The 57,671-nt window shown below is 53.9% G+C and carries 44 protein-coding genes (2 of these 44 running past the window's edge); 27 read left to right on the top strand and 17 right to left on the bottom strand.

What is annotated here, in order from left to right:
• The 3 genes from H144_RS0115265 to H144_RS0115275 all read right to left on the bottom strand — a co-directional run.
• Positions 1–2,613, bottom strand: partial view of a hypothetical protein gene (locus tag H144_RS0115265; RefSeq protein ID WP_229207914.1) — the 5' portion only. It extends 177 nt beyond the left edge of the window; the window shows 2,613 of its 2,790 coding nt (coding positions 1–2,613); it begins with the start codon at positions 2,611–2,613; its stop codon lies off the left edge, out of view.
• Positions 2,606–3,388: a hypothetical protein gene (locus H144_RS0115270; RefSeq protein WP_063826404.1), complete on the bottom strand. Its 783-nt coding sequence runs from the start codon at positions 3,386–3,388 to the stop codon at positions 2,606–2,608. Before H144_RS0115270 ends, H144_RS0115265 begins: the two co-directional genes overlap by 8 nt.
• A 97-nt stretch (positions 3,389–3,485) precedes the next feature.
• Positions 3,486–4,052 (bottom strand): hypothetical protein, encoded by a 567-nt coding sequence (locus H144_RS0115275; protein WP_033402720.1) that lies wholly within the window; start codon positions 4,050–4,052, stop codon positions 3,486–3,488.
• Between the two features lie 261 nt (positions 4,053–4,313).
• On the opposite strand from H144_RS0115275, the gene H144_RS0115280 reads away from it, so the two are divergent.
• Entirely contained in the window at positions 4,314–4,994 is a 681-nt protein-coding gene (locus tag H144_RS0115280) for a metal-dependent hydrolase (RefSeq protein ID WP_019942955.1), read from the top strand.
• A gap of 162 nt (positions 4,995–5,156) precedes the next feature.
• Here the strand turns inward: H144_RS0115280 and H144_RS0115285 are convergent, their stop codons facing one another.
• From H144_RS0115285 to H144_RS0115305, 5 genes are all read right to left on the bottom strand, one after another.
• Positions 5,157–5,924: a LytR/AlgR family response regulator transcription factor gene (locus tag H144_RS0115285; protein WP_019942956.1), complete on the bottom strand. Its 768-nt coding sequence runs from the start codon at positions 5,922–5,924 to the stop codon at positions 5,157–5,159.
• On the bottom strand, positions 5,905–6,924 hold the full coding sequence (locus H144_RS0115290) for a sensor histidine kinase (RefSeq protein ID WP_019942957.1): 1,020 nt from the start codon (positions 6,922–6,924) through the stop codon (positions 5,905–5,907). Before H144_RS0115290 ends, H144_RS0115285 begins: the two co-directional genes overlap by 20 nt.
• An 18-nt stretch (positions 6,925–6,942) precedes the next feature.
• The gene (locus H144_RS0115295; RefSeq protein WP_019942958.1) at positions 6,943–7,404 is read right to left on the bottom strand and encodes a hypothetical protein; all 462 of its coding nucleotides are present in this window, start codon (positions 7,402–7,404) and stop codon (positions 6,943–6,945) included.
• Positions 7,405–7,471: 67 nt separating this feature from the next.
• Positions 7,472–8,272: a DUF1223 domain-containing protein gene (locus tag H144_RS0115300; protein ID WP_019942959.1), complete on the bottom strand. Its 801-nt coding sequence runs from the start codon at positions 8,270–8,272 to the stop codon at positions 7,472–7,474.
• A gap of 99 nt (positions 8,273–8,371) precedes the next feature.
• Positions 8,372–9,319: a heme-binding domain-containing protein gene (locus tag H144_RS0115305; RefSeq protein WP_019942960.1), complete on the bottom strand. Its 948-nt coding sequence runs from the start codon at positions 9,317–9,319 to the stop codon at positions 8,372–8,374.
• Positions 9,320–9,622: 303 nt separating this feature from the next.
• Here H144_RS0115305 and H144_RS0115310 point away from each other — a divergent pair, with 303 nt between their 5' ends.
• Entirely contained in the window at positions 9,623–10,075 is a 453-nt protein-coding gene (locus H144_RS0115310; RefSeq protein ID WP_051100131.1) for an organic hydroperoxide resistance protein, read from the top strand.
• 120 nt (positions 10,076–10,195) lie between these two features.
• On the opposite strand, the gene H144_RS0115315 is transcribed toward H144_RS0115310, so the two are convergent.
• Complete coding sequence (locus H144_RS0115315) at positions 10,196–11,116, bottom strand: LysR family transcriptional regulator (protein WP_019942962.1); 921 nt, start codon at positions 11,114–11,116, stop codon at positions 10,196–10,198.
• 99 nt (positions 11,117–11,215) lie between these two features.
• On the opposite strand from H144_RS0115315, the gene H144_RS0115320 reads away from it, so the two are divergent.
• From H144_RS0115320 to H144_RS0115335, 4 genes are all read left to right on the top strand, one after another.
• Positions 11,216–11,839, top strand: a complete 624-nt coding sequence (locus tag H144_RS0115320; protein WP_026350718.1) for an NAD(P)H-dependent oxidoreductase — start codon at positions 11,216–11,218, stop codon at positions 11,837–11,839.
• Positions 11,840–11,850: 11 nt separating this feature from the next.
• The gene (locus tag H144_RS0115325) at positions 11,851–12,144 is read left to right on the top strand and encodes a putative quinol monooxygenase (RefSeq protein WP_019942964.1); all 294 of its coding nucleotides are present in this window, start codon (positions 11,851–11,853) and stop codon (positions 12,142–12,144) included.
• 298 nt (positions 12,145–12,442) lie between these two features.
• Complete coding sequence (locus H144_RS0115330; protein WP_019942965.1) at positions 12,443–13,435, top strand: T9SS type A sorting domain-containing protein; 993 nt, start codon at positions 12,443–12,445, stop codon at positions 13,433–13,435.
• A 64-nt stretch (positions 13,436–13,499) separates the two neighbouring features.
• Entirely contained in the window at positions 13,500–14,279 is a 780-nt protein-coding gene (locus H144_RS0115335; RefSeq protein WP_019942966.1) for a phage tail-like protein, read from the top strand.
• Here the strand turns inward: H144_RS0115335 and H144_RS0115340 are convergent.
• Both H144_RS0115340 and H144_RS0115345 read right to left on the bottom strand, forming a co-directional pair.
• The gene (locus tag H144_RS0115340; RefSeq protein ID WP_019942967.1) at positions 14,273–14,704 is read right to left on the bottom strand and encodes an SRPBCC family protein; all 432 of its coding nucleotides are present in this window, start codon (positions 14,702–14,704) and stop codon (positions 14,273–14,275) included. The genes H144_RS0115335 and H144_RS0115340 overlap by 7 nt on opposite strands.
• Before the next feature lie 120 nt (positions 14,705–14,824).
• Positions 14,825–17,230 carry a TonB-dependent receptor gene (locus H144_RS0115345; protein ID WP_019942968.1) on the bottom strand — a complete coding sequence of 802 codons (2,406 nt, stop codon included), beginning with the start codon at positions 17,228–17,230 and terminating at the stop codon, positions 14,825–14,827.
• A 199-nt stretch (positions 17,231–17,429) separates the two neighbouring features.
• Between H144_RS0115345 and H144_RS0115350 the strand changes: the two genes are divergently transcribed.
• The gene (locus tag H144_RS0115350; protein WP_019942969.1) at positions 17,430–18,278 is read left to right on the top strand and encodes an alpha/beta hydrolase family protein; all 849 of its coding nucleotides are present in this window, start codon (positions 17,430–17,432) and stop codon (positions 18,276–18,278) included.
• Here H144_RS0115350 and H144_RS0115355 read toward each other — a convergent pair whose 3' ends face one another.
• Both H144_RS0115355 and H144_RS0115360 read right to left on the bottom strand, forming a co-directional pair.
• Positions 18,279–18,503 (bottom strand): hypothetical protein, encoded by a 225-nt coding sequence (locus tag H144_RS0115355; RefSeq protein ID WP_019942970.1) that lies wholly within the window; start codon positions 18,501–18,503, stop codon positions 18,279–18,281.
• An 84-nt stretch (positions 18,504–18,587) separates the two neighbouring features.
• The gene (locus H144_RS0115360; protein ID WP_019942971.1) at positions 18,588–19,175 is read right to left on the bottom strand and encodes a hypothetical protein; all 588 of its coding nucleotides are present in this window, start codon (positions 19,173–19,175) and stop codon (positions 18,588–18,590) included.
• Positions 19,176–19,334: 159 nt separating this feature from the next.
• Here H144_RS0115360 and H144_RS0115365 point away from each other — a divergent pair, with 159 nt between their 5' ends.
• From H144_RS0115365 to H144_RS0115405, 9 genes are all read left to right on the top strand, one after another.
• The gene (locus H144_RS0115365; RefSeq protein ID WP_019942972.1) at positions 19,335–23,624 is read left to right on the top strand and encodes a T9SS type A sorting domain-containing protein; all 4,290 of its coding nucleotides are present in this window, start codon (positions 19,335–19,337) and stop codon (positions 23,622–23,624) included.
• Positions 23,625–23,648: 24 nt separating this feature from the next.
• Positions 23,649–27,932 carry a T9SS type A sorting domain-containing protein gene (locus tag H144_RS0115370; RefSeq protein ID WP_019942973.1) on the top strand — a complete coding sequence of 1,428 codons (4,284 nt, stop codon included), beginning with the start codon at positions 23,649–23,651 and terminating at the stop codon, positions 27,930–27,932.
• A gap of 196 nt (positions 27,933–28,128) precedes the next feature.
• Positions 28,129–28,533, top strand: a complete 405-nt coding sequence (locus H144_RS0115375) for a response regulator (RefSeq protein WP_019942974.1) — start codon at positions 28,129–28,131, stop codon at positions 28,531–28,533.
• 185 nt (positions 28,534–28,718) lie between these two features.
• A complete protein-coding gene (locus H144_RS0115380; RefSeq protein WP_157504742.1) occupies positions 28,719–29,312 on the top strand; it encodes an RNA polymerase sigma factor in 594 nt (197 codons plus the stop codon).
• Positions 29,313–29,397: 85 nt separating this feature from the next.
• A complete protein-coding gene (locus H144_RS0115385; protein ID WP_019942976.1) occupies positions 29,398–30,498 on the top strand; it encodes a FecR family protein in 1,101 nt (366 codons plus the stop codon).
• Between the two features lie 212 nt (positions 30,499–30,710).
• Complete coding sequence (locus H144_RS0115390; RefSeq protein ID WP_019942977.1) at positions 30,711–34,280, top strand: TonB-dependent receptor; 3,570 nt, start codon at positions 30,711–30,713, stop codon at positions 34,278–34,280.
• Positions 34,281–34,305: 25 nt separating this feature from the next.
• Entirely contained in the window at positions 34,306–36,084 is a 1,779-nt protein-coding gene (locus H144_RS0115395) for a RagB/SusD family nutrient uptake outer membrane protein (RefSeq protein ID WP_019942978.1), read from the top strand.
• A 75-nt stretch (positions 36,085–36,159) separates the two neighbouring features.
• The gene (locus tag H144_RS0115400; protein WP_019942979.1) at positions 36,160–37,692 is read left to right on the top strand and encodes an FG-GAP repeat domain-containing protein; all 1,533 of its coding nucleotides are present in this window, start codon (positions 36,160–36,162) and stop codon (positions 37,690–37,692) included.
• 237 nt (positions 37,693–37,929) lie between these two features.
• Positions 37,930–38,463: a YceI family protein gene (locus H144_RS0115405; protein ID WP_019942980.1), complete on the top strand. Its 534-nt coding sequence runs from the start codon at positions 37,930–37,932 to the stop codon at positions 38,461–38,463.
• A gap of 103 nt (positions 38,464–38,566) precedes the next feature.
• On the opposite strand, the gene H144_RS31975 is transcribed toward H144_RS0115405, so the two are convergent.
• Both H144_RS31975 and H144_RS0115415 read right to left on the bottom strand, forming a co-directional pair.
• On the bottom strand, positions 38,567–38,968 hold the full coding sequence (locus tag H144_RS31975; RefSeq protein ID WP_051100121.1) for a hypothetical protein: 402 nt from the start codon (positions 38,966–38,968) through the stop codon (positions 38,567–38,569).
• A gap of 24 nt (positions 38,969–38,992) precedes the next feature.
• Positions 38,993–39,523, bottom strand: coding sequence for a Panacea domain-containing protein (locus tag H144_RS0115415; protein WP_019942982.1), 531 nt, complete (start codon positions 39,521–39,523; stop codon positions 38,993–38,995).
• Between the two features lie 228 nt (positions 39,524–39,751).
• Between H144_RS0115415 and H144_RS0115425 the strand changes: the two genes are divergently transcribed.
• The 9 genes from H144_RS0115425 (at position 39,752) to H144_RS0115465 (ending at position 52,633) form a co-directional block, all read left to right on the top strand.
• A complete protein-coding gene (locus H144_RS0115425) occupies positions 39,752–42,265 on the top strand; it encodes a phosphocholine-specific phospholipase C (RefSeq protein ID WP_026350719.1) in 2,514 nt (837 codons plus the stop codon).
• Positions 42,266–42,315: 50 nt separating this feature from the next.
• Positions 42,316–44,352 carry an NHL repeat-containing protein gene (locus H144_RS0115430; RefSeq protein ID WP_019942984.1) on the top strand — a complete coding sequence of 679 codons (2,037 nt, stop codon included), beginning with the start codon at positions 42,316–42,318 and terminating at the stop codon, positions 44,350–44,352.
• A gap of 28 nt (positions 44,353–44,380) precedes the next feature.
• Positions 44,381–45,262, top strand: a complete 882-nt coding sequence (locus H144_RS0115435) for a sugar phosphate isomerase/epimerase family protein (RefSeq protein WP_019942985.1) — start codon at positions 44,381–44,383, stop codon at positions 45,260–45,262.
• 309 nt (positions 45,263–45,571) lie between these two features.
• Positions 45,572–47,941, top strand: a complete 2,370-nt coding sequence (locus H144_RS35250; protein WP_019942986.1) for an ABC transporter permease — start codon at positions 45,572–45,574, stop codon at positions 47,939–47,941.
• 139 nt (positions 47,942–48,080) lie between these two features.
• Entirely contained in the window at positions 48,081–49,118 is a 1,038-nt protein-coding gene (locus tag H144_RS0115445) for an LLM class flavin-dependent oxidoreductase (RefSeq protein WP_019942987.1), read from the top strand.
• Between the two features lie 118 nt (positions 49,119–49,236).
• Complete coding sequence (locus H144_RS0115450) at positions 49,237–49,656, top strand: SRPBCC family protein (RefSeq protein ID WP_019942988.1); 420 nt, start codon at positions 49,237–49,239, stop codon at positions 49,654–49,656.
• Positions 49,657–49,807: 151 nt separating this feature from the next.
• Positions 49,808–50,908, top strand: coding sequence for a sensor histidine kinase (locus H144_RS0115455; RefSeq protein WP_019942989.1), 1,101 nt, complete (start codon positions 49,808–49,810; stop codon positions 50,906–50,908).
• Entirely contained in the window at positions 50,905–51,678 is a 774-nt protein-coding gene (locus tag H144_RS0115460) for a LytR/AlgR family response regulator transcription factor (protein WP_019942990.1), read from the top strand. Before H144_RS0115455 ends, H144_RS0115460 begins: the two co-directional genes overlap by 4 nt.
• A 217-nt stretch (positions 51,679–51,895) precedes the next feature.
• Positions 51,896–52,633: a helix-turn-helix domain-containing protein gene (locus tag H144_RS0115465; protein ID WP_019942991.1), complete on the top strand. Its 738-nt coding sequence runs from the start codon at positions 51,896–51,898 to the stop codon at positions 52,631–52,633.
• A 2-nt stretch (positions 52,634–52,635) separates the two neighbouring features.
• Here H144_RS0115465 and H144_RS0115470 read toward each other — a convergent pair whose 3' ends face one another.
• Positions 52,636–53,436 (bottom strand): helix-turn-helix domain-containing protein, encoded by an 801-nt coding sequence (locus H144_RS0115470; protein ID WP_019942992.1) that lies wholly within the window; start codon positions 53,434–53,436, stop codon positions 52,636–52,638.
• A gap of 190 nt (positions 53,437–53,626) precedes the next feature.
• Positions 53,627–54,469: an SDR family oxidoreductase gene (locus tag H144_RS0115475; RefSeq protein WP_019942993.1), complete on the bottom strand. Its 843-nt coding sequence runs from the start codon at positions 54,467–54,469 to the stop codon at positions 53,627–53,629.
• Between the two features lie 255 nt (positions 54,470–54,724).
• Here H144_RS0115475 and H144_RS0115480 point away from each other — a divergent pair, with 255 nt between their 5' ends.
• Together H144_RS0115480 and H144_RS0115485 are read left to right on the top strand one after the other, a co-directional pair.
• The gene (locus H144_RS0115480) at positions 54,725–56,518 is read left to right on the top strand and encodes a DUF885 family protein (RefSeq protein WP_019942994.1); all 1,794 of its coding nucleotides are present in this window, start codon (positions 54,725–54,727) and stop codon (positions 56,516–56,518) included.
• Positions 56,519–56,541: 23 nt separating this feature from the next.
• Positions 56,542–57,671, top strand: partial view of a M61 family metallopeptidase gene (locus tag H144_RS0115485; protein ID WP_157504746.1) — the 5' portion only. 421 nt of this gene lie beyond the right edge of the window; 1,130 of the gene's 1,551 nt are visible here — the first part of the coding sequence; it begins with the start codon at positions 56,542–56,544; the stop codon falls past the right edge of the window.

The raw sequence follows: 57,671 nt of genomic DNA on the forward strand, positions 1-57,671 counted from the left end.
GCCGGGCCTTACTTCGCGGAAGGAGAACTCGCCCTTGTCGTTCAGTTCGGTGATGTAGCTGCCGCCCTCGCCATTCAGTTTTACGAGGACCACCGGCCTCTCGCTCAATGCCGACGCGATCCCGTTTTGTTTTCCCTTTAAAAATTCGATCCGGCCCGTCACGCCGCCGGTCCGGGTGAGCGGTATTTCGATCGTCTGCGCACTGTCGGGGCGGACGTCCAGGAGCATCGGCATTTTCGTGAGCGGCACCACGCCTTCGGCACCCGATTCGTTCTGCGTAATGCTGAGGTAGTAGCGGTCGGGCGCAACGCCTTCGAATGAGAACATGCCGGTGCTGTCGGTCATGAACTTGTGGCTGCCGAGCTGGATCAGGTTGCCCTGCTTGCGGTAACCGAAGCCCGTCAGCCTGCCGCGGACGGTGCCGATATTTTTCTTCCGGCCCAGCGGCACATTGAGGCGCAATGCATATTTGACCTGGAAAAAAAGCGTATTCTGTTCGGTATTTGAAATATTCGGAATGTAGGAACGGCCTCCGGAGAAGGAGAAAACGTGTCTTTTCAAATCCAGTACCACCGACGCGTCGAGGAAGCTGCGTCGCACGTAAAGCTCGTCGGGCGCGTAGTTGTTGCGGTACATCAGGCTCGCGTACAGGTTCCGTTTGACATTCAATCGGGCGTTGCCGCCATAGAAAAAAAGGTTTTCCACGATGCCTGCGTTCGAAAACTTGCTCGTATGCTGGTGCTCGAAATACCCGCCGAGCCAGAACCACGGAAACAGCCGCACCGCCGGCTGGGCGAGGTTCGAGAACGACTCGTTACGGCCGTCGTTATCGGGCGCGAGGTGATTTTTGGAATACCCATAGCGGCCCTGGTAAAAGAGCGTAAACTTTTTGGCCGTGAGGTTATAGGAAATGTTGCTGAAATTCTCCGAGTAATGGAACGATGCCGGTTCCTGCCTGTCCTTGCGCTCGCCCGTAGAGTAGAAAAGAAAAAAACGGTTGCGCTGGTCGGGCTGGTAGGAGGCGTAGGCCATGTAGGAGCGGTCTTTGGGCGACACGCTGTACAAGTTAGCGTCCAGGCTCGGGTTTACATCGGAGAAATTGTTACTCGCGCCAATCGTGAGCTTGCGGGTGATGTTGAAGCCGATATTGTTGTTGAACAGGCGGCTATTGTTGTAAAAACCATAAAAATGCTTGCCCGCGTAAATGACATTGCTCGTGACGCTGATCCATTTTTTGGTCAGTTGCAGCCGCAGGAATGCGCCCATGTCGGTTTTGCCGGCGGCCTGCCCGGCGCTAATCTCGGTTTCCAAGTTGAATTCCTTCGTGTGTACCTGCGACGCGAGGCCCGCCATATGCGACCAGAAACGCCGGTTGTGAAAAACCACATCCTTGGACGCATAATGCACGCCGATATTAGCGGCTTCACTGAATTTGAACATCAATTTCCCACCGTACGAATCCTTCTGGTTCATGAAAAACCGCGCTTTCTGGTAAAATACCGTGTAGGCCAGTTTGCTGAATTGCTGCTCCACACGCAGCCCGCGCCCGAAGCGGCCGAATTCCATGAGGTTGTTAAGCTGCAAAACATAGTCGCCCGCGGAAATGAACAGGCGTTTCTTGTAGGCATAATCCAATGAATACTGGTCGTAAGTGCCCACGGCCGGGAATACAAACTGGTTGGGCCCGCGAAGGGTGAAGTCGATGTAATGGCGGTCTTTCTGGTCGACGAAACCCTTGCCGGTGGCCTGGTACTGGTAGGCCGTCACCTGCCTGCCGCCGTAACGGTACGACAGATACGCACCGCCTACTTCCACAGGAAAGCGGAAGTAGCGGTCGATCTTTCTGATTTTGGAGGAAAAAACGGGTATGCTGGTTACGGAATACACGGGCTCTTCGCCGCCGGTCATCAGTACCGATAGGTTCGACGCGGCCTGCCATGCATTGTTGTCCGTAAATGGGATCACCTGCGCGACGGTCACGTTCATGCCGGCGCCGGGTTCGAGGGTAAGGGTGTCGGGTGTGTTTTCCACTGTTCCGTGGTCGGATTTCAGGCGGAACGTCTCGGGATGGTTGCCCGAATTGCGGATCAGGTAGGTGAGGCGAAGGGTGTCGCCTTCGCGGGTAAATTCGGGCTGGGTAGTTACAAACAGCTCCATTTTGCGGACCTGCCGGATCGATACCGGTACCTGGGCGGTAAGCTGCTGGCCGGCCGTATTCACGCGGAAAGTAACCAGGTAGTCGCCCGACATGCACGCGGCCGGGGTGGCGATGACATAGAAATAGCGGATACTTTTGTCGGAATGGGTTCTGGCAGGTTTTCGCTGGGAAAGCAGCCGCCATTTTTCAGGCAGCTGTATGTCTTCCCGCAGCGAATCTGGTAGGAATGAGGAGGACTTGATGTCAAAAAACAACGTGATATGGCCGCCGGGAACGATGGTGTCCGGCGTGCCGACGCCCGGCGTACCGACGCCCGGCGTGCCGACGCCAGGCGTGCCGACGCCCGGCGCATTGGCTACGCTGACGGTTATCGGCGATTGCCCATAGCCGTTCAGGCCGATCATCAGCAGCAATATGAATGAAAGCCGGTACAATGGTACGGGAGGATTATTCAACCTGTAAGGAAATATTCGAGCCGAACAGGTCTTTCTTCGTGTCGGCGATGATCACGCAGTCGTATTTGCCTTTCGGTACCTCGGTAACGGGAATCTCGAACGTGCTGCAATTGCCCGGATAGAGCATCCGGGTATTGGGTTGCGTCGTTTTGAGCTTGTTACCGGCGCTGTCGTAAATTTCAAGGATCACGTTCGTACGCGCGCCGTAGAAGCCGTTGTTTTTCAAAATCACTTTCAAAACGGACTGCTCGGCAGAAACCTTCTCGTAGGCAACCTTCTCATAAGACAGCGGCGGCCCTTCCACCGGCCCGATGTCCACGATCACCTGAATGGCATAGCGTACCTTGGAATTGACCTGGATGCCCTGGTGCGCTTCTTCTCGCACAGGATCAGCCACTTCGACCATAATCACCTCCCAGTAGGTGCCCGGCAGGCGCTTCGGATCTGCGTCGATCGTGTAGCGCACGTCGTATTCCTCGTTGGTGGCGATCACCCGCTCGTCGATATTCGTCTTCAATGCCGCTCCCAGCGACCTCGCATGGCTGCCCGCTTCCGGGTAGGCGGCCTGCTGGTCGCACGGTGAAACGAGGTCCTGACGGTATACCAGTATACGGGAGTCTTTTCCGCCCTCATTTTTGACTTTGATTGCCCCCTGGACCTTCATGTCGGCGGCGGAAATGCTGTGGTTGTGTGTCAATCCGTTCAAGATCACCACGGATGCCCGGAGGTAAGCGGGCAAAAGCAGTGTCAGGCTGAGTAGGGCAGAAAATTTCATCGTGTGTCAAGTGTAAGCAAGCTGCCGGCCGGGTTTTTCGGCCGCCGGCCGGAGCTTTGCGTGCTTGGTTTTGTTGTTGTCTCTGAAAATCAGAATCTTAGTTGTCGGCGAGTGTGTAAGTGACGGTCACCGTGGTTGAGCCTGAACGCAGGTTGGCGTAGTTCGCATCGTCGGCCAGGAATGTGTAGGTAAGCTGGTGGCCGGCATTCGGTCCTGAGGCTGTGTACGCGCTTCCGATGTCGGAGATGAGCGTCTGGTCGGTGGTAGTGAGGTTAAAACCGGCTGTCGGCGTTCCTTTTGTACCTGCGCCGCCTGCCGCGCTACCTGCCACGAGGTGAATGTCCACACCGTCTACGAGCGTGCTGGCCTTCACGTTGACCTTTTTGGTAGTAGTACCAGCCTGGATAGACGTGTAGTTGAGCCACAGCGAGTTGTTAGCTGCCGGCGCGACGATTTTTTCACCCGCCTCATCGTTGGCCGGCTTGGTAAAGCTGGCCGTAAAGTTCTTGGTTCCGGAAGTTTCAAGATCGAGCAAAGCCACTACGGGCACCACCACCGAAATCTGGTGGTTGTCGGTTTGTGTATCCTGCGCCACGGCACGGCCCGAAAGGCCCGCCAACATCACCACAAACATAGAGGAGACGAGGGTAATCCTGCTTTTCATAAATGAAAGAAATTAGATAAGTGAACTTTTGCGTTTTTTGTAAAATCACACAAATGTAGAAATACTTTTACAAACGCACAACATTTTGGGGAAAATATTTCCACATAATTCTCTGTCTGATAGCGCGTTCGGCTCCATGTGTCCGAAAGGCATGAAATGGACGATTAAGCAGAAAATGTGACAAGCAGCAAAATTGCAGCTACATGATTTTGACCGGGCCGGTCCGGACCGTATTATTGGGGTAAAAAAACTGAAATCCACATGAAATTAACCTATTACGGTCACTCCTGCTTCTCGGTCGTGGCAGGGGGCAAAACGATCCTTTTCGATCCATTCATTTCCGGCAACGAACTGGCCAGCGGGATCAACCCCGACGATATCAAAGTCGATTACATCTTCGTCTCGCATGGCCATTTCGACCACTCGCACGACGTGGTGAAGATTGCCAACAACAACGACGCCATGGTGGTGGGCAGCTGGGAGCTGTACACCTATTTCGGGGCGCAAGGCGTGAAAAACGTGCATCCATTAAACCCCGGCGGCAAATGGTCATTCGATTTCGGTACGGCCAAAGGGACGGCGGCGGTGCATTCGGCCTCGTTCCAGGACGGTAGCTATGCCGGCGTGGCCGAAGGCTTCGCGTTCAAGACCGAAGACGGCAATTTCTATTACAGCGGCGATACGGCATTGACGCTCGACATGACGCTCGTACCTAAATGGGCGAAGCTCGATTTCGCCGCATTACCGATCGGCGATGTGCTCACGATGGGCATTGAGGACGCGATAGAAGCTGCTAAGCTACTGGATGTTACAAAAGTGCTCGGCGTGCATTACGATACTTTCGGGTTCATTAAGGTGGACAAAGCGGAAGCCATTGCGGCATTCGCGGCGGCCGGATTGGCTTTACACCTGCCCGAAATCGGCGAGACGATCGAAATCTGAGGCGAACAGGGCTAATTTTAATTTATTTTTAATTACACCGCCCGTTTCTTAACGATATATTTCGAGAACAATAACAAGTACGCTAAGTGCGGTTATTGCTATTGAGTTATGTAGTCAAAATCCATTGTTCATTTTTGATCAATGGATTTTACTCTTTATAACTCACCGGTTTTCGAGCCAGCCGAGGAACTGGCTCACCTTCTCCTTGCCGATCAGCAGTTTTTCGGGCGTCGGGATCGTCAGTTTGATGAACAGCTTGCGCGAAAAGTAATGCTCTACTTCCTTGATCGCGTCGAAATTCACGAGGTACTGGCGGTTCAACCGATAAAACTGCGACGCCGGCACCATGCCCTGCACTTCTTCCAGCGGCTGTGAAATGGTGTAATCCTGCTGGTCGAACGTCCGCAGCCAGGTGGTTTCATTGTGAATGTAGAAAAACGCGATCGTCTCGGTTTTAATAGTAATGTATTTGTTCTGTTTAAAAACGAGGAAGCTCTTTTTCGGCTCGGGGCTGCTCAGCTTTTTCAACAGCGTTTCCAGCTCGGGCACGAGGGGTTTTTCATTGGAAAAATAACTTTTCAGCTGGCTGAGCTTTGCCAATGCGCCTTCTATATGCTCCTGTTTGAATGGTTTGAGCAAATAATCAATGCCGTTGGCCTTGAATGCCTCGATGGCATAGTGGTCGTATGCCGTGCAGAAAATGACGGGCGGCACTACTTTCACCGATTCGAAAATCTCGAAGCATAGCCCGTCCGAGAGCTGGATATCCATGAAAATCAGGTCGGGCTGGGGCATTTCGGTGAGCCAGTACACGGCGCGTTCCACGCTCTGGATCGTCGCCACGATCTCGGCTTCGGGCCTTAATGTGGTAATGAGCTGCGCCAGCGACCGCGCCGTTTTGATTTCGTCTTCAATGATTACGATTTTCATGAATAAGAGGCAGTTTGACCCTGAAATGCTCCTGGTCGTTTTCAATGATGATATTTTGTTCCAGCAAATGGAAATACCGGCGTTTAATATTGTCGAGCCCCACTTCGGTCGAATGCTCGGGGTTCTTTTTGAGCCGCAGGGGATTCTCGACTACCAGCCGGTCGTTTTCGGCGTACACGCGGATATGGAGCGGGTAATCGAGCGAGACGACATTGTGCTTGATGCAGTTTTCAACCAGTAACTGTAAGGTAAATGGCGGTATCCAGGTTTGGGCGACGTCCTGCGGAATGCTGTATTCCAGCTCGATACCTTCCTCGAAACGTGCTTTGAGCAGGTACATATAGGCGTCGAGGATTTCCGTTTCCTCGTGGAGCATGATCAGGTCCTGTTTACGGTTTTCGAGGGTAAAACGGTAGAAATCGGAAAGTTTCAGTATGAAATCCACGCTGTTGCGGTCGCCCAGCTCGACCATCGATTTCAGTGTACTGAGGCTGTTGAACAGGAAATGCGGGTTCACCTGCTGTTTGAGCAGCTCGTATTGCGCGCCGAGGTTATCGGCCTTGCTGCGTTCCAGTTCGAGCACCACCTGCTGGTTGCGGTGGGTCTGGTAAAGCAAATGCAGGAGCATGTAAAAGATGAGGTTGATCATGATCCCCCGCACCTCGAACATCAGCACCACCGGCCCGAAATCCAGCGAGGGAATGGCCAGCTTTTGGGCGCCTACCATGAGAAACATCAGCACGAGCCCGATGGCAATGCTGCGGAACAGGAGCGGATAGGAAAATCCCGAGGCCGAATGTTCTTTGGTAAACTTCGGCAGAGAGTAGATATTGAAATACCACACAAACAGCGTGAACGACGTGGTGATCAGCGCGCTGGTAATGGCCTCGAAACCATTGGGATGCTTCTCGGCGATCTTGGGCACGGTGGTAAGCACGCCCAGCGACAGGGAACTGAGCCAGACGATCACCGCCGAAACCCTGAATGTCTTTTGTACCATAATGATGGATGGAACGTGTTAGGGAAAAACCGACGCCCGTTGGGCAAATATAAAACTAATCCGCTCCGAATCGCGCCCAGCGGCATTTTCAGCGCCTTTCTGCTCCGTTTTCTCCAAGGTATAGTCTGCCACCGGCTGCGCGGTACCCCCGGTTTTCACGGTAACGGTCTCTACCGATTGCAGGCCGCCGTTGATGCTCCCGCCGAACCATAGCGGGTTCTGTTTCAGGTCCCAGGTAACGAGCTTGTACACTTCGCCGGGCGCGTGCGCGGCGCTATCCGCGGCGGCATGGGCCACGGCCTCGTCGTTGCCGTACAGGACGGATATCGTGCCGGTGCGTTCATTGTGAAACGACGTGATGATGTGCAGGCCTCGGTCGTCGAAGATCGTTTCGGGGGCGGGCGCGAGCCTGCGGGGCTGGTGGCAGGCGGCGAATGCGAGCGCGGCTGCGAGGAATGCGATGATGGTTGCTGCTTTCATGATGGAAGTTTTTGGACCGCCGACGGTCGACCGCCGGCGGTGGTTTTCGTTGAGATCAGGTTGATTACTACTGTGGACGGCCGTCGGCGGTCAGCGGTCGGTGGTCAGTTCCTGACACTTCCACACGCGCCGCCGCGGTTATAGCGCCGGTTTGGGTATTTTGGAGGAATGTCAGCACTTCCCATTCGTTCGGATTGAATGTGTCGGGGAGGCTAAGTGTTACGGTGCCGGCGGCATTGGCGGGGAAGGCCTGGATCTTGCGCACGATCTGCACATGCGGGAGCAGGCGGCCGGCATTTTCGCCGCGTTTGACCATCGTATGCGCCAGTTTTTGTACGAATGCAACCTGTAAAGCGGTTCCTTTTCCCGCATTCCCGGTTTGGTAGGAGAGGGTCAGCTTACCGGCGGCGATCTGCGCCTCACTGCTCAGCGTGGCCGTAGCCGGGGCCTGCAATTCGATACCTAATGCCCGTTTCAATGTTTCCTCCTGCGAACCGACGAGCTCATGCCGGCCATTTACGATAGCCTGCGGCGTGTATACGGTTTCGAGGTTCAGCCAGCTGGCATACTGGTACTGCCGTTTGGTGAAATCGCGGTCGCTGAATACATCGCGCCAGCCCTGGTGGTTCCAGTAATCCACATGGAATGCGAGCAGGTACACCGGCTTGCCGGCATATTCTTCCTGAATTTTCGCCAGCAGCTTATCCGCCGGCGGGCAGCTCGAACAGCCTTCCGAAGTGAAGAGTTCGACAACCGCGAAGCCATTGCTGGTCGTGGTTTGGTCTGTTGATGAAGTGTTTGAGGTAAATGCCGTGGCGGAAACAGAAAGGCCAAGTGAGAGGAAAAACGAGGTGATGATGGTTTTCATGGTGAATAATTGAATAATTGAATGATTGAATGATTGAATGATCCGCCGTGGAACGGGGAATGAGTGATCTTTAAGGCAGTCAGCGGTCGGCCGTCGGCGTCAGCGGCCAGCCACGCGCTTGGTCGGAATGTCGAACACAAATCCGGTTTCGCCGGCCAGCTGGTGACAGTTAATGCAGGCCGTAGCGAAGGTGGCAGTGGTACCGACGGGTTTCAGGTCGAGGCCGTTGAAACGGGCGAACCCCCAGCCTTCGGTGGCGCTGAACTTGCCGGCGTCGCGGACCATCATTTGCACGTTGTTGAAATTGCCCGGTTTGACATTGCCGTCGGCATCGGGGGCCTGGCTGTTCCAGACTACTTTCACGATCACCGCGCCGTCGGGCCAGGGGCGGATCTGGTCGTTTTCGAGGGCTTTTACGGCGATGTCGTTGCCGTAGATGATGCGCATCGTGCCGTTGTCGGGGCGGCCGGTCGAGCTGATGACCTTCCAGTTTTTATAATCGTCGAAATAGCGGATGCCGTTGATGGACGTCGGTACATTGGATACGCGCGGGTTTTGCCTGATGCGCGCCGTATCGCCGGCGGCATAATGCTTTCGTGAGAGGTCGGTGACGTAGTTTTTCAGGATCGTGAGTTCGGCCGGGGTCACTTTCGCCGACGGGTGTATGGCCGTGTAGGCGGGAAGCGGCATGCGGCCCGCGTCGATCATGTTCACGATGTACCACAGCTTTACTTCCTGGTCGGCTTTGGGGAGGCTGTCCCATTCCGAAAAGTTGAAGCGTTTGCGGGCCTCTTCCACATCGGCCGCTACTTTATAGGAGAATGGCGCGATCTTGTCGTACCACCGCAGGTTGGTTTCATTGGAATGGCAGTCGTAGCACGAGCGTTTCAGGATCGCGGTCACTTCATCGGGGCCATGAAATTCGGCGGTCACGGACGGGTTTTCGATGGTAGGGCTATTCACCTGCAAAACCACGAAGCTGGTAAAAAGAATACCTGCGACGACGGCGGCGGCATTGCGGTATCGGTTGCGTTTCAGGGCGTTCATAGCGGTTTGTTTTTTTTCTCAAAAGTAGGGCAGGCCGCCGCCGCCGGGAATCACATTCGCGCCGAAGTGGACACATTGCGGGGTGAAATGGACAGGGGAGATGGGGGGGAGGAAGTGAGCGGCGTTTGGCGATCTCGGTGCGGTATTTGTCTATTTCGCAGGGAAATCTGACTGGTCGGACTGTTTTGTGGTGTCTTTCGCTTTCGGATTGTATTCTATTTGTACCAGAAATCGCAGCGGGAACGCGCGTTTTCAATCAAAACAGCATCTTTTTTAACCGTATTATTTAATTCAATTCAAATCATGGAAACGATCGAAATCACACAGGCAGCAGGTACTGCTACCATCGATAAAGTACTTTACACCGGAAAAACCCATACGTCGGGCGGCCGCGACGGCGCTTCACGCAGCTCGGACGGTAATCTGGATATCAAACTTACCTCACCCGGAACAAATGGCACCGGTACCAATCCCGAACAGCTTTTTGCTGCTGGCTGGTCCGCATGTTTTATCGGCGCAATGGGCATTGCGGCGGCCAAGAAAAGAATCGCGTTGCCGGAAGGAACGGCCGTAGACGCGGAAGTAGATTTAGGCACGACCAAAGGTGAATACTTCCTGCAAGCCCGCCTGAACGTAAGCCTGCCCGGCCTGGACGAAGCAACCGCCCGCGAAATCATCGAAGCAGCGCACCAAACCTGTCCGTACTCGAAGGCGACGCGGGGGAATGTGAGTGTGGGGATTAGTGTGAGCATTTGAGGTGTTGACGGCCGACGGCCGACCGCTGACGGCCGATTGCTGCCGGATGGTCAGCGGTCAGTCGTCGTCGGTCAGCGGTCGGTCGTCCGCGGTCAGCAGTCAACGGACGGCGACGCCCCCTTACGCCATCACGGCCTCAGGCGCTTTCCATTTGCTGATAAACAGCTCCTGCAACTGGTCGATTTCTTTCTGGTAGATCGTTTTTTTGCGGGTGCCGAAATAGAGCGTGTTTTCCAGCGGCGAGCTGCCTTCCCATACCAGTTCGATTTGCCCGGCTTCGAGGGCCTCAGCGCACAGGAAATGCGGGACGACCGAAAACCCCTCGTTGTCGCTCAGGCAGCGGATAATGGAGCAGATGTTCGGGACGATGTAGTTGGGGCGGAAATCGGGGTGCTGGTCGAAATTTTTGAGCCAGAAATTTTTCAAATGCTCCATATCGGCCGCGGTGCTGTACCAGATGTGCTGTTTGAGCCAGTTGGCGGCTTCGGTTTTGCGGGGCTGTTGCAAGAGTTCGCGCAGCGGCGCGGTGTCGGTCCGGCTGCCGGCGATGAGCACGATCCGTTCCTTTGAAAACGGCTTGTATTGCAGGTTCTGCTGCTGGCCCGGCTGGGGCGTTACGATGAGGTCTAGCAGGCCGTTGTCCAGGTCCTGCTGCATTTGCGGGTACTCCCCGAATTTGATGATCAGGTTAAATGGCAGGGACGCAATGTGCTCTTCCAGTGTGTATTGGAATGTTTCAAAGCACATCCCGAGGCTGATTGTCGGCCGCTCGGCTTTGGAGCTTTTGTGAAAATGCTGCTCCACGGCTTCCAGCTTGCGGAGCGGGTCGAGCACGAAGTTGTACATGACCTTTCCTTTTTCGGTCGGCACCATCTTCCGCGGCGAGCGGTCGAACAGCTTGTGGCCGGTATACGCTTCGAGAGAATTCAAATGCAGGCTGACGCCCGGCTGGGATATAAAAAGCTCCTGGGCGGCCGCGGAAAGCGTTCCCGTTTCGTAGATCGCCTTGAAAGTACGGAGCCATTCGAGATTAAGTTGCATAGCTATCTATAATTTTTATAATACAAATGTACTATTTAAGTTATTTTGATAATGCATTACAACGCCGGAAATTTGTCGTGTCAAAATCAAAACAACACAATGAAAAAGATATTTGTCATTAACGGCGGTCAGCATTTCGCGCATTCCGGAGGGAAGTTCAACCACACGCTGACGGGGTTGGACCAATCGTATTTTACGGAAGAAAACGGCTTCGAGCTGCAAGTAACGGACATTAACCTGCCTTACGATCCGGACGAGGAAGTGAAAAAATTCGTATGGGCCGACGTGGTCGTGTACCATACGCCGGTGTGGTGGTTCTCCATGCCCTATAAATTGAAAGAATATATCGATGTAGTCTTCACGGCCGGCCACCGCAAAGGACTGTACCGCAGCGACGGTCGCAAAAACGAAACGCCGGAGATCAACTACGGTACCGGCGGCACCATGCAAGGTCGCAAATACATGCTCACGACCACCTGGAATGCGCCTGATACGGCATTTACATTGCCCGGCGAGTTCTTTTTGGAACATTCGGTGGATCAAGGCGTTATGTTTGGTTTTCACCGGATGAACGCGTTCCTGGGCATGCAGCCGCTGGAAAGCATGCATTTCCACGACCTGGAAAAAAACGCCACGCCCGAGCGCATCGACGCCTACAAAAACCAGTACCTCGCGCACTTGGAAGCGCAGTTCACCGATCTCGAAATAGCCCTGTCGGCATAACCTACACACCCATGCCCATTTATCTCACAGCCGTTATTAAAAGTAAAACCGAACACCGCGAGGAAGTCCGGGAAACGCTCCTGCACATGGTCACCGAGTCGCGCAAGGAAGCTGCTTGTCTGCAATACGATCTATATCAGGACGATAGCGATCCGGATGTATTTGTATTCCAGGAAATCTGGGAAAACCGCCAGGGCCTCGACACCCATAACCGGCAGCCTTACCTGCAATCATTCGTGGCGTCGTTCGGCAAGCTGCAACGCGAGCCGGAAGTTTATCTGACGCAGCCTGTTGATAGAGCATAAGCGAATTGATCGGGTGATTCCCTGGTTATTTTTCCAATAAAATAGAACGTGTTTTGTGAAACGGTTTCAACACCTTTTCGCGAAACACGTTTTTGTTTTAAATATGATTAGGTGCGCGCGGTCGGAAAGGAATTAAGGGCGATTTGTATTAATGTTTTGTTAAGCGTTATTTTTTGTGCGAAACATATGATGCAAATTAGTTTCGACTATTTATATTGAAATAATTTCCTTTCTCAGGTAATTCTGGTTCGAATTATCCTTTTCAGTATTAGAATCGTTACGTAAACCTCGCTCACCTATGAAGGTACCTTCTCTGGCACTGCTGTGCTTTTTATTTTATTGTCCTTCCGTTTTCGCGCAACTCAGTATCGGCGCACGGGATTTTGTGATTAAGGGCGGTACCCATGTCAATTTTTATGGTTTGACATTCAATTCTAATCCCGATTTAGTCATTGCCAATAATAACCTCACCGTTTCCACCACCCCGATCCCCGGCACACAGTATAATAGCATTACCCGTGTGTATAATTTCAGCGCGCCGGTCAATTTCAATGGTGTCGTCGGCGTGTTTTATCAGGATAGCGAGCTAAATGGTAATTCGAAAGTCAGGATGCAGATTTACTATTCACCGACAGCGGGCGGTACTTTCATGGTCCATGCCGGTAGCACTTCGAACACCGCTACGAATTACGTTTTCAATCATCTTACCAGCCCATTGGGGGTCGTCACGCTGATTAACCCGCCGGCGCTTCCGGTAAACCTGATCAGTTTTAATGCCGTTGAGGAAAAGGGTGTTGTGAAACTGGATTGGACGACGAGCGAGGAAAGTAACAGCAAAATATTCGAAGTCCAGTCGTCGAAAGAAGGCAGGAATTGGCTGAAAATCGGCGAAGTTTCCGCAGCAGGTGAAAGCTCGGTGACGACGCACTACCATTTTACAGACCTGTTTCCATTTTTCGGGCGCAACTACTACCGGCTCAAAATGATCGATCACGACGAAACTTTCGCGCACAGCTCTACGCGGTACGTCGATATGAGCTACTCAATTGCCGCAACCGTATTTCCCAACCCGGTATCGGATCAGGCTACATTGTCATTGCAGGACTGGTCGCTGGTAAAAGAAATTGATGTGACGGACCTGCGGGGAAACCGGCTGTTCAAGATTCCGATCGATCATAAGGCAAATGATTCCAAGACGATTGCAATGGATGGAGTGCCGTCGGGTACTTATTTGATTAATATCAGACGAAAAGACGGTTTGGTCAATTCCCTGAAAGTTGTCCGGCAATAACCCGACAGGCAAACAGAAAGCATTAACCTAATTATTCCCATTTATAAACCTGAATCAAAAGATAATGAAAAACCTTCTCCTCACTTTTGTTTTATTTTCATCTATTTTATTTACAAACATCGCATTTGCGCAGGTCGGTATGGGTACACTAACGCCCAATTCCAGTGCCGAACTCGATATTACTTCCACCTCGAAAGGACTGCTGATACCCCGTATGAAGCTCTCGGAACGCAACCTGATTGCTTCTCCGGCCGACGGACTTCTCATTTACCAAACCGATAATACGCCGGGTTTCTATTTCCGCCAGGGGGCGCAATGGATCAAGCTTAGCACCGCACCGGATGCGCCTGCGAATACGATGACAGTGATCCCGTTCAGCTCGGGCACGCAGGTGACGATAACGCCGCAGCATTCGGGATTGGAAAACCTGGGAAGCATCATCGGGTTCAGTAATAACACTTCCGGCGTACCGGTTACCGTTCCCTACATCCAGGTTCATTCATCGCAGGCCCAGAACCTCAATCACGCCGTGATGATGCCTATCAACGGAACGATCAAACATTTCTCTGCGTCATTTACTTTCGACCAGGACGTGCCGAGCGGCGACGTACTGATTTATGCCCGCATTTATCGTTCCGAAAATGGCTACACCTTTTATTGGTCGGGAGAACAGATCATTATGCAGAAGGGTGTTGGAAACCCTGTTTCGGTGCAGGCGCTGCGGAATGACCTGAACCTCTTCATGGCCGGCACTAGCCACCTGATGATCGTCTTTTCAGCAACATCCAATAATGGTAACGCCGGGATCAGAGGCTATGCCCGGGCAAGCCTCGGCATTCAATAAGGCTGCTCCACAAACTCCGCCAGGCTTTTTCCCAAAATATGCGTCCAGCCAGCCTGGAAACTTTCGGGTTTGAAATCGGCGTGGTCTTTCGGGAAGGTGTGCAGGCCCTTGTGCGTGAGGCGCACCCGGGTTTTGTCGCCTTCCGGGGTGAGTTCGAAGGTCACTTCCGAGTCGCCGGGGTAGTCGGCGTAGCGCCACGAGTAGCTCAGCTTTCGGTTGGGTTCCGCTTCGGTGACTTTGCAGAGGTGCCGGTACTGCCGTTCGTCGCTCCCGGCCGTGAATTCGAACTCGAAACCGGGCTCGGCTTTGAATTTGGGGATGTCGAAATACCATTTTTGCATTTGGCCGGTGTCGGTGAGGGCCTGCCAGACACGGGCTGGCGATGCATGGAGCACTCTTTCAATTACAAAAGGTTCGAAAGCCATGGTTGCGGACGGTTAGGTTTTGACGATCTGGTTCCAAAGAAAGTATGCCAGCCTCCGTTTTTACGCATAAAAAATCGCCGGGTTTCGAGGCCCGGCGACGCGTTCAGGTAGCTGCCCGACTTAGTTATTCCCGTCGCCCGACTTTTTATCGTCGTTGCTAATGCGTTTTTTCTGCCGCTGGTTACCCGACATCTGCCCGAATTCATATTTCAGGTTCAGACGCCAGCCGCGGCGGTACATCGCTACGTCCTGCGTTTGCACGAAGTTGGAGCCTACGAAATCGTTCCGCCATTTGATGGTACGGTTGAAAGGGTTGTCATAGCCGAACCCGATGGTACCTTTCTTTTTCAGTATTTCTTTTTGCAATACAATATTATAGAACCCGAAGCCGCCGTAGCTGCCCTGGATATTCACCCGCGGCGAGTTGTAAAACCCGAATAGCTGTGCCTTAATGCCTTTGCCGAAGTCGATCGTCGAGTTGAGGTTGATGCGGTACATCCAGTCGGCGTTGCGGGTTTTGAGCTCGGCGCTTTCGAGGACATTGTAAAATACATTGAGTGAACCATTCACCGTCCATTGCTTCATGAGCTTGGTATTCGCGCTCAGGTTGAGGCCATATGCGGAGTTTTCGGCCACATTCTGAAAGATTTGCTTCAATACGCCGCTGCTGTCGACGTTGCTGATGCCTTCGATCGCATTGTTGGTTTTGCGGAGGAAAACGGAGGCATTAATGCTCGTCTGCTTGATAGATACGCTGTAATTCGCCTCCACGGAATGGGTCAGCTCGGGTTTCAGGTACGGGTTGCCGCCGTATTGGTTCTTCGAATCGGCCTGGTTCACGTACGGGTTCAGGTAAAAGAAATTAGGCCGCTGAATGCGCTGCGTGTAGCTTATGCGCAGCTGCTGACTCTTTTTCAGGCTTTTGGAAAGGCTTACGCTCGGAATGAGATTTCCGTAATTGTTCGAAAACGCGGCGGTGCCGTTCAGGAAGTTCGCCTGGATAAATGTGTGCTCATACCGTGCGCCGAGGTTCAGGCCCCAGCCTTTTTTCGGCGTCCGGTTATACACCAGGTAGGCAGAGGTCACCTGCTGCGCGTAATCGAATATATTGGCCTGCTCGGGCATGTCGTGGAACTGGTCGGAGCCGTCGATGGCGCTGGAAATGCGGTAGTCGCTAAGGATTTTGCGGAAAATGGTTTTGCTACCCATTTCCAATGTACTAATGCTGTCGAGCGGGTTGGTGAAATCGAGCTGGATCGTTCCTTCCTTGTTGTTGCTGATGTTGTAACTTTTCTCCCGGTAGTAAATGGCATTGTCGCGGTTCAGCAGGTCGGAGTCGTAGTCGCTGTCTTCGCCTTCAAACGAATACATGGTGAGCAGCGTGAGCTCCCTTTTGGGTTTTTTGAAAAGCCGCGTGTAGTCGAAATTGATCGTCGCGCCCTCCCAGTCGTAAGTCCGGCGCATATCCCGGCGGAAATACTGGCCCGGAACGCCCAGGGTGCTTTCCTGGAATTCGATATCGAACCAGTTGGTATTGACACCATTGTAGTAATTGATGCCTGCGCCGACGCGGTTCAGCGAGTCGATGTCCCAGTCGGCATTGAACGTGCCGTAGAAATTCTTGCCGCGGCCGCGTACGCCCTGGAACTGGTCCTGGTTGGTAATCGTGTCCCCGAAGGTAAATGACCGCACCTGGTCCATATACCGCTTGTTTTTCCAGTCGCTGTAACCGCCGTTGGCCGAAAGTGTCAGGCCTTTTACCCGGTGGCTGATGCTGGCGTTGGGCCAGTTGTTCCATTGCCCGAAATTGGGGCTGATCGAGCCGTTGGTGCCTTTGAGACTATTCTTTTTGGTAATAATATTAATGATCCCCGCGGTACCTTCGGCGTCGTACTTCGCGGAGGGCGACGTGATCACTTCCACTTGCTTGATAATATCGGCCGGGATCTGCTTTAAGGCTTCGGAAACGCTGCGGGCGACCACATTCGAAGGTTTGTTGTTAATCAAAACCTTGATATTCGCACTGCCGCGCAGCTGCACATTGCCTTCGATGTCCACGGCTACGGAAGGGATTTTCTTCAAAACATCCGTCGCGTCGCCGCCTTTGATGCTGATATCCTTTTCTGCATTGTAAACCATCCTGTCCGATCGTTCCTCGAACAATGCCTTCTGCTCGCTAACGGTCACTTCTTTGAGGGTTTGGGCAACGGGAGCGAGCTTGATCACGCCCGTCTCGACGTCCTCCTTGTAGGCGTGCACGGGGCCGAAGGTTTTGGTAGTATAGCCCATCAGCGAAACCTGGACAATGTAAACGCCCGGCGCCACTTTGCTGAACACAAACCGCCCTTTGGCATCGGCGGTAACGCCTTCCGTGATTTTTCCGTCTTGCAGCAATGCCACCGTCGCGAATTCGACGGGCTTATTGGCCGCGGAATCCAGCAGATAACCCGAAATGCGTACGTGCTGAGCGAAGAGACAATGGATGGTGAGGGCCAGGAGGGCCAGGGTGAGTAGGGGTGCTTTCATACATGGCTAAATAATCGTGTAACGAAATCTTGTTAGGATACCGCAATGACGATTACCGGCTCCGAATGTTGCACCGACGCGGAAATTTAACAGGGTGAAACATCCTTATCCTTCGATGCAACATTTGTAATAGCCTTTACCTGAGCCGGTAGCCTATTTTCGTGACCCGTTTTTAATCAGCCATTGAAAAAACACTGAAATGGAAAAACTAACAATCACGGCGTCCGATGGCTACCAGCTAAGCGCATTGTACGCCTCACCCGATCAGGAAAGCCGGGGATCAATCGTCATCAGCTCCGCTACCGGTGTCAAAAAAGAATTTTACAGCCATTTTGCCGGGTTCCTGGTCGGCAAGGGGTATCACGTGCTATTGTTCGACTACCGCGGCATCGGCGGCTCCGCACCCGCCGACCTGCGCACGATGGACGCCTATATGCACGAGTGGGGTACGAAGGATATGAATGCCGTGGTGGATTACCTCGTGTCCGAGAAGGGTTTGAAGGAAATCATCTGGCTCGGGCACAGCGTAGGCGCACAGCTCGTGGGGTTTCTGGATAACCCGCAGCACATTGCGAAGGTCGTGTCGGTGAGCTCGGCGCTGGGTTACTGGCGCTATTTCCCGATGCCGTGGCGGTGGCTCATCTGGGCGCTCTGGTATTTTGTGGGGCCGCTGATGGTGAAGGTGTACGGCTACGGCGTGATGACGAAGATAGGGTGGGGCGAAAACCTCCCCCGCAACATGCTCCTCGAATGGCGCACCTGGTGCCTCAACAGGACCTATTTCCGAGAAAGCCTCACGCAGCTGCTCGATGCCGACAAGTTCGTGCGGTTTACGAGGCCCATTACAGCCGTGTATATGAGCGACGATTTTATCGCCAACGACAAAACGGTGCCGCTCATGATGGGTTTCTTCCCGAACTCGCCGCAGCAGATCCTCAAACTGTCCGTTCGGGACCATACGCGCGGCAAGGTAGGGCACACGGGCATATTCAGGAAAAAATTCCGGGAAGACCTCTGGCCCGTGCTGATGGCCATTATCGAGAAATAATCAGGCTTTCTGGGCCGTAAATGGGCCCTGGTCGTGACGGACCTGTTCTACGAGTTTCAAAATGTAAGGGAGGCCGTCGCGCTCCCACGCCGTTACCTGGGCGGGTGTGAGGCGGATGGCGAAGTCGTACATACCTGCGCCGCCGCACACGACCGACAGGACGTAGTCGCCGGGACGATGTTCGGTAAACGTGTAGTTCCAGGCTTCTTTGGCAATTTCTTTCATTCAGGAATAGCGTTATGCGGGGCTAAATATACGTCAAATGGAAAGGACAATGCGCGCCCAACGCATTGTCCTTTTTTTCGTGGTTTATAGTGGCGTTTCCGTGTATTTTCCTTTCGGTATTTTATTGACGACCGCCTCGGAGTAGCCAGTCGGCAGATGCCCGCCCGGGAGCCACAGGCTGTTGGCGCCCATTTCGTTGCCCGACGGCAGGCGTACATTCAAATCTTTGGGGTTCGGGATCGAGATCCGGACCATTTCCTTGCCTTTCCAGCTGTCGGCCGGTATGCCGAGTTCTTTCTCTATTTTGCTGATATCCTTGTTCGTTTTCGTCAGCATGGCGTCCATTTCGGCTTTTGTCATGACAAACTGCGTGTTGTCGGGGTAGCCGAGCGTGTCGCGGCCGTAGTCGTCCAAAGCCTTTTTGGTCACGAGGTACGTAGCGCCTTCGCTGAACTGTGCGAGGTGAAAATCGATGTACTTCTGGTCGAGGTACACGGATGGCGCCGGACGCTGGCCTTTGGTAATATCGAGTACTTTCTGCGAAGTCCACCCGTCTTTCCAGGAGTCTTCGAGTTTAATGGTTGCAGGGGCTTTGTCGTCGTCGTCACTGCACGAGAAGGACACGGCTGTCATCAGCATGAGCAGCCATAGGTGAAGGAAATTTTTCTTCATACGAATAGTGTTGGCTAAAAATTGATTGTGCCCGCAAGTATACTGAAAAGTTAATTAATTCTACTTTTGTAGTATTAATTTTTAAATATTACTACAAAGCAAGCGTCTTGATTGGCAATCGGATTATCACCACTTTTGTAACCGATTCCCACTCTATGTATGATCCGATTTCTGCTTACCCTTCTTGTTTCCTGTTTTTCCCTCACTTGTATTGCACAAAGTCCGTCCATCAGGATCCTCAATGTCAAATCCGACAACTATTGCACCGGTACCGATCTGGTGATTAGTGTGGCTGTAACCGGCACATTTCCGGCGGGTAACCAATTTTCGGTCGTCGTGCGCCGCGACTGGGACGCCTCGCCGGAAGTATGGACGTACCCGGCCGAGTTGAAAGGTAGTGAACTGATTACGAACCTGAAAGATGCGAAGCTGGCTAACTACGAGCGTATTGTACTGAAAGTGGTCTCTTCGAACCCGAAAACCGAAACGGAGAACGTCTCGTTCAGGGTTATTTCAAAAAGCACCCTGCGCATTGCCACCCGGCTGGGCCTGGCAGCGGATACCGTCAACACCGGCGACCCGATCGAGTTGGGACTGACCGTTTCGCCTCCGAGCCCCGGCGAGGTCACCTTGAATACAGGTGAAAAATTCCAGCTGCTGTATCCGTCGTACGGCTCGGAATCCTATAAAACCAACATCAAATTGCCGCTGGCAAAGGCCGGTACCTATTCCGTAAAAGAAGCGTCGAATGCGTGCGGGCCGATGGCCGTGAGCGGCCAGGTAACCGTGCGGACTAATCAGCTCGATTTTTACCCAACCTCTGTTTTTCCGCACACCGTTTGCGAGGGCGGGGAGTTCAAAGTAGGTTTCAGTACCGGCGGGCAGGATTTTGCAGCCGGTACCCAGTTCAAACTCCGGGTGTACAAAGGCGACGAATATGCCGAGCAGCTTGATTACGCCGACGTGCCTGCCACGCTCACAGGTAAAAACGAGCTAACGGCCCGTTTTCCCGAGAAATTCGCGTTGGACGCATTTTCGACGCAATTCCGGATCGGGATCGTCACCACGAATCCGGCATCGGTCACCCGGAACGACGGCCTCGATATCTGGGTTAGCCCGAAACCGGCATTCAAACTCACGACTGAAAACCCCAGTGTCGTACTCGGTCAGTCGGCGAGGCTGAATGCACAGCTCTCCGGGATGCCCCCGTATCTGATCACCTTCACCAATGGCCAGAAAATGACCAGCAGCCAGCTGGATGTTTACCCCAAAGCCACCGCCGAATACAAGGTTAAAACGTTCGAAACAGGGTGCGGCGTGATCGAAAACCCGGTCCACACGCCCGTGACGGTAACGGTGCGGCCCGGCCTTTACCTGGGCACGCCCAACAGCTACGTCAACCGGAACTTCTGCGCCGGGCAAACCGTGCGGCTGCCGTTCATCGCCGTGGGCACCGGCAGCCAGACTACCTTTACCGTGGAAGCCCTCACGCGCGACAATCAGAAATTTGTATTTCAGGCCAAAGTCGCAGGCGATAGCGTGGAGTTCACCATTCCGGTCGATAACAGCCGTGACCCGCTGAAAAATTATGGAATGGTTTCCCGCGCGCGGCTCGTGTCGGCCAACCCGGCGATGGCGTCGGAAGCGACCTACCTGACGATCCAGGGCGAACCGTTCATGACATTCAGCAACCTCTCGCTGAAATCCGTTCCGTTTCCTTCCACGGTCCGGATGGATTACGACCTGCATGGCGGCGGGCCGTTTGTGCTCGAATATGCCGATGGAACGAGCCGTTCGTGGGACGCGAGCAATTACTGGCATTACCAGTTTATCCGAAAAGACACCATTTTTCAGTTGAAATCGCTTTCAAATCAATGCTTCCGCACCACCGGCCTGCCTGCATTTCCGTTGAAAGTGGAAAAGCCTGCCGACCAGTCGCCGGCGCTGTTCCTCGCATTTCCTTATCGGGGATATTGCATGGGCGACAGCGTGGAGGTGGAGGTATTTTTCAACGGTAAATTCGAAGCAGGCAACGTTTTTACCATTGCCTATTCCAAAGACGCGCAGTCACAGGAATTCCCGCTGATGACCATCACCAAGCAGGGCAGGTATAAGATCAGGATTCCGGGCGACGGGAGGAGTACATTTACTGCCAGCCTTTTGCTGACTTCCAGCTTGCCGAGGCTCGTTTCTGAGACGGAACGATTCGACCTGCGCCCCAAATCGCTGTATCTTGGCCTGTACCCGGATGGCAGCCAGGGCAGCCCTGCCACCATTTCCAACAATGGCGGTAAACAGTCGCTGATGGTGCGGTCCATGCCTTTTACGACGGTTAAATACAATGTCAACGGCCAGCCCGGCACAATCGTCACCGACAGCCAGGGCGACGGCCGGTTCGAAACGTCGCTGCCGCCCAACCAGGTATCGGTATTCCAGGCCACTTCGGCCGTGAATGCGTGCGGGAACCTCGAAAAGACGGTCAGTTCCTATCTGTATTTCAAAGAATATACCTTGACGATCGGGTACCCGTACGAGAACGTGTATTGCGCAGGCACGCAGGCAAAAGTCACATTCGACGTGCGGGAGGGACAGGCGCCGGCGGGGACGCAGTTCACCCTGCAAATGAGCACGCCCGAAAGCAGCAATACGTTTGTCGATATCGCCACCATCACCGATGGCCGTGCATTTACCATTACCATTCCCGAAAGGCCGGCGGGCATTTACTACATGCGGGTGCGATCCAATGCAGGCGTACAGTCCGATCCGGCAGTTTACCGCATCGGCCGCAAGCCGGAGGTGGTATTGGGCTCGCACGCGCAGCCGGGCAATGAGCCTACCCTGGCGGTGCCGTATGGCGGGGATGTGCATTTGTATGTGCGCAACACCGGTACTGCTCCGTGGAATGTGCAGTTTGCCGATGGGCAGGTAGAACGCAGCGATCAGGAGGAGATTTACTATACAAAAAAGGTTACCGGGCCGGAGGTATTTACATTGGCCAAGGCCTGGAATACGTGCGGGTTCGGAACGGTATCGGGCAAGGTTACCGTGAATGTGAAGCCCGTATTGAAGGTATCGCATGTGCCGGAAACAGGGCCGGGAATCTTCTGCGCCGGACAACCGGTGGAAGTAGGGTATAAAATTTCCGGCATTCCGTCGCTGGGTAATAACTATCTGGTTTTCACGCTCACCCGTGGAACGCAAAAACTGGCTAAGCTGGACTCGACCCAAAAGCTGGAAGGGACCATGCTGCTGCGCATTCCGTCGGGATATGTGGGCGACCAAACGCTCGGCGTCGTGGCTACCGTCCAATCCATGGACCTGTCGGGAAGCCTGGCTTTCCAGCCCTACCAGGTTCCGGATATGACCTTATTCGGGAACAATAGCATCCAGGCCGGGCAGACTGTCAGATTGTTTGTGCGCGCCAATGCCGCATTTGCGCAGAATACCATTTTCGAGCTCTCGGATGGGACTAGTTATTCGTTCGGAATCCCCGCGAAAGGGCGCATAATGGAAATTGAAAAACAGCCGGCGGCAACCACTACCTACACTTTGAAGGCGCCGGGGAGTGTTTGCGGCGTGGGCAAGGTGAACGGTTCGGCAACGATAACGGTAGAGCCGAAAAAGCAGAAATCGCTCAGTATCCAATCGGTAGAGGCGATCGGCAAGTGGTATCGCTGCGCTTCGGATACGGTTTCCGTGAGTTTTTATTCCAATGGCGATCTGACAGGCGCCGTATACACCGTGCATTTGTCGGACTCGCTGGGCGAAAATTTCAGGCCTATCCCCACATTCGGTACGGGCTCACCGCTCCGGGCGGTCATTCCTGCCGGTACGAAGGCTGGAAACAGCTACCGCATTCGCATCACGTCCAGTGACCCGGATATGCAAACGGCTACCATGTCCGCATTAGTGGGAATCGAAGCATATGCAACCGCGCGGCTTACGGCATCGGAGGTATTTTATCAGACGGGCCAAAAGACCTACATGGTCGTTCAATTCGAAGGCAGCGGACCTTTCAATTACCGGTATGGTATCGGAAGCGAAAGTATCCAACGCTATCCGTCGGGTAACCCTGACTCGCTGCTGCTGCGCCCGGTGAGCGACGCGGTGGAGTATAGGCTGCTGGAAGTAAGGAATGTATGTGGGGTAGGGAAGCTCAGAGACCCGTCGGTACTGAAAGTTGAACTCATTACTGGCACGGAGCCATCGCCCTCGGACGAAGTCCTGCGCTTCGGTCCGAACCCGACGGGCGGCGTGGTGGACATGTGGTTCCGTGATGCCGCGCAGCGGGATATTCTGCTGTACAACGCGCACGGTACCCGATTGAAACAGCTTCGTTCACGCAGTTCCAATGCGGCTATCCAGCTAAGCGGGCAGCCTGCGGGTGTTTATTTGCTTGAAATCAAAGGAAAAAGGGGTACCGCGCGCTACCGCATTATCAAGAACTAACAAAACCAGCCGCAACCATTGCCGATGTTTACCAGAATTCTATTCGTTTTCGCATTCTTATTGTTTGGCGGGGGTATTTATGCCCAGTCAACCGGCCCGGCCATTACCATCGAGCCAGGTAATCTGACCCGCGTCTGCTCGTTTCGAGAAATCTCCCTGCCGGCCCGGCTGACGGGTACCTTTAACGCGAGTAACCAGTTTTTCATAGAGTTTACGGATGGCTGGTCCGATAAGGTTATTGCCCGTTTTCCGGCGGTGATGCGGTCGGGAAACATCGTCGCGAGCGTCAATTCGGATACGTTGCGGAGCGAGAGCTACCTCATAGGGCGGGTCGTGTCAACAAACCCGGCGGTGAAGAGCAACCAGGCGCAGCTCGGCGCATTTACCTCGCGGGGAGCAGTGACGCTCGCCGGCCCGACGACGCTTACCGACACGGTGAATGCCGGTGCCAGCGTGCAGGCCATTTTCTCGAACAGCGCCAACAATGCGGTAACCATTACGCTCAACGACAGCACGCGGTTGTCACTGGCGCCTGGCAACACCCCGGTGAATATTCCGGTGAATGCTTCGGGGGAAATTTTCATCACCAAAGCGGTCAACAGCTGCGGGGTGGCCGTACCGTTTTCGGGGAGCAGGAGGCATCAGGTCAATTCCCTGACCATAGTCCCATTCAAATTCCTGGATGCGGGCATGTGCAAGGGCAGCCGCGTGCACCTTACTTATGCGATCACCGGCGGCACCCTCCCGCCATCCGCGCGCTTCCGGCTGCGGTTTGAAGAGCGGTATTACGACGATGCCCCCGGAAGGAAGGTTTTTGAAGTGCCGGCGACCGTCGAATCCCCGGGCGTGCTGGCGGCGACGATACCGGAGCAGGCGGACCTGAAATACGGGCAGGGCCTGAAAGTGTACATTATCGTCGATTCGCCGGCCCTGGTGAGCCCGGCCCTGGCCGACTACGTCAGCATCGCCGCCAAGCCCGACGCCCGCATTACCAGCGAGAGCAGCACCATTGTGCCCGGAGACTATTTCGGGGTATCGGTCCAGCTGTACGGCGCGGGGCCGTTTACGGTGGAAATGACAAACGGCCAGGTTTTTCATACGAACGACACCTATCTGTCGGCCACCTATTACCCGGTGAAAACGGAAACATTCGCCGTCAAATCGCTGAAATCCCGCTGCGGTGCCACAACCGATGTTTCCAAACGCAATGTGGTAGTGACCCTGGCGCCGGGTATTTTTGTGCCGTTTACAGGCGGAAAGCAAGTGGATATTTGTGAAAATCAAAAAGTCAGGCTGCCATTTGTTTCTACCGCGGCGCTGACGGCAAATACCCGCTATACGGTGGTGGGCACAGCCGGCACGACAACGTTTGAATTTGAAGGTAAGGTTGTCAATGATTCCATCGAATTCACGATCCCCTTTTCAACGGCGGCTATGGGGCGCGACGGCTACTTTTCGATCCGCAGCCTGCGCGTGAAAACGACGAACCCGGCCTACACCGCACCCGAAGTTTTCGGCTACCGCATAAACGGTATTCCGAAAATTACCTACCGGCTCACGAAGCCCGCCGTGCTGCCGTACCCCAAATTTTACGACTACATTACCGTGATCGACGGCGGCGCGCCTTTCACGGTCACTTATCCCAACGGCGAAATGGACCGCTGGGAGTTTACGGAGAAGCTGGAACGGACATTTTTCGAGAAATCGGGCAGCTACCAGTTGAAGCGGGTGCAGAATGTGTGCTATTCCAACGAGCAGATCGAGCCGTTGAATGTGACGGTGCAGTCATATACTGCTAAAACGCCGGCGATCAGCGTGCGGCCTGCATCCGCCCAGAGCGTGACGTGTACCAACGACAGCATTGAGGTCTATTTTGACGCATATGGCGAATTTGCCGCCGATAACGAGTTCAGGATTTTTAGTGTATACAACACATCCAAAGCGCTGCTGACCGTAAAGAAGCCGGGGCGTTACAAGCTGCCGCTGACCGACGAGGAGGCGAAGGCCATGGATTATATCAATGTGGCTTCCACGAACCCGGTCGTGACCGGCGAGGCCGTGAGCAGGGTGTACCGGGAGATCAAGCCTTTTCTCTATGCGGCGGGTACCGAGCAAACCAGCGCGGATAATCCGCTGGTCGTGAATATGGACGAGCAGGTGTGGACCAACGGGCTATGGGATATCCGCAGCAACCGCCAGGACAGCTATAATCCGTACGCTTTCGAGGTGTCGGGCGGCGGGCGCGATTATCGTTTCGAGAAATTTTCCAATGAATATAATTTCGCTGTCGCGCCGCCGCGCTCGGTGGTGACGCCGTTCGTGCTGAAAACGGTGAGCAATGCATGCGGCACGACGGACGTCAATGCTACTTCCTATGTGCTTTGGAAGGGTTATAACCTGCTGATGAAGAACTTCGAATATGAACGTGCCTATTGTCCCGGCGAGGAAATATGGGTGCCGTTCGGCATCCAGGGTACGGCGCCGGGCACCACGCCCGTGCATTTGCAGATCGCCACGCTGGGCGGCACGTTCACGACCCTGGGCACCGTACCGATTTCGGCAGGAGAATTCCGGGTAAAGGTGCCCGAGCTGGAAGAAGGACAGTATTCGATCCGCATCATTTCCGAGGATAAAACGGAAGCGTCCAACGCGACGATCCGCATTAATACCAAACCGACTGCCACCGTCGCGTACGACCAGTTCGGCCAGCCGCCAGCCAACGGGCAGATCAACGCCGGACAAAAAGTGGCGGTTAACTACATTCTGACCGGCGGAGGGCCTTACCGCCTCACGGCCACGGGACTGGGCGATGAAACGTCCGACGGAGGTCTTTACCGCGAATTCCAGCCGGAGCAGGATATGGTTTTCGAAGTGAAATCCGTGAGCAACCGCTGTGGTTATGGAACGGCAGCCGGGAACCTGTCCGTGAAAGTGACGCCGGTAATCCGCACATTGACCTTCGCCAATACCGCCGTATGCACTGGCGGAACCGTGGATGTTACCTACGAGGTGCTGGGGAAAATTCCGGATGGGCAGAATATCGTATTTCAATTGGTTAATGCCAATGGGGCTAGGCGCGAGATAGGGGCTACACGGGTGAATGCGGGAACGATCGCATTGTCCATACCGGCCGAATGGCCGCTCAGCGGGAATATGCTGGTGTGCAGCATTGGCGGTACCGCCGTATCGGCAAGCCAGCCGATGGTAGTAGGTAAGCCGGCCGAGCTGGAACTGACAGGCAATGTGAATGTGAATGCCGGGGACCAGACGGCCATAGAGCTGCGGGCTAAAACAGCGGGTAACCTGCCCGTCAAAATCAGGCTCTCCGACGGCGTCGAGCGTGAGATCCAGTTCTTCTACATGGGTGCGGCTGCCGTGCTGGTGAAGCCGGTCGCGACGACGACCTACCGCATCCTGGAAGCGTCCAGCACGTGCGGTACCGTGCCGTTTTCCGGCACCGCTACCGTGACGGTCATTCCTGCCGGTGCCCGGAATGTGAAAACTACCTACGTGACCGGGCCAAATCCTGCCAGCCTTTGCGAGGAGGATTCGGTCATCGTGCATTTCGTCGCTACGGGCAGTTTTTCGGCGGGCAACCGTTTTGGCATACAGCTGCTGGATGACCAGGGTAAGATGTTGAAGGAATGGGTGCCGGGCGGCCAGGTTTCGCCTTTGAAAACCCTATTCCCGGCCGGTATCGACCCGAAAGTGTCGTTCCGGGTGCGCGTCGTGGCCTCGGACGCAGGAACTTCGTCTGCTGACTATATGTACCCCGTTACGCTGAAAAGCAAAGCGACGGCGGCATTCGAATCTGCGCAGGTTGTACCGGATCCGGCGGGCAACGCGAAAGTGGTGGTGAAGTTTACGGGCACCGGTTCGTGGACTTACAGCTACGCCAACGACCTCGAAACGTTCCGTCGCACTTCTTTTTATGAAACAGATACCATTGCGCTTACCAATGTCCGGCAGGCGACCTATCAGCTGGTGTCCGTTCGGAATGACTGCGGTACCGGGAAAATCATTGAACCTTCGAAAGTAGCGGTGGCGGTGGTGCTGGGTGTCGAAAATCCCGTATACGAGGAGGTAACGCTCGCCCCCAACCCCGTGCGCGACCGGCTGAGACTGATCTTCAAACAGGCGGAAAGCCGCACGATCGTGGTATCCGATGCCGCAGGCAGGCGATTGTTCGGGCAGAAGGCACATCAGCAGGAGGAGGTGATCGATATGTCGCATTTGCCGGCGGGCATTTACATCCTGCAAATCGAATCCCGGCGCGGTGTGCACGCAGTGAAGGTGCTGCGGGAATAACCGTGCGTTTTTTGCCCAGTCAGGCAGGTGTGGTGAGGGGGGATTGGGACAATGCGTTTGTTGGCGTCCGTTCTACGCGAGTTTCATTGACAATGCCCGTATCCCAGGTATTGGAATGACTTTTTTCAGTACCCACTTTATTACTAATGCAGATCGGCAGCCATGAAAGGTTCGTGACGCTTACACGAGAATTGATATGAAAGGACCTGGTAATATTTCTATCCTCCTGGTGGACGACGATGTCGATGATCAGGAGATTTTCCTCCTCACAGTGCGGGACACGGGCAAGGAAGTGGATTGCGAGTTTGCATGCGACGGCATTCAGGCATTGCAGAAGCTGGGAGAAGGTGCCTATGCGCCGCACGTCATCTTTATCGATATCAATATGCCTAAAATGAATGGCATGGAGCTCCTGGCGGAACTGAAACAGGACCCGCGCCTGCGGGAAACGCCTGTATATATGTACTCCACCTCGGACCAGAAGGAAATCGTCACACGCTGCATGGAGCTGGGTGCCTCGGGTTTTATGAAAAAGACCCCCGATATCGACGAACTGCGGAGAGAATTCATCCAGGTAATCGACAAACGCCCCGTCTCATGACCGGACGCCCTATGCCGTTTCGTCCTGCGGTTTCCTGCTTAATTGCTATGTAGCCAGCAGTTTACGAGTTTTAGATTATGTCAATATCGTTTAGGAAAATGATAATATCCGAAGAGAATTGTGCCAAAAATTGTTCTATTTAAACATTTTTTGGTATTTTTGATTAAATGCAAAAACCTGGCTATTTGGCTTCATCATTTACCGATACCGACGATAGAGTTCTCTGGCAGCGCTTCCGGCAGGGCGACGAGGAGGCATTCACCTTACTGTATCAGCGGTATGTCAGGGTCCTGTACAGCTACGGCAAGAAGCTTGTTACCGAAGATATGGTGGTCGAGGACCTGGTCCAGGATTTGTTTATCGATCTCTGGCAAAGCCGCACCCGCCTGGCCGACGCCGAATCCCCCCGTTTTTACCTTTTCCGATCGCTGCGCAGGCGTATACACAAGGCTTGCAACGGGCGCCTCAGCGAGCGCTGGGAGCATATCGACGAGGATTTTCTGCCGGTAACCCTGCCGAAGGAAAGCGAAATCATCGAATCGGAGCAGTTTCAGAAGCAAAAAGATGAAATTGATGCCTGGCTCAAAAGCCTCCCCGGCCGCCAGTACGAAGTAATGATCCTTCGTTTTTACCAGGATTTCAGCTATTCGGAAATTTCCGAAATACTTACCATCAATGAGCAATCGGTGCGAAACCTGGTGCAAAGGGCCGTTTGCAAGCTCCGCCAGCTCACCATTTCTCTCTGCATTTCGGGATTATTGCTGTTTCTTCTAAAATAGTTTCTCCAAAGTGAGTTAAACGCCCCGCCATTGTGCTCTTTCTTATTGAGCACCATTTCAATTTTTTCATTAAATAATTATACTGATGAGTTACTATCATTATGAAGTAACTGATTTTCTGGAAGATCACTATTTCAAATCCTGGGTAACAGCACCTTGCCCGGAGTCCGAGGAATTTTGGAAGAATTTTTTGATCAGGCACCCGGAAAAAATGGAGCAGGTAGCCCAGGCGAAAGGCATTCTGCTGGGAATCAGCTCCGATATGGAGGCTGGCTTCCCGACGGACGGGCTGGTGGCGGATATGTTCGAAGAGATCATGGGGCGCAAGGACCGGCCGCGCCGCCGACAGATCGGCGGATTATGGCTGCGTCTTGGTGCCTCGCTGACGGCCGCGGCAGTGGTGCTGGCGGTGATCGGCTGGCTGCGGCAGCCCAACCGGCACGATAACCACGTGAGTTACCACGAACTGGTGTCGGCCGTGACGGAGCCGCTGATCGAAAAGGCGAACAATACGGGGAAGCCGATCCTGCTTACATTGCCGGACAAGAGCGCCATCCTGTTGCAGCCGAACAGCCATGTGAGCTATAAAAAGGATTTCATGGCCGATACGCTGCGCGAGGTGTATTTGTCGGGCCAGGCGTTTTTTACCGTTACCAAAAATCGCGAGAGGCCGTTTGTGGTGTATTCCAATGAGCTGGTTACCAAAGTGTTGGGTACGAGTTTCATGGTGAAGGCATTCGAGGACGCGAGGCAGGTGGAAGTGTGTGTGAAAACGGGGAAGGTTTCCGTGTTCCCGCGTACGGACACGGAGGTGTGCGAGGGCATCCGTACGCCGCACCTGGCCGGAACCATTCTGACGCCCAACCAGAAAGTACTTTTTTCGAGGGACCAGATACAGATACGCAAAGAACTCGTGGAGCAGCCCGAGATACTGGTGTCGGCGGTGTTACCAGCTCCGCTGCTGAAATTTCAGGATATGCCCGTATCGAAGGTGTTCAGCAACATCGAAGAGACTTACGGGATCGACATCGTATATGATAACCGTTCGTTCGAGCAATGCCTGCTGACCGCCTCTTTCACGAATGAAAACCTCTATGAAAAAATGGAGCTGATCTGCAAGGGGATCGAAGCCGGTTTCGAGGTAGCCGATGGCCGGATCATCGTTTCGGGCCGTGGATGTGATTGAGAACCAAAGATTTTACCAAAGCCTAATAAACCTAACTAACAACCCTAAACCCTGACTGCTTCTATGATTTAACCAAACTCCCCAAAAAAAGAAAGGTTGATGATGTTGCACCATCACCAACCCGAAGTTCATCCCCAATTCGATGACATCCGTTACCAGCGGATGGAGGACTCGTTTTGCCCATTTTCCATGTTACAAAACTTAGTAAAGTTATGAAAAAATTGTATCCTAACTATGCTTATTGGCAGATCCTTATGAGATTCAGTTGTATGCAACTCATCATTGCTGCACTCCTGACGACCGTGGCCATGGCCCGTGTGACCGAAGCGCAGGAGGTTCTGAATAACCGCGTTACGATCCAGATGCAAAATCAGGATGTCCGTAAAGTGTTGTCAGCGATTGAAGACCAGGTTAAAATAAAATTCCTTTACAGTTCGAGCCTGATCAAGGCGGAGCGCAAGGTAAGTGTGCATGTTCAGCAGGAACAGCTGGGCTCGGCATTGAAAACCATTCTGACCCCATTAAACCTTGACTTCGAGGTTTCAGGCAAACAAATCATCCTGAAAAGGGTGAAGCTGCCTGTCGAAAAACTGAACCCGCAAAGCTACAAATCGGCGACGGTGGACCGCTCCGTTTCCGGCGTGGTGACCGACGCGAACGGCTCTTTCCTGCCGGGGGTTTCGGTGGTGGTGAAAGGCACGTCGCGGGGGACCGGCACCGACGCGGAAGGTGTGTACAAAATTGATGCGCCGGACGGCGCTATTACGCTTACATTCAGCTTCGTGGGTTTCACTTCCAAAGATGTGGACGTGCCGGCCGGCCAGAATGTAATGGATGTTACGCTCACGCAGGACGAAAAGCTGCTGAATGAAGTCGTGGTAGTGGGCTATGGTACGGCCAGCCGCAAGGACCTTACGGGCGCGGTGTCGATCGTGAAGGTATCCGAGCTGACCGAGCAGCCTAACTCCAACCTAAGCAACCAGCTGCAAGGCCGCGCCTCCGGTGTGACCGTGCTTACCTCGGGCCAGCCGGGCCAGGCGCCTCAGATCCGTATCCGCGGTATCAACTCGTTCGGTAACAACACGCCGCTGTTCGTCGTGGATGGTGTCCCCACGCAGGATATCAACAACCTCAACCCCAACGACGTAGCCTCGATGCAGGTGTTGAAAGATGCCGGTTCGGCGTCCATTTACGGTTCGCGCGCATCCAACGGCGTTGTGATCATCACGACCAAACGCGGCCAGGGCAAGGTGAAAGTGAGCTATGACATGTTCTACGGTACGCAGACCGTTCCGAAAGGCAATGTATACGACATTCTTTCGCCGCAAGGCATGGCGGACCTGAAATTCCTCGCCCTGAAAAACTCCGGCGCGACGATCAACGACCCGCAGTATGGTGCCGGCGAAACGCCCCTTCTGCCTGATTACATCGTACCGACAGGCGCGAAAGAAGGCAGCGTGGACCTTTCGAAATACTATGTGAACCCCAACTACACCGACAAAGCGGATATGGATTCGTTTTACCGGATCGTGAAGGCTAACAAGCAGGGTACCGACTGGTTCCACGAGGTGTTCAAGAATGCGCCGATCCAGAGCCACAACGTATCGGTGAGCGGCGGCGGCGAACAGGGCAATTACCTGTTTTCGTTTAACTACTTCAACCAGCAGGGTAACCTGATGAACACCTACCTGAAACGCTACACCGTGCGGGCCAACAGCCAGTATAATGTCAGCAAGCACGTCCGCGTGGGTGAAAACATCGCATTGACCTTAGTGAACAACCCGCGTACCGGTATCCTCGAAGAAGGGGGCGGCATCGGGATGGCCTATCGTATGCAGCCGATCATTCCGGTGTACGACATTCAGGGCAATTACGCAGGTTCGTTCGGCAGCGGGTTGGGTAATGCCAAAAACCCGGTAGCGATCCGCGACCGTGCACGCAACAACCGCGGCCTGACCAACTCGCTGTTCGGTAATATGTTTGCCGAAGTGGATTTCCTCAAAGATTTCAACTTCCGCAGCAGCTTCGGCGGCGGCTTGTTCACGTATGCCGAAAATACATTTGCCTATCCTGAATGGGAGAACTCCGAAAACGTGACGACCAACTCGTACTCCGAGCGCGTGAACTCCGGTTTCAACTGGACGTGGACCAACACCGTTACCTACGAGCATTCATTTGCCAACAAACACAATGTGAAAGTGCTCCTCGGTACCGAGGCCTACAACAGCACATACCGGGAAGTGGGTGGTTCAACGCAAAGCTATTTCTCGTTCGACCCGAATTACACCAGCCTTTCCACCGGCTCGGGAACGCCTACCAACTTCTCGAACCGCGCTGCCGATGCATTGTTCTCCTACATCGGCCGCATCGACTACAATTTCAAGGACAAGTACCTGCTGAGCGGAACGTTGCGTCGTGACGGTTCTTCCCGCTTTACCTCGCAATATGGCTGGTTCCCGGCTGTGAGCGCGGGATGGCGCCTTAAAGAAGAAGCTTTCATGAGAAGCGCTACCTGGCTCACCGATCTGAAAATCCGGGGTGGATGGGGGATTATGGGTAACCAGTTCAATGTGGACCCTGCCAATGCATTCACCACGTACGGTCAGAACAGAAGCTTCGCATTCTATGATATCAAAGGAACCGGCAACAGCACGGTACTCGGCTTCCAGCGCACCCGCGTCGGTAACCCGAACGCGAAATGGGAGGGTAACATCAACTCCAACATCGGTATCGACGCTCAGTTGTTCAACGGCGCGATCGACTTCACGATCGACTACTACCAGAAAAACATCGACGACCTGTTGTTCTCACCTGAACTGGCGGGTACCGTCGGCCAGGGAACAGCGCCTGCCGTGAACATCGGCAAGATGAAGAACAAAGGTATCGATATGTCGATTTACGGGGAGAAAACCATTGGGAAAGACCTGAAACTGAATGCGACCGTGACCCTGACGACCTATAACAACAAAATCGTGAAGATCACCGACGGTGTTACGTATTTCGACCAGGAAGGACGCCGTTTCAATGGCAGTACCATTGTCCGCAATGCCGTGAACCATTCGATCGGCCAGTTCTTCGGCTATAACATCGTAGGTTTCTGGAACAGCCAGGCGGAGATCGACCAGGCGAATGCGCAGGCTGCCGAGAAAAGCGGTAACCCGGCGGCCGTCTACCAGAATGAAGTGAAAGTAGGCCGCTTCCGTTATCAGGATGTGAATGGCGACGGCATCATTACGGCCGACGACCGTACTTTCCTCGGTAACCCAAGCCCTAAGTTCAGCTACGGTCTGAACGTTGGCGCTACCTACAAAAACTTCGATTTCGGTATCTTCCTCTACGGTGTACAGGGCAACCAGATCTGGAACAACCTGAAATGGTGGCACGACTTCTACACCAACTTCCAGGGAGCGAAAAGCAACACGGCATTGTACGATTCGTGGACGCCCACCCACACCAATGCCACCGCACCGATCCAGGAAAACACCGGCTCGTTCAGTACCACCAACGTTCCGAACTCCTACTATGTGGAAAACGGCTCGTACCTGCGCGCCAAGAATGCCCAGATTGGCTACACCCTGCCGAAAAGCCTGACGCAATCGTTGAAAATCGATCGCCTGCGCGTGTATGTGCAAACCGCCAATCTGTTCACGATCACCAAGTACTCTGGTCCGGACCCTGAGGTCGGCCAAAGCCAGGTGGCCGGCTCTACGGCATTCGGTCTGGATGAAGGGGTTTATCCCAACACCCGCCAGTTCCTGGTTGGTTTGAATCTGACATTCTAATTCACTGTATATTAAACAGCAAGAGATGAAGACATTTAGATTTTCAAAAATAGCGCTGGTCGCGATCTTCGGGTTGATTTCCTACTCCTGTCAGGAAAGTTTTCTGGACAAACCCGCGCTGGGCTCCCTTAGCGACGCCCAGCTGAGCACGAAGGCAGGTGTACAAAGCCTGCTCGTAGGTGCCTATGCGGCATTGGACGGTAACGGGGTGGGGGCAGCAAGCGCCTGGGACGCCGCGGCCGACAACTGGATTTACGGCAGCATTGCCGGCGGTGACGCCAAGAAAGGCAGCGATGGTGCCGACCAGCCCGGTATCAACTCCATCATGATTTACAGCGCGGGCCCCAGCAACGGGTTTTTCAACAGCAAATGGCGGGCGGCCTACGAGGGCATCAACCGCGCCAATACCGTGCTGAAATTCATCCCGCTCGTAACCTCCGGCATGACCGATGCCGAGAAGACCAGCTATTCGGCACAGGCACGCTTCCTGCGCGCACATTACTATTCCGAATTGAAGAAAATGTTCAATATGGTGCCCTGGGTGGATGAAAATACGCCCGACCCGGCAGCGGTGAAGAACGACACGGATATCTGGTCGAACATCGAGGCGGATTTCAAGTTTGCGATGGACAACCTTCCGGCGACACAACCCGAAGTGGGGCGCGTGAACAAATGGGCGGCGGCCGCTTACCTGGCCAAGACGTTTTTGTACGAAAAGAAATACAACGAGGCGAAAACGATCTTCGACCAGGTGATTTCGTCGGGTGTGACGAGCAATGGCTTGAAATACGACCTGCTGCCCAAGTACCAGGACAACTTCGATGCATCGCAGAAAAACCTCGCGGAATCGGTATTTGCGATCCAGATGGCGGCCAATGACGGTACCAACACGATCGACAATGCGAACACCGGCGGGATGCTGAACTTCCCGTACAACTCCCCGTTCCGCTGCTGCGGCTTCTACCAGCCCAGCCTGGACCTGGCGAACTCGTTCCAGACCGATGCCAACGGTCTGCCGAAAGTGGACAACTACAATGCGACGACGTTGAAAAACGACATGGGTATCAAATCCGAAGCGGCATTTACGCCGGATGCGACTACCGCGCTCGACCCGCGTATCGACTGGACCGTAGGCCGTCGCGGCATCCCGTTCCTCGACTGGGGTAACCACCCGGGCCAGACATGGATCCGCGACCAGAGCTACGCCGGCCCGTATTCTCCGAAAAAGAACATTTACTGGCAGGCTACGCAGGACAAGTATTCCGACCAGCATTCGTGGGCGCCGGGAACGGCGATCAACGTGCAGGTGATCCGCTTTGCCGACGTGCTGCTGATGGCCGCCGAGGCAGAGGCGCAGCTGAACAACCTCGCGAAAGCGCAGGAGTACGTCAACCGCGTGCGTGCCCGTGCCGCGAAACCGGAAAGCTGGGTGTACACCTACACCGATCCCGCCAAGCCGATGGGAGGTTTCACGAAGACGCCGGCAGCGAACTACAAGATCGCGCAGTACCCGGCCGGTGCATTTGCCGGAAAGGGTAAGGATGGCTCACTGGCCGCCATTTACTTCGAGCGCAAGCTGGAACTCGCTATGGAAGGCCACCGTTTCTTCGACCTGTCGCGCTGGGGCATTGCCGAGCAGACGCTCAATGCCTACATCGCGTTCGAAAGCAAGATCACGCCGGACGTGAGAGGGGGTAAATTTGTGAAGAATGTAAACGAGTACTACCCGATCCCGCAACGCCAGATCGACCTCAGTACAAAAAACGGCGCATCTTCATTGAAACAGAATCCCGGTTACCAATAACAAGCTAATACCAAAGCAATGGGGGCGGTTTTTAACTGCCCCTTTTTGTTTATTATAGAGGCATAAACAGGAAATATGAAGCTGGCGAAACAGTTCTGGCATTTAGTCGTAACGGCTATTTTCATCACGATTACCGGGCAATCTTGCGGGCGGAGCGGGCAATCGGCTGACGACAGCCTCTCCGGCGAGCTCGCGGCAGGCCGGGACGCCGCCCGGAAGCGTTGCAGCACCTGTCATTTACCGCCCGATCCAGCATTGCTCGATAAGGAAACCTGGAAAAAGCAGGTGTTGCCTGCCATGGCACCGTATTTCGGGATAGAGGTATGGCAGAAGAGCCAGTACTTCGCCGGCGAACGGGCCGCAATGCCCATTGCCGAATGGACGCAGATTGTTGCCTACTACGATTCCCTCGCGCCCGCGCAGCTGCCGGCCGCTCACGCGACTGTGCCCGTGCGTGGGGAATGGGCAGGTTTTACATTGAAAAAGCCCGCCGCCGACACCACACACCTCGCCACCACGACGATGGTCGCATTCGATCCGGGGGCGAAGGGCATTTTTACGAGCAGCTCCGAAATGCCGGCTTTAATGCGCTGGGACGAGCATTTTGGGAAGCAAATGCGGGCCCCGCTCGCTTCCCCGGCCACGTACATGCTTTTCGGCGAAATGCCGGTGGTAACGGCCGTGGGCGAAATGCGGGCTTACGACGTGGCGAGCGGCGAAATGTACCGGCGCGGGGCCAACGGGCAATTTGAACCGAAGCCTTTCATTACCGGCTTACGCAGGCCGCTGCACACCGCGGTGGGGGACTTTAACCGGGACGGGAGGATGGATTACGCCGTTTCCGCATTCGGGCATAACCAGGGTGGATTGTATGTATTTAGGCAAAAAGAAGACGGTGGTTTTGACAAAGTGCCCGTTCGCGAAATAGCAGGTGCCACGCAATCGTTCACGGGCGATTTCAATGGCGACGGCTGGACGGACCTGATCGCGCTCTTCGCCCATGCCGATGAGGGGATCTGGCTTTTTACCAATGATCAAAAGGGTGGTTTTACCGAAAAAAATCTGTTGCGCTTTCCGCCCGTTTACGGCTCGTCCAGCTTTCAGGTCGCCGATTTCAATCACGACGGCCGGCCCGATGTGCTTTACACCGCCGGCGACAACAGTGATTACTCCCGCATTCTGAAACCTTACCACGGCGTTTATTTATTCCTGAACAAAGGAGACTTCCAGCTGGAACAAAGCTGGTTTTACCCCGTGAACGGCGCGACCAGGGCCGTGGCCTCCGATTTTGACGGTGACGGCGACCTTGACATTGCGTCGCTGGCATTCTTCGCCGACCTGAAACATAACCCCGCCGAAAAATTTCTCTATTTCCGCAACGACACGCCCCAAGGTAACGCTAAGCCGCAATTTCAGCCGTTTTCTCCGCCTGTTGCATCATCGGGCCGCTGGATATGCATGGACGCAGGCGACTGGGACAACGACGGCGACCCCGACATTGTGCTGGGCAACTATTCCAAAGGTTTCCTCAACCAGGACGCGGTGCAGCCGGACTGGAATGTGTATTTGCCGTTTGTTGTGCTGCAAAATGATATGAAGCGGCATTGAGTTGACGCTGCAAAATTTCACGAAGTATACGCCCGGCGCGAGCTTGCTTACGTCGGGGCCGCTGACGGAATTCGGGTAGGCGTGCGGCGTGCGGTATACCCATGTATAGTGGTAACCTTCGGGTAAGCAGTCGATCTCGGGTGTTGGATCGCGGTAATTTTGTATTGCCGCCCGGCTCCGGTGGCATCCCGCCAGAGCCAGGTTTGAAGTATTCATACCATCCAAACACTTGAAATCATGTCCAGGACAACGTGGAATGTGGACGTTGCACATTCAGAAGTACAGTTTAAAGTAAAGCATCTCGTGATCTCGACGGTAACCGGTTTCTTCCGCACTTTCAGCGGCTCCGCGCAAACCGAAGGGGACAGTTTCGAGAATGCCGACGTCAATTTCAGCATCGACGTCAATAGCGTGGATACCGGCCAGCCCGGCCGTGACGAGCATTTGCGCAATGCCGATTTCTTCGAGGCGGAGAAATATCCCGAGTTCAGCTTCGTATCTACATCCCTTCAAAAGGACAAGGGTGATGTGTACAAGCTCATCGGCGACCTGACGATCAAGGGCGTAACGAAAGAAGTGGAGCTTGCGGCCGAATACGGCGGCACCGAGCGCGATCCGTGGGGCAACACCAAGGTCGGTTTTGAAGTAAGCGGTACGATCGACCGCAAAGAGTTCGGGGTGACATTCAACTCCCTGACCGAGACCGGCGGCCTGGCCCTGGGCGAGAACATCAAAATCCTGGCCAACATCCAGCTGGCCAAACAAGCATAACAGCCATTGTTTAGAGTAGCTGACGTGCGAGAGGGTGCCCTGTTTCGGGGCACCCTCTTTTTCGTTGATGATGTTTTGGCAATTTAATCCATGCTAAACACCTTCAATAAAACCCGTACCGCTTCTTGATTTTGCCTTTTATAGTAGGTGAGTGAACAATCTGTCGCCTGACCAGCTCTAAATCCGAAACGCTCAAATGGCCAATGACTACGGCGGGCCGGTTGCGTATGATCTCGCAAAGCTCTTCGCGTTCGATGATTTTCAGCTTGGAGCAGTCGACGAATGAGGTATGGTCGAGGTAATCGCGACCGGCCACGTCGAATTCGATGTGCTGGCAGCGGAGGTCCAGGTTGTAGTTGACCTTGATATTAAGTTCGGTATTGATGTAAACGGACGCCAGCGTCAGCGTATCTGCGGAGGCACCGACGATAATGAAACGCTTGATTTTGGGCGGTATAGTATCTCTGACCATCATGCGGATGACAGTCCCGATAAGTGTGGACATTTGAATGATAGCGTGGGTGGGATATCACTCAAACCTGGCAACCTGGATGAGCTGGTTGTCTTCGATGTACTGGATCATGTGGCTGTCGGCTCCGCCGGCCTTGGCAATGGCGATGACATCCATTTCCTTATCGCGGGCCGTCGATGTCCATGCTTCATCGTGCGATTTGTCGGTCAGTGCATTGAAGGTCAGGTTCTTATTTTCCAGCACCGATTCGTCGATGCATTTCAATTCAGATTCCGATAGATAATCCATATCCGGTTCGGAAATGCCTTCGATCGAAAAGCGATCGACAGCGGTGAAGTAGCGGGCATAGGAAGCGCCCCCTTCCTTAACGCTTTTGTAAATATCATAAGCCAATGACGGTACCGGCCCGTTTTTCATCGCATGATATTGGTCCTGCGAAATGGTGGCACCGTATTTGACCAGATGCTTTTGCTCAGCGAAATACAGGATTTTAAATAGTTTGTGTACATCCGACCGGCCTCCCAGTTTTTTCAGGATATAGAGCAACAGGTGAATGGTTCCTTCGATTTTTTCTTCCAATGCGTTCATAATCGGATAATTGATTGTTGAAGAACCTGCCAGGACGGCGGGCTGCGAACGAGCGAAGGAACATTTGAGTAGTACACAAAAGTAACATTTTCCCTGGGTTTGTGAAATTCCTTCCCTCATTTTTTCTCCCCATTTCTTAACACTCCCATAACTACCCACCGCCCCCTGTACCAGTATTTTTGCCCCTCAAAATACTTGTAACTATTCCAACCACCCGATACTAAACCCATGGATTCAAGGCGAGAATTTATTAAAAAGGCGACGATGCTGGCTGGCGGGGCTGGCTTTGCGGGCTTGTTCCCCGAGTCGGTGCAGCGGGCGATGGCGATACAGCCTGCGGCCGGTTCCACTTATCTGGATGCGGAACACGTCGTCATCCTCATGCAGGAAAACCGGTCGTTCGACCACAGCTACGGCAAGTTGCAGGGCGTACGCGGCTTCAATGACCCGCGGGCCATCGATTTGCCCAATAAAAACAAGGTTTGGCTGCAAACCGATCTCAAAGGAGATACCTACGCGCCGTTCCGGCTCGATATTAAAAATACCAAAGCCACCTGGATGCACGACCTGCCGCATTCGCGCGAGTCGCAGGTGGATGCCTACAATGGCGGGAAATACGATAAATGGCTTACTTCCAAGCGCTCGGGGCACAAGGAGTATGCGGAAATGCCGCTCACGCTCGGCTATTACGACCGGGAGGACATTCCCTTTTACTACGCATTGGCCGACGCATTCACGATCTGCGACCAGAATTTCTGCTCGTCGATGACACCTACGCACCCGAACCGCTATTATTTGTGGTCGGGGACGATCCGCGAGAAGCCGGATATCAACTCGCTGGCGGTGCTGCGGAACAGCTATTTCTCCATCAACAAGCCCGTGAAATGGAAAACCTTCCCCGAGCGTATGCAGGAGGCCGGTATCAGCTGGAAGTTTTACCAGAACGAGGTAGGCGCCGTCATGCAGTTCCATCCCGGCAAGGGCTCGTGGCTCAGCAATTTCGGTTGCAATCCGCTGGAACGTTATGCGCAGTACCGCGTGAAGTTCTCGCCGGATTTTATCCATTATGCCCAGCTGGAAGTCGAAAATATCAAAAAGGACCTGCCCGCATTGAAGGAAAAGCTCGACGCGGCGACCGGGGCCGAAAAGGATAAACTGACCAAATCCTGGGACCAGCGCCACGCATTGCTCGAAAGACTGGAAACGGACCTGGCGGAGCATAGCGAGGAGAATTTCAAAAAGCTGTCGGTTTTTGAGCAGGAGTTGCACCGCAATGCATTCGTAACCAACCGCAACGATCCGGATTACCTGCAATTGTCGTCGATGTATTATAAGGACGGCGATTCAGCGAAGAAAATAGACGTGCCGAAAAGCGACATCTTTTACCAGTTCCGCAAGGATGTGAACGAGGGCAAACTGCCGGCGGTATCCTACCTGGCGGCACCGCAAAATTTCTCCGATCACCCGTCGGCCCCGTGGTATGGCGCCTGGTACATTTCCGAGACGCTGGATATTCTGACCAAAAACCCGGAGGTGTGGAAGAAAACGATTTTCATCCTCTGCTACGATGAGAATGATGGCTATTACGACCATATCCCGCCGTTTTCGATCCCTGACCCATTCAAACCAAACTCCGGAAAAGTTTCCGAAGGCATCGATATCAAAGCCGAATACGTCACCCTGGAACAGGACGAAAGCCAGGTGCCGAAGGCCAACGCCAGGGCCGGGGCGATCGGGCTGGGATTCCGCACGCCGCTCGTGGTGGCATCGCCGTGGTCGCGTGGCGGGAAGGTGTGCTCGCAGGTGTTCGACCACACGTCCATTATCCGGTTTCTCGAAGAATTTTGCAGTCATAAATCCAAAAAGCAGGTCCGCGAGACGAACATTACCGAATGGCGCCGGACGATCTGCGGTAACATCAGCTCGGTATTTCAGCCCTACGACGCCTCGGCATACAAAAAGCCGACGCCGGTAAACCGCGACGAAGTGGTCTCGACCATTTACAAAGCCCAGTTTAAGGATGTGCCAGCGAATTTCAAGGCATTGACAGCCAGTGAAATAGGAGAGGTGAATGCCGGCGCTGCCACATCCTCCCATTTACCCAAACAGGAACCTGGTACGCGGCCCTCGTGCGCGCTCCCGTATGAATTGTACGCCGACGGCGCGCTTTCGGCCGATCAGGCGACATTCGAAATCAGGCTGCATGCGGGTAAGAAGGCATTCGGCGCCAAATCGGCCGGTGCGCCATTCATTATCTATGCCATGAACCCTTATGAGGGCGAGGTGCTGCGGGTTTGGAACTATGCCGTGAAGGCGGGCGACACGCTGACGGAAACGTTCAGGCTCGATGCATTCGAAGGCGGGCAATACCACTTGCGTGTGTATGGCCCAAACGGCTATTTCCGGGAGTTTGGCGGCCACGCCCAGGAGCCGGCGGTGAGCGTCCGGTGCGGGTATTTGCTGGGTAAAAACGGTAAGCCGACGGGCGACGTGGAGCTGCTAACCATTAACCGCGGGAAAAAAGCGGCGACGATCCGTGTAACCGACAATGCCTACAACCAGCAGGATATAGAAGTAATTGTATCTATTGAGGGAACGGTAAAAACGGTGATTCCAGCGTCGAGAAGCCATCAATGGTACGATTTCAACGTGCGAAGCGATTCGACGGGGGTTGTCCGGCGGTTTGCAGGCCGGGTGGAGACGGGTAGGGAGAGTGTGAGCGACCCTTTTATGGCCAGGTAACCGTTTGGTCATTAAAGTAAACATTTCTCAACACCACCTGTTCATCATTTATGTCGACAAAATCTAAAACCGTGCATTTCCTGGCCGACCCGGGAAACGGCACGCAGGTAAGCCGTGCGCTTGCGAAAGTGTTCGGTGTTTCAACGGATGCGCCTGTACTGCTGGCGGAAATGGAAGTATCGTCTTCCGGCTTCGACCTTGACATTCCGGAAACTGATTCCGGCTACTATTACATGGTGCTGCGTATCGATTCGTACAGCCTGAATGGCGGTTCTGCGGATACGGGCAACCGTAATGTGACGCTCCTGGCCGTTTTCGATGCCTCGGCCGGCACGGTTTCCGTGGGTGCGCAATCCACGATCGCCTGTGCGTATGCATTCGCACGTTTCCTGCGGGTGGGCGACGACGGTTATCCGGCGATCCAGGGAGAAACCCGGCGTATCGGCATTGCCTTTGCTATGAAAAATAACTTTACAGGCACGGACGGTACCATTTCGAAAGTAATTTCTTCGTCACCTAACGGGTTGGAAACGAACAGCTTTCCGCTTTTTAATTTTCTTTCCAATTTATTGTATTACAGCCTTACCGAGGCGTCGGTGTACCAGCAGTTTGTGTCGCTGGCGTCGCCGGACAGCCCGGCGAGATCGTTTCTGGGGGCGCTGATGCATTTGGTATACAACCCATTTACGAATGTTCAGCAGATCTATGCATTGATCAGCGGGCAAACGCAGGTTTTCGAACCGTCATTGCCCACGCTCGACCTGCCGCCGCACAAAACGCCGGTCCCCGATCAATGGACGCTGACCATTAAACGCAACGATTCCGGCTCGCGGAACTTTCTCATCAGCGGCACGGCTTTCGTTGTCTTCGATAAGGAGGATAAGGCGTGGATTACCAATAACTTCCGGGCGGGAACGGCCTTTTCAGGGACACATGCGATGATCCTCAACCCGGACGGCTCGCCGAATGAACTGTCGCCGTTGTTCGGCGGCGGAATTCTCGGTTCCGGGTTTGGCGCGGCCATCGATCCCAAACGCGAGACGATCGCGATCGGCAACTATGGCTGGGGGCCGGTGGATTTTAACCCGGAAACCGGCAGCATTTCCGTTTTTTCCTACGATGGCAAGGTGCAATGCCCGCCAAACGGCCATACCAACGGCCTGTGCCGCGTACAGGGCATGACGTACGACAAGGACGGCAACTTGTGGATGGCCTCGATCGGTTCGCAAAAGCCGATGGCGCCCGCGCCGGACCCGGTTTACACTTTTCCAAACCAGAACAGCGCATTGGTCGTCTACCTCGGCGGCGATCCCAACCGGATGATTTCTTTCGACAACTTCCTCGACCAGCCAAGCCCCTACCACGCGACATTCGATGTTGTGATCGACAGCGAGGGCAACGGCATCGTTTCCAATATCGGTAATGCCGATTATGGCCTTCAATCGTCGGTATACAAGTTCCGCATCGAGAACGACCAGCTCGTTTACGTGGCGCATTGGGTGAGCGACTATGTGAACCCGCGCAACCCGGCTTCGGTGGGTTACGAACAGTTCAGGCAGGTGACGGTGAATGCGCAGAATGAGATTTTCGTAGGCGGGGTTACCAGCAGTCGCGTTGTGAAGCTGGATTCATCCTTACAAAATGTATTAAAAGTATTTACCAAAAACGTGAATGCCGCCTGGGGTGTGCGGATGGACAAGGCGGGCGTGCTTTATGTAGCCAATTTCGCCCAGGAAAAAGGCCGGAACAGCGCCATCGACAGCTTCGATATGCATGGGCCGTTCGGGGTGACGGTGATCTACAACGAGGACGAAAGTACCTCGCACCTGATGACGGTCCCCACGGGCGGCTCGGGCGTCACGCTTGCGAACGGTCAGCCGCTCTACGGCAGCCAGGAAGGCCCGTTGGGCAGAACTTTCAAGCCTTGCTATGAACCCATCATGCGCCTGACGTCAACGAATGTCGACGCTGCCGGCAACGTGTGGGCGATGAATAACTGGAAACCATCGGTGTACGTGGATATCAAAGACAATCCGGGCGGCGACGGTGTGGTGATATTCGTAGGCGTGGCAGAGCCGGCGGTTTAACCATTCAATCATTCAAAAACTAACCAACGTGATCCAAAAACTACTTCTGGCGGGCTTTCTGCTTGCTACGTTGCCGGCTTTGGGCCAGAAAGGCAGCATTTACGCCCGCGAAAACCTTATTGCGTGGTGCATTGTGCCGTTTGATTCCAAAGAGCGCAACCCGGAACAGCGGGCCGAGATGCTGAACAAGCTCGGATTCACCATGCTCGCCTACGACTGGCGCGAGAAACATATTCCCGAATTCGATGCGGAGCTGGAAGCTTTGAAAAAACACCATATTAAATTGCAGGCATTCTGGCTGTATTCCGGCCCGAACCCGGAAAATGACAAGAACCTGCCCATTATCCTGGATTTGCTGAAAAGACACGGCGTGAAAACCGAAATCTGGTGCATGATCGGTGGGATCAAAGACATGGACAAGATGACCCAGCAGCAGAAGGTCGAAGCCGTAGCGAAACCGGTAGCCTACATCGCCGACAAGGCCGCGGAAATAGGCTGTACCGTAGGCCTTTACAATCACGGAGGCTGGTATGGTGTGCCCGAAAACCAGCTGGAAGTAATGGGTTATCTCAAACGGCCGAATATCGGGATCGTTTACAACCTCCACCATGCGGAAGACGACATCGAACGTTTCCCGAAATTTTTCCCGAAAATCCTGCCGCATTTAATGGCCGTCAACCTGATGGGCCTTCAAAAAGGCAACCCCGTAAAAGTGGTGCCGATCGGGGAGGGTGATGCCGAAGCAGACATGATCCGCATCATCCGCGAAAGCGCCTACCGCGGTCCGATCGGCATCATCAACGAAGAAACTGCCCCCGACGCCGAGGTGGGGTTGACGATGAATGTGGAAGGCTTGAAAAAGATATTGAAACAGCAGGGGGATTCGGGGGCGTTGAGGAGTTATGAATAGAAATCAGGAAGAAAGGGAGGATGTAGGACAGGTATTCGTGCTCAGGATGGGATAACGATGATAGCATATGGGAACATCAGACGGGCTTCTTTGTCCGGTTTAAAAAGCAGAATGTTCGGAATCGGACAAAGGGAGTGGGTTAGGGTTTTCTGGAAAGTGCATTTAATGCGCTACAAGGCTGTTTTTTGATTTTGGCACAGCATTATTTAACCATTGGTAACGCAAGATTGCTGTTAGCCATGAAAAGAACATTTCGCCCCTCACGCAAAGAGGGGCGGCCATTTTTTTGAGAACCCAATCGCCTGACCCATGATCCGCAACTACTTCAAGATCGCGTTCCGCAGTCTTTTCAAGAATAAGACATTTTCGGCTATCAATGTCCTGGGGCTCGCGATGGGCATGGCGTGCAGCCTGATGATCATGCTATGGATCCGCGACGAGCTGGCGGTGGATGCGTTCCATGCGAATAAAGACCAATTGTACCGCATTTATATGCGCGAATATTTCAGCGGAAAGGTGCAGGGCGTGATCTGGACGCCGGGGCCGCTGGCCGAGGAACTGAAAAAATCGGTGCCCGAAATCGAAATGACGACGCCGTTTTCCTGGACCTCGCCGCAGACTTTCTCCGTGGGTACCAAAAAGCACAAGCAGGAAACGAACTTCGCGAGCAGCGATTTTTTCAAAATGTTCAGCTACAAGCTGCTGCAAGGCACGCCCGCCGCCGCACTGCGCGACCGCGGCAGCATTGCCATTTCCAGGCGTATGGCCGAGGCATTTTTCGGCAGCCCGGAGGCGGCCATCGGCAAGGCGATCCGGTACGATAACCGCAAAGAAATGACCGTCAGCGCCGTCTTTGAAAACATCGGCGCTAATAGTACGCTCAAATTCGACTGCCTGATGACCTGGGATGCTTACGTGGACGACAACAGCTGGGCCACGCACTGGGGCAATACCGATCCGCTGACATTCTTCAAACTTCGCAAAGATGCCGATCCGGCCAAAGTGGAAGCTAAAATGCGCCGCTTGCTCGATAAAACCAACCGGGATGAGGGCAAGCCGTTCAAAACGCAGCTGGCCATGCAGCCTTTTCACGAGTATTACCTGCACAGCAATATCAAGGACGCGCATATGGCCGGCGGCCGTATTGAATATGTGCAGCTTTTCAGTTTTGTGGCCGTGTTTATCCTGCTTATTGCATGCATTAATTTCATGAACCTCGCTACGGCCCGTTCGTCGCGGCGCGCGAAAGAAGTGGGCGTGCGGAAGGTAGTGGGCGCGATGCGCTCAATGCTGGCAGGGCAATTTATGGGCGAGGCCATGCTCATTGCCGCACTTTCGGCGGTACTGGCGGTGACGCTCGTGGCACTGCTGCTGCCCGCGTTCAATCATCTCACAGGCAAGCAAATGCTGCTGCCGCTGTCGGAGCCGGTGTTCTGGGGTGTTATCGCCGGGTTACTGGCGATGACCGGCCTGCTGGCCGGGAGCTATCCGGCCCTGTTCCTGTCGTCGCTCAGCCCGGTGCGCATTCTCAAAGGCACATTGAAATTCGATTCCAGCTCGGTATGGGTGCGGCAGGGGTTGGTGGTATTCCAGTTCGGGCTGTCGGTGATCCTGATCGTAGGTATGATCATCATTTACAGGCAGGTAGGTTTTGTCCAAAACAAAAACCTCGGTTTCGACCGTGAAAATCTCATTTACTTCCCCATCGAAGGCGAATTGTCCGCTAAGTACAATGTGCTTAAAGAAGAACTCGCGCAGGTACCGGGCGTGCAGCAGGTGTCGCATATGACGGCCACACCGGCCTCCAACGGCAATGGTGCCGACGGCATTACCTGGCCCGGCGGCGATCCGAATGGGCAGGTGCGGTTTACGCCAGTAGGGGTAGGGTATGATTTTGCCAAAACAATGGGCCTGAAAGTGGTAGAAGGCCGCGATTTCTCGAAATCTTTCCCGACCGACTCCACCGGTTTCCTTATTAATGAAACCGCATTGAAAATGATGGGCTACAAAGACCCGATCGGTCGGCAGATCAACTGGGGTAAATCCAAGGGCACGATCGTCGGTATTTTGAAGGACTTTCATTTCCAGTCGCTGCACACGGCCATTCGCCCGATGATTGCCTACCTGGGCGCGCGGGAGCCGCAGGGCGTCGTGATGATCCGCATCGGGGCGGGCAAAACGCCCGAGACGTTGGCGGCGTTGCAGCAAATCGTCCAGAAACTGAACCCCGATGTGCCGTTCACCTACGCATTTACCGACCAGGAATATGCGCGGCAGTACCAGAGCGAGCAGATTGTGGGCAAGCTGGCGGGCTACTTCGCTTTTCTGGCGGTATTCATTTCCTGCCTCGGCCTGTTCGGGCTGGCTACATTCACGGCCGAGCAGCGCACGAAGGAAATCGGCGTGCGTAAAGTGCTGGGGGCGTCGGTAGCGGGCATTGTGGCGCTGCTTTCGAAGGACTTTCTCAAACTGGTCGTCATGGCCATCGTACTCGCATCGCCGGTAGCGTGGTATGTGATGAAGCAATGGCTGCAAGGCTTTGCTTACCAGATCGATATCGAGTGGTGGATGTTCGCCCTGGCCGGTATCATCGCCGTCCTGATCGCCGTTTTTACGATCAGTTTCCAGTCGGTACGGGCGGCGCTGATGAACCCGGTGAAGAGTTTGCGGAGCGAGTAGGGCGTTGACGGCCGACCGCTGACGGCCGTTGGCGGTCAAAACAGCGCTATACTTTTCTATACTGCCGCAGGAGCCATTTCCAGGAATCTATACCGGATGTCGCTGGTTAATTAACTGCAATCAGCACTTAACAAACATCATGGAAATAGGAATCAGTATGTTCGGGGATTTGGCATTCGACAATGCCACCCGTTCTTTTCAGTCTCCTCAGGAGCGCTTGCAGGACATGTTGGAGGAAATCAAACTGGCCGACGAGGTCGGGCTGGACGTGTTCGGTATCGGTGAGCACCACCGGCCGGATTTCGCCGTGTCGGCGCCTGAAATCATCCTCGCCGCGGCGGCTTCCGTCACCAAAAACATCAAGCTGACGAGTTCGGTGACGGTATTGAGCTCCGCCGACCCGGTCCGGATCTACCAGAATTTCGCCACTGTCGACCTGATATCCGGCGGCCGGACGGAGATCACAGTCGGCCGGGGCAGCTTCATCGAGTCGTTCCCGCTGTTCGGGTATGATTTGAAGGATTACGATGGTTTGTTTTCCGAAAAACTGCAATTGTTGAAGGAAATCAATGAAAACGACGTGATTACCTGGAAAGGCAAGTTCCGGGCGACGCTCGACAGGCAGGAGGTTTTGCCCCGTGCCGTGAACGATCACCTGGGTATCTGGGTGGCAGTGGGCGGTACGCCGCAATCCGTCGTTCGCGCGGCCAGGCTGGGCTTGCCATTAGTGATCGCGATCATCGGCGGGATGCCCGCTCAGTTCAAACCGTTTTTTGAATTGTATAAAGCAGAATACCTCGAAGCAGGCCACGACCCGGCCAAAATGCAGCTGGCGACCCACTCGCACGGGCTGGTAGGTGCGGACGGGCGGGCATTGAGCGACCTGTACTTTCCATCCTACGCGTCGCAAATGGACCGTGTGGGACGCAGCCGCGGATGGGCGCCTTATACCCGTGCGCAGTTCGAGGGCGGACAAGGCCGTGAGGGCGCGCTGTTCATCGGCGAGCCTAATGCGGTGATAGATAAGATCCTGTACCATCAGGAGATGTTCGGGCTTACGCGCTTTCTCATGCATACGGACGTGGGCGCGCCTGCGCACAAGGACCTGATGAAATCTATTGAGCTGCTGGGCACGCATGTGGCTCCGGCCGTAAAAAAGGCCCTGGCGGTAAAGTAATGGCAGTTTTCAAGCGGGTGCCGCAAATGCACCCGCTTTTTGTCGCAACAGGCATCGCTCCGTTTCGGGGAAACCCGGCAACTTTGTAATATCAATCAATCAACAAAAAAACAAAGAAATGGACACGACAACACAACCTGTAACTGTACAAGCGACCATCCATGCACCCGTAGCGGAAGTCTGGAATAAATGGAATGCCCCGGAGCACATCACCCAATGGTGCTTCGCGTCCGACGACTGGCATGCACCGCATTCTGAAAACGATGTGCGGGTAGGCGGCGAGATCAAGACCACGATGGCGGCCAAAGACGGCAGTTTCAGCTTCGAGTTTGGCGGTACCTACACGGAAGTGGAGGAAAACCGCTACCTGGCCTACACCCTGGGCGACGGCCGCAAGGTAAGCGTGTTGTTCGAGCAGGAAGGCGACGGTACCAAAGTGACCGAGACATTCGACCCTGAAAACACCCATCCGGTTGATTTTCAGCAGGCAGGCTGGCAGGCGATTCTCGACAACTTCAAGAAATACGCCGAAGCGTAACAAGTAATTGTCAATCAGGCAAAAGGCCCGGTCGTCGCGATCGGGCCTTTTGTTGTACCAGGCGAACAGAAGCAACCGCCCGGCCTGAAAAATAGTAGATCACACTTAATGCGACTTTGTTTACTTTTGGTGTGCCGAATTTGAAAAGTCAATGCAAACCCTGATAACATCGCGTCTTACCAGCCGTCAAAAATGGGAGCTGGGCCTGGGCCTCGCGGTCATTTATGTGCCGATTCGCATTTATATGAACGTGTTGCAGATCGATATGCCTACATTCTGGCACCGGCTGCCGCTGTGGACAATGGAAGTGCTGTTCAGCATTGCTTTTTTTGTGCTCTGGATCAACCTCATCGAATGGGTACAGTACCTCACGACCCGCTTCCTGGGCGAGGATTTCCCCGAACGGTTCCGGGTAGTGAACCAGGCCATGATGCTCATCGTGGCGATCGGCCTGGCGATGGTTTTCAACCATTGGTACCGCTATTTATGGCACTGGATGGAGGCTGTCTTCGATAAAAAGAGCTTCGATGTCCTGCCGATCGTGCTCAATAACTCGCCTGTGCTGAAACAGCGGGCCAATACCAGCATTACCGTCATGGCCCTCATGGCCGAATACTACCTCGCAGCCAACAAGCGCGTGTACGAGCGCCTGCAACGCGTGGTGATCAACGAGGAAAGGCTCCAAAAGGAGAATGCGACGGCGCATTTCAATGCATTGAAGAACCAGGTAAGCCCGCATTTTCTGTTCAATAATTTCAGCGTGCTGACTACGCTTGTGGAGACGAATCAGGAGCTGTCGGTGAAATTTATCAACCAGCTTTCGAAGGCTTACCGCTATATCCTGGAAAAATCGGTGTACGATTCCATCAAACTGGCTACCGAAGTGGAATTCCTGGAAACCTACATGTTCCTGCTCATGATCCGGTTCGAGAACAAGCTGAACCTGGATATCCGGATTTCATGCCAGGAAAAGGAGAAATTTTCGATCGTGCCGCTAACGCTGCAATTGCTCGTGGAGAATGCGGTGAAACATAACCGGATGTCGGCCAGCAACCCGCTGCTCATCACCATCGGCGTTGATGGCGATTACCTTATTATCAGCAACCCGTTGCAGGTGCGCGAGCTGCCCGAATCCTCCACGCGGCTTGGGCTCCAAAATATCGTTAACCGTTACAAGTTGCTGATTGACAAGCCGGTGATGGTCGATAAGACCAATGGCTGTTTTACCGTAAAAGTGCCCCTGCTTTCATGAATGTCCTGATTATCGAAGACGAGTCGCTGAGTGCCAGCCGCCTGGAAAGCCTCGTCGGCAAATATGACCCGAAGATCAACGTGATGGCGAAGCTGTCGTCCGTGAAAGAAAGCATTCAGTGGCTGACGGACGGCGCCAACAGCCACCCCGACCTGATTTTTATGGACCTTCACCTCGAAGACGATCTCGCATTCAAGATCATCGAGGAGCTGAAACTGACGATCCCCATCATTTTTACCACTGCATACAGTGAATATACGCTCAAAGCATTCAAGGCCAACAGCGTGGATTATCTGCTCAAACCCGTCGACAAGGCGGAGCTTTCGGCGGCGATCGACAAGTTTGCGGCATTGCACGCAAAGTCGGCCGTAGCACCCACGCCGGACTTCGCCGCATTGATGGCCATGTACCAGTCGGGTGGTGAGGAAGGTTACAAGGAACGGTTCCTGGCCAGCGCGGGGCCGAAGCTGTTCAGCATCCGCACGAGCGACATTGCGTATTTTACCATTGAACAAAAAGCGACTTTCCTCCGCACGTATGACGGCCAGCACCTGGCGATGGATTACAGCCTCGACAAGCTCGCCCAACTGCTCGATCCCAAGGAGTTTTTCCGCATCAACCGTTCGCTCATCATCGCATTGAACAGTATCCGGTCTATTTATACCGTGTCGGCCGGCCGTTTGAAACTCGAACTCACGCCCGCCGCAGGCCAGGAAGTATTTGTGAGCGGCGACCGCATGGCGGATTTCAAACAATGGCTGGGTAAGTAACGATTTTCTTCTTCCACCGAAACCGGGCATTCGGCACCGCAAATCCGGCATTAGGCACCTTTCATTTTTTGATTTAACCAATGGTAAACATCTTTGGTTACTGACTCTGTTTTTGCCGAAACAGACAGTAAGATGACCATAAACCTAAACCCTGTTTCGCGAGGGCCCAACGCATTCGCGGAAACCGGTGACTATTCCTAAACCCTTCTTCAACGTGATGAAAGAATTCAATATCGATCAGACCCTGAACCTCGTGAGCTGCGACGCCCGCGAGCTTGAACAGTCATCCCGCTACGGAGGCTTGTTTGGTATTGCATTTGTCACGGAGGGGGAGGGTGTACTATCCTGCGATGACGATTCGTGGCACTACGACGAGCAGGCGATCTTTCTCCTTTCCCCCGGCCATCATTTCCATTTCAAGTCCTTTTACAGGACCAATTTGCTTACTATCTTCTTCGATCCGTTCCGCATCGCCGGGGCGGCGGATCAATTCAATGGCTTCGCAGGCATGTTCCGCGCCGTGCGCGACCTGTTTTCGGTACCCGATTTCCTCCGACAAAAGGAGCTCCGAAGCGAAACCGACCGCCTTGCGGTAACTCATCTTGTCCGCCTGATCGAGAGTGAACTGAGCCAGTTACAGGAAAACAGCCGTGAGCTGGTGGCCAACTCGACTGCGTTGCTTGTGAACCTCGTGAAACGGAATTTCTCCGACGGACAGTCCGCCGAAACCGCTTTGCCCTACAACCCCGAAACGGAGCGTGTACTCGCCGACGTGAAGAAAATGGTCCACCGGAACGAGCATCTGACGATCCAGGAAATTGCGGTGGCGATGAATATGTCGCAGTATAACCTCAATAAGCTGGTTATCAAGGGTACCGGCGAGACGTTGAAGGCCATTATTTCGCGCTACCGGTCGGAAGCGGGTAAAACGAAGGAGCTCGATTTGCAGGAATGACCTCAGGCGCGCACCTTGCGCAACTGCGCAGGCGGGAAGCCGAACATTTTCTTGAATGCAAACGAGAAGTGGGACAAGTCCTCAAAGCCAACTTCCAGGTATACTTCCGAAGGCATCCGTCCGAGCGTTTCGATCTGGAAACGTGCTTCGGTCAACCGCTTTTCCATGAGCCATTTCCCTGGCGACATGTTAAAAACCTTTTTGAAATCTTCCTTAAAAACCGTCAGGCTCCGGCCGGAGAGGTAGCTGAAACGTTGCAGACTGACGTTAAACTTGAAATTGCGGTTCATGAAATCTTCGAGATCGATCTTCCCCGGATCGCTGAAATCGAAGAGAATGGGCTGTATTGCGGGGTTCGTTTTGAGTAAAAGCAATGCAAGTTCGCGGGTTTTCAGCGACAGGAAATGGTTCCTATCCGGGCCATCGAGCTGCATGTAGGGTTTCATGGATTGTACAAAACTTTCCAGCATCGGGTGCGGATCGAGGTGCAAAATGGCCTCCTGCTCGCTGGACCCGGCCGTTTGCACATCGTATCCATATTCGTCTTTGAATGCGCGCAAAAATTCCTGGGTGATAAATACCGAAACGGATTTAAAAGGCTTCCCGTCGAGCGTGCCCTTGTGGTACCGCGCAAGGTGGTTGCGCGTGATGAAGCAAAAATCCCCCGGCCTGATCCGGAACACGCTATTCCCGTAAAAAATGTCTATAAACCCCGTTTCGAGGTACATGAAAATGTGGTCGGGAATGAACTGCTCATTCGAAATCGAAGGCTCGTAATGGCAGGGATAGGGCGATTTTTCCATGAATGCAAGGTAGGAGTTTGCCGGGAGTTTTGGAAGGGGGGCGGGGGGCGACTGCCGACTGCTGACGGCCGACTGCTGACCGCCGACCGCCGACTGCCGTCCGTCGTCGGCCGTCAGCGGTCCATCGTCGGCCGTCAGCGGTCCATCGTCAGCGGTCCATCGTCAGCGGTCCGTCGTCGGCCGTCGGCCGTCAGCCCCCCTTCCCCCCCATAAACGGCAGATACGCTGCCTTGATCGACTCGATATACGTTTGGTCGGGCAGAGAAAGGCGGTTTTCGACGCGGCGTTTGAAATCTTCGTTGCCGATCAGATAGCGGAGCGTGTCCGTGCCGTCGGTGGCCGCCTGATAAATCGTTTCGGCCACTTGCTCGGCGGTGGCGAGTTGCATGCCTTTCAGGTTATCGAACATTTTGAATGCTGCACCAAGAAATGCGTCGTATTCGGGCAGCGGTTTCGCGGAGAAACGCTCTTCGCTGGTTTTAATGAAATTAGTCGTGGTGCCACCGGGCTCGACGATTTTTACCGTGATATTCAGCGCCGCCAGTTCGAAGGAAAGTGCTTCGGAAAAGCCTTCCAATGCGAATTTTGAGGCATTGTAAAGCGAAATGAGCGGCAGCGTGAACCGGCCTGCCCCGGAGCTGATGTTGATGATCATCCCTTCCCCGCGCTCGCGGAAATGCGGCAGAATGGCCCGGATGGTATTCATCACCCCGAATACATTTACATCAAACTGTGTCTGCACCTGTTCCGGCGTAATCGCCTCGAAAACACCATATTGACCGTAACCGGCATTGTTCACGACCGCGTCGATGGCACCGAACCGCGCAATACCGGCCGCGATGGACGCGTCGATGGTTTCGGGCGATTGGACATCCAGTCGGGTAACCAGCATGTTTTCAAGACCGGCGAGGTCAGTCTCCTTTTCCGGGCTGCGCATAGTGGCCACTACGTTCCAGCCATGGGCGGCGAAATGCAGGGCGGCGGCTTTCCCGATGCCGGAAGAAGCGCCTGTAATCAAAATTGTCTTACTCATAAAATGGATTGTTGACGTTTAACGACACAAATTTCGCTGATCGGCGGGATGTCAACTTTGTTGTGGAGCCGGGATTGCTTTGTTGGCGGGACTAATTACCCTCGGAGCTGAGTGGACCGGATCGACGGTTCGATAGCAGGTAGTGTCGGATGACAATGATGATAAAATCGGTCAATAAATGATTAAAACGTGGTATGTGATCACAGGATTTTTGGGCTAATTTTGGTAAAATCCAATCTTAATATCCTGAATCCTATGACGCATTTGTACGTAACGCGCTCGCGTTGGGTGGTTTTCCTTATTTGCTGGCTGGCGGCTTTCGGCGCGGCGGCGCAGTCTTCCAAATCCAAATTTAACCTATATGAACAAACCAGCGAGGTAGCCGGACTGGTGACGCAATACGCGCAGGACATTCGCGCGCTGAGGTACTTCTACGGTCCGATGCCGACAGGTCGCGGGCCGCAGGGAGGGGGCGGTTCGGTATTGAACTCGCCTGAGCAGCGCAAGCGCCTGCGCGAAGTAGACAATGATTACCTGACGAAGCTCGGAAAGGTGGATTTCGGGGCCATGAGCATTTACGGAAAAGTGGATTACCTGCTGCTCAAACGCAATATCGACGACCATTTGCTGACATTGAGCCAGGAGGAAAAGGAGTATACACAGATCGAAAAATACATACCGTTCGCTAACGGAATATATGACCTGGAAAAAGGTCGCCGCCGCGGGGCGACGGTGGATGGACAGCTCGTGGCCGGAAAATTGAACGATTTGCAAAAAGAAGTCAGGAAGGCGGAGGAATCGTTCAGGAAAATCGAGTCGATCGATATGCCGCTCTCGCGGATGGGGGTGGAGGCGGTGAATGGCCTGGAAGCACGTTTGAAAAGTACATTTGAGTTTTATAACGGTTATGACCCGATGTTTACCTGGTGGGCGCCGAAGCCGTACAAAACGCTCGACAGCACATTACTGGCCTATGCAAAGCTGATCCGCAGTAAAGGCAAACTGAACACGACACAAAAAGAAGATGCGAGCGGCATCAAAGGCGTACCCATCGGTCGGGAGGAACTGATCAGGCAATTGGGCACCGAGATGATCAGCTACACGCCCGACGAACTCATTGAGCTGGCTAACAAGGAATTTGCGTGGTGCGACAAGGAATTGCTGAAAGCATCGGCCGAAATGGGCTTTAGAAATGACTGGAAAAAGGCGCAGCAAAAGGTCAAAAACAGCTACGTGCCGGCCGGTGCCCAGCCCGAACTGATTTTGAAACTCTACAATGACGCCAAGGAATTTATTCTCAAAAACAACCTGATCGACTACCCGGAGATCGCCGACGAAACCTGGGGAATGCAGATGATGACGCCCGAACGACAGCTGGTGAACCCGTTTTTCCTCGGCGGCAGGGACATTATCATTTCTTACCCGACCAACACGATGGCGCATGAGGACAAGCTGATGAGCATGCGCGGCAATAACCCGTACTTTTCGCGATCGACCGTGCACCACGAACTGGTACCGGGGCACCATTTGCAATATTATATGAACAGCCGCTACAAATCCTACCGCGGCGATTTCCGCACGCCGTTCTGGACCGAAGGCTGGGCATTGTACTGGGAGCTGCTGTTGTACGACAAAGGTTTCGCCAAAACGCCCGAGGAGCGCATCGGGATGCTTTTCTGGCGCATGCACCGGTGCGCACGCATCATTTTTTCCCTCAACTACCACCTCGGCAAATGGACGCCTCAGGAATGCATTGATTTCCTCGTGGACCGGGTAGGTCACGAGCGCGCCAATGCGGAAGGAGAGGTAAGGCGTTCATTTGAAGGAAATTATAGTCCTTTATATCAGGTTGCCTATCTGATCGGCGGATTGCAGCTGTTCAGCCTTAAAAAGGAACTGGTAGACAGCGGTAAGATGACTTTCAAACAGTACCACGACGCGGTGATGAAGGAAAACAACATGCCGATCGAGATGGTACGCGCGACGCTGACCAACCAGCCGTTGAGGCTCGATTTCACGACGCAATGGAAATTTTATCAGTTTAAATAAGTAATCAAACACTCCTGTTGAAAATGAATTTGACGAATGCACAGCGTTGGCTGGGCCTGCTTGCCATGCAATGCGTGGCGGCCGGTGCCGTTGCCCAGAAACCCGACGTAACCCGTTTCACGGTAACCATGCCCGATCCGGCCAGCCATACTTTTCATGTTGCAATGGATTTGAAAGTGAGCAGCAAAGACAGTACATGGTTTAAGTTACCCGACTGGCAGCCAGGTTATTACCAGCTCATGAACTATGCTTCAAATATTGATCATCTGGTGGTAAAAGACCAGCAGGGCAATGACCTGGGCTGGCAAAAAACGGGGAAAACCGGCTGGGCGGTGGCTACGAAAGGCGTGACGACTTTGCACGCAGAATATGATGTGAAAACGACGCGCAAGTTTGTGGCGACGAGCTATCTCGATGAGGAACACGGCTACATTACGCCTGTGAGCGTGTTTCTGCATGAGGCGGGGAAGATCAATGTGCCTTCGGAAATTACGATCAAGCCGTTCGCTGGCTGGGACCGTGTGGCTACCGGTCTCGATTCGGTGGCGGGGAAGCCGTTTACCTATGTTTCGCCCGATTTCGATGTGCTTTACGACAGCCCGCTGCTCGTCGGCAAGCTCGAAGAACTGCCAGCATTCCAAGTAAAGGGCATTCCGCACCGGTTTATCGGCTACAAGCTGGGTAATTTCGATCGGGTGAAACTGATGTCGGATATTCAGAAAATCGTGGAAAAGGCTTCCGGGCTCATCGGCGACATTCCTTACAAGCATTACACTTTCATCGCGATCGGCCCCGGACAGGGTGGCATCGAGCATTTGAATTCGACCACCATCAGTTTCAGCGGCGACCAGCTCAATTCCCGCGGCTGGAACGGCATGCTTGGCTTTATTACCCATGAGTATTTTCACCACTACAACGTGAAACGCATCCGCCCCATCGAGCTCGGGCCGTTTGACTACGACAAGGGCAGCAAAACCAATATGCTTTGGGTTTCCGAGGGGCTCACTGTTTACTATGAACCGTTGATCATGCGCGAGGCCTTCCTGTTGGGCGAGCAGGAGTTTCTGGATTTTTTCAAAAAGCAGATCACCAATGTTGAAACCAAGCCCGGCCGGCTCTTCCAAACGCTCGCCGAAGCCAGCGCCGAAACCTG

It is taken from the genome of Dyadobacter beijingensis DSM 21582 (assembly GCF_000382205.1).
GTDB classification, from domain to species: domain Bacteria; phylum Bacteroidota; class Bacteroidia; order Cytophagales; family Spirosomataceae; genus Dyadobacter; species Dyadobacter beijingensis.

What these genes read in the sequence shown, in the direction of transcription:
- H144_RS0115350 (WP_019942969.1), top strand. Translation starts at nt 17,430, where the DNA reads ATGGAAAAACTAACAATCACGGCGTCCGATGGCTACCAGCTAAGCGCA.
- H144_RS0115335 (WP_019942966.1), top strand. Translation starts at nt 13,500, where the DNA reads ATGAAAAACCTTCTCCTCACTTTTGTTTTATTTTCATCTATTTTATTT.
- H144_RS0115470 (WP_019942992.1), bottom strand. Translation starts at nt 53,436, where the DNA reads ATGGAAAAATCGCCCTATCCCTGCCATTACGAGCCTTCGATTTCGAAT.
- H144_RS0115405 (WP_019942980.1), top strand. Translation starts at nt 37,930, where the DNA reads ATGTCCAGGACAACGTGGAATGTGGACGTTGCACATTCAGAAGTACAG.
- H144_RS0115375 (WP_019942974.1), top strand. Translation starts at nt 28,129, where the DNA reads ATGAAAGGACCTGGTAATATTTCTATCCTCCTGGTGGACGACGATGTC.
- H144_RS0115285 (WP_019942956.1), bottom strand. Translation starts at nt 5,924, where the DNA reads ATGAAAATCGTAATCATTGAAGACGAAATCAAAACGGCGCGGTCGCTG.
- H144_RS0115345 (WP_019942968.1), bottom strand. Translation starts at nt 17,230, where the DNA reads ATGAAAGCACCCCTACTCACCCTGGCCCTCCTGGCCCTCACCATCCAT.
- H144_RS0115460 (WP_019942990.1), top strand. Translation starts at nt 50,905, where the DNA reads ATGAATGTCCTGATTATCGAAGACGAGTCGCTGAGTGCCAGCCGCCTG.
- H144_RS0115425 (WP_026350719.1), top strand. Translation starts at nt 39,752, where the DNA reads ATGGATTCAAGGCGAGAATTTATTAAAAAGGCGACGATGCTGGCTGGC.
- H144_RS0115320 (WP_026350718.1), top strand. Translation starts at nt 11,216, where the DNA reads ATGAAAAAGATATTTGTCATTAACGGCGGTCAGCATTTCGCGCATTCC.
- H144_RS0115295 (WP_019942958.1), bottom strand. Translation starts at nt 7,404, where the DNA reads ATGAAAGCAGCAACCATCATCGCATTCCTCGCAGCCGCGCTCGCATTC.
- H144_RS0115450 (WP_019942988.1), top strand. Translation starts at nt 49,237, where the DNA reads ATGGACACGACAACACAACCTGTAACTGTACAAGCGACCATCCATGCA.
- H144_RS35250 (WP_019942986.1), top strand. Translation starts at nt 45,572, where the DNA reads ATGATCCGCAACTACTTCAAGATCGCGTTCCGCAGTCTTTTCAAGAAT.
- H144_RS0115390 (WP_019942977.1), top strand. Translation starts at nt 30,711, where the DNA reads ATGAAAAAATTGTATCCTAACTATGCTTATTGGCAGATCCTTATGAGA.
- H144_RS0115430 (WP_019942984.1), top strand. Translation starts at nt 42,316, where the DNA reads ATGTCGACAAAATCTAAAACCGTGCATTTCCTGGCCGACCCGGGAAAC.
- H144_RS0115325 (WP_019942964.1), top strand. Translation starts at nt 11,851, where the DNA reads ATGCCCATTTATCTCACAGCCGTTATTAAAAGTAAAACCGAACACCGC.
- H144_RS31975 (WP_051100121.1), bottom strand. Translation starts at nt 38,968, where the DNA reads ATGTCCACACTTATCGGGACTGTCATCCGCATGATGGTCAGAGATACT.
- H144_RS0115270 (WP_063826404.1), bottom strand. Translation starts at nt 3,388, where the DNA reads ATGAAATTTTCTGCCCTACTCAGCCTGACACTGCTTTTGCCCGCTTAC.
- H144_RS0115415 (WP_019942982.1), bottom strand. Translation starts at nt 39,523, where the DNA reads ATGAACGCATTGGAAGAAAAAATCGAAGGAACCATTCACCTGTTGCTC.
- H144_RS0115365 (WP_019942972.1), top strand. Translation starts at nt 19,335, where the DNA reads ATGATCCGATTTCTGCTTACCCTTCTTGTTTCCTGTTTTTCCCTCACT.
- H144_RS0115290 (WP_019942957.1), bottom strand. Translation starts at nt 6,924, where the DNA reads ATGGTACAAAAGACATTCAGGGTTTCGGCGGTGATCGTCTGGCTCAGT.
- H144_RS0115385 (WP_019942976.1), top strand. Translation starts at nt 29,398, where the DNA reads ATGAGTTACTATCATTATGAAGTAACTGATTTTCTGGAAGATCACTAT.
- H144_RS0115305 (WP_019942960.1), bottom strand. Translation starts at nt 9,319, where the DNA reads ATGAACGCCCTGAAACGCAACCGATACCGCAATGCCGCCGCCGTCGTC.
- H144_RS0115360 (WP_019942971.1), bottom strand. Translation starts at nt 19,175, where the DNA reads ATGAAGAAAAATTTCCTTCACCTATGGCTGCTCATGCTGATGACAGCC.
- H144_RS0115395 (WP_019942978.1), top strand. Translation starts at nt 34,306, where the DNA reads ATGAAGACATTTAGATTTTCAAAAATAGCGCTGGTCGCGATCTTCGGG.
- H144_RS0115480 (WP_019942994.1), top strand. Translation starts at nt 54,725, where the DNA reads ATGACGCATTTGTACGTAACGCGCTCGCGTTGGGTGGTTTTCCTTATT.
- H144_RS0115340 (WP_019942967.1), bottom strand. Translation starts at nt 14,704, where the DNA reads ATGGCTTTCGAACCTTTTGTAATTGAAAGAGTGCTCCATGCATCGCCA.
- H144_RS0115310 (WP_051100131.1), top strand. Translation starts at nt 9,623, where the DNA reads ATGGAAACGATCGAAATCACACAGGCAGCAGGTACTGCTACCATCGAT.
- H144_RS0115475 (WP_019942993.1), bottom strand. Translation starts at nt 54,469, where the DNA reads ATGAGTAAGACAATTTTGATTACAGGCGCTTCTTCCGGCATCGGGAAA.
- H144_RS0115355 (WP_019942970.1), bottom strand. Translation starts at nt 18,503, where the DNA reads ATGAAAGAAATTGCCAAAGAAGCCTGGAACTACACGTTTACCGAACAT.
- H144_RS0115275 (WP_033402720.1), bottom strand. Translation starts at nt 4,052, where the DNA reads ATGAAAAGCAGGATTACCCTCGTCTCCTCTATGTTTGTGGTGATGTTG.
- H144_RS0115445 (WP_019942987.1), top strand. Translation starts at nt 48,081, where the DNA reads ATGGAAATAGGAATCAGTATGTTCGGGGATTTGGCATTCGACAATGCC.
- H144_RS0115330 (WP_019942965.1), top strand. Translation starts at nt 12,443, where the DNA reads ATGAAGGTACCTTCTCTGGCACTGCTGTGCTTTTTATTTTATTGTCCT.
- H144_RS0115455 (WP_019942989.1), top strand. Translation starts at nt 49,808, where the DNA reads ATGCAAACCCTGATAACATCGCGTCTTACCAGCCGTCAAAAATGGGAG.
- H144_RS0115300 (WP_019942959.1), bottom strand. Translation starts at nt 8,272, where the DNA reads ATGAAAACCATCATCACCTCGTTTTTCCTCTCACTTGGCCTTTCTGTT.
- H144_RS0115315 (WP_019942962.1), bottom strand. Translation starts at nt 11,116, where the DNA reads ATGCAACTTAATCTCGAATGGCTCCGTACTTTCAAGGCGATCTACGAA.
- H144_RS0115465 (WP_019942991.1), top strand. Translation starts at nt 51,896, where the DNA reads ATGAAAGAATTCAATATCGATCAGACCCTGAACCTCGTGAGCTGCGAC.
- H144_RS0115400 (WP_019942979.1), top strand. Translation starts at nt 36,160, where the DNA reads ATGAAGCTGGCGAAACAGTTCTGGCATTTAGTCGTAACGGCTATTTTC.
- H144_RS0115370 (WP_019942973.1), top strand. Translation starts at nt 23,649, where the DNA reads ATGTTTACCAGAATTCTATTCGTTTTCGCATTCTTATTGTTTGGCGGG.
- H144_RS0115280 (WP_019942955.1), top strand. Translation starts at nt 4,314, where the DNA reads ATGAAATTAACCTATTACGGTCACTCCTGCTTCTCGGTCGTGGCAGGG.